The sequence below is a fragment of the Pirellulales bacterium genome, assembly GCA_035546535.1.
Classification (GTDB): domain Bacteria; phylum Planctomycetota; class Planctomycetia; order Pirellulales; family JACPPG01; genus JACPPG01.
Genome location: DASZWQ010000185.1, coordinates 57,672 through 115,342 on the forward strand (window position 1 = coordinate 57,672; position 57,671 = coordinate 115,342).

Consider the following 57,671-nt stretch of genomic DNA (forward strand, 5'->3'; position numbering starts at 1 on the left):
ACTCGCCCCAGAAGATACGGATCGGCTGCAAACGCTTGCAGACGGGATCACTGCGGGCACCGATATCAACCTCGTCGTGCAGGATGCCGGGGGCAAGGCCATCGTTCAATCGGGGCGGCATGCCACCGATCTCCCTACCGGAACGCGCCGCGGAGAAAACGACGTCGTCTTGCGCGCAAAGATTCTTCGCGCTGAAGAAGAACTGGGGACGATGATCGGTTGGGTGCCCGCCGTGGCGGTTCAAACGGCCACCCGGCGCCTGCAATTCACGCTGCTTGGCGCGGGCATTGTTCTGGCTTCATTGGCGGCCTTGTTCTGCCTGTTGGTCGCCCGGCAAGTAAGCCGCCCGTTCGAGGAAATCCGGGACGTCGCCGCGCGATTCGCCCGTGGCGATCTGGCGTATAAGCTTTCCGCCAGTGGATCGGAAGAGATGACCGGGCTGGCCGGCGCCCTGAACCAGATGGCCTCGCAGTTGCAGGAACGATTGCAAACCATCGTTCGCCAGACCACCGAGCAGCAAGTCGTGCTCTCGAGCATGGTCGAAGGGGTGCTGGCCATCGATGCCGGGCAACGCGTGATCACGATCAACCAGGCCGCGGCCGAGCTGGTCGGCAATACGCTGACCCACCCGCTGGGTCGAAACCTGCACGAAGTGGTGCGCAATCCCGACCTGCGTCGTTTTGCCGACCGGGTGCTGGCCAGCAATCAGTCGATCGAGGACGACGTCGTGCTGCACGGCGATCCCGATCGCGTGCTCCAAATCCGCGGCACGGCATTGCGCGATCAACAGAATCGCGACGGTATCGGCGCCGTAATCGTCATGAGCGACGTGACACACTTCCGCCGCCTGGAAACGATCCGCCGCGATTTCGTGGCCAATGTATCCCACGAATTGAAAACGCCCATCACTTCGATCAAGGGCTTTGTCGAGACGTTGCTCGACGGCGCTTTGGCAAACCCCGAAGACGCCGAGCGTTTTTTGCGCATCGTGGCGACGCAGGCCGATCGCTTGAACGCGATCATTGAAGACCTGCTCGCGCTATCCAAGATCGAACAGAGCGAGCGCGCCGTGGACCTGGTCGTCGAAGAGGTCGCGATCCGCGACGTGCTCGAGGCCGTGCTCTACGACTGCCAGACGAAGGCGGCCCAGCGCGAAATTCAAGTTCGCGTCGACTGCGAAGATTCGCTGATGGCACGCATCAATGCCCCGTTGTTGGAACAAGCCGTCACCAACCTGCTGGACAATGCGCTCAAATACAGCGAGCCGGGCTCAGAGGTTCTGATCACCGCCGTTGAGAACGACAGCGAAGTCACGATCGCCGTCAGCGACCACGGTTGTGGCATCGACGACGAGCATCTGCCCCGCCTGTTCGAACGCTTCTACCGCGTCGATAAAGCGCGCAGCCGCAAATTGGGGGGCACGGGGCTGGGGCTGGCCATCGTCAAACACATCGTGCAAGCCCACCAGGGACGCGTCACGGTCGACAGTACTCCGGGGGTGGGGAGTGTCTTCCGCATCCACTTGCCGCTCTCAGCGGCCCCCCGCGAAACAACGGGTGCCATCGCGTGATGCGGCAGCCGCCGGGCCTTCGACGGATACCGCGAACTATGGGGTGATTTGCGTGATTCGCTAACCAAATCCTAACAATCGCCCCCTACAATGCGTCGCGCCCGCCCTGGAACCCTTCGCCGCGCCGGCCCCTTGCGGCCCGAGACCGTTTCTATGTTGCCCAAGTGTCATTCCGCGCTCCTGCTATCGGCGCTAGCCTGCTGGGCTCCCGTCCTTGCGCTGGTCGTGGTCATTCGTCCCGCTGCGGTCCGCGCGGACGACTCGTCCCCGCAGCGTAAGGCGGTGGACCAGGCCGCAACGAAAGCGCCGTCGGCCGCGGCCGAGCCCGCGCTTGCCGACTACAAAGTGACGTCAGGCGTTTCGGGATCGATCAAGAGCGTCGGCTCCGACACGATGAACAACCTCATGACGCTGTGGACCGAAGGGTTCAAGCGCCATTATCCCGACGTGCGGGCCGAGGTCGAAGGCAAAGGATCGTCGACCGCGCCCCCAGCACTGATCGCGGGTACGGCGACGTTCGGGCCCATGAGCCGTGACATGAAGGCCAGCGAGATTGACGCCTTCGACGCCAAGTACGGTTACAAACCGGTGCTGCTGCCGGCCGCCATCGACATGCTGGCCGTATATGTCCATCGTGACAACCCGATTCAGCAATTGTCGCTGGGCCAGCTTGATGCGATCTATTCGCAGCACCGCAAGAGCGGCTTTCGACGCAGCGTCCGCACCTGGGGCGATCTGGGCCTGACCGACGCATGGAAGAACCGCACGATCAGCGCCTACGGGCGGAATGCGGCATCGGGCACATACGCCTACTTCAAGGAAAATGCACTCTTCGGCGGCGACTATCGCGAATCGGTCATCGAGCTGCCGGGCAGCTCCTCGGTCGTGCAGTCCGTTGCCGGCGACCTTTACGCGATCGGTTATAGCGGCATTGGCTTTGCAACCGCGGGCGTGCGAGCCGTTCCCTTGGCGATTGACACATCTTCCAAGGCTGTGCCGCCCGAGCCGCAGTTTGCGCTGACAGGCGATTATCCGCTGGCACGATTTCTGTGGATTGCCGTGAATTACAAGCCCGGCTCAACGCTGGATCCCTTGCGAGGAGAGTTCATCAAGTACGTATTCAGCGCCGCGGGGCAAAGCGACGTTGTCAGGGACGGCTATTATCCGGTGAGCGCTTCGGTGGCCGCCAGGGCGCTTGCGAGCGTTGGGATTCGCATGCCCGACAGTGGCGCCGATCGGTGACAACCGTCCATGTGGTAGCGCGATGAGTCATGCCAAAACATTCACCGGTCGGCCGCGGCATCGGCAGACGCGACGTAGCGTGAGGATCGTCGATCGCGTCGCGCGCACGCTGATCGCGCTGGGCGGTATCGGCACGGTGATCGCAGTTTCCACGGTCTGTATCTTCCTGGTATGCGTCGCGGTGCCGCTGTTTCTGCCGGCCAGCTATTCGCCCGTCAAACGGGGGCCGCTGTCGCCTGCCATTGCCGATTGTCTGCATTTCGAAATTGACGAGTACCGGGTCCTCGGCTGGGCAATGTCAGCCGAGGCAACGCTGCGAGCGTTCCGGTTGGACACGGGGGACGTCATCCACGAGCAGGAGTTGTTCCCTGATCAAAAGCCCACCGCCTGGTCGTTCAGCGTCGGCGGTCGCGAGGCGTCGTGCGGCTTCGCGGACGGATCGGTGCGCACCATCCGATTGGGCTTTACCACCACATTTCCCGACGAGAATGAGATACCTGAAGACATCCGGAGCAAGCTCGCCGATGCTTCTTCGGCGGTCTACAAGGAGGGGCTACTCTCGCGCACCCGGCAAGGTGCGTTGCGATTACAAACGGTACGTGCCGTGCCGTCCGAACCGATTGTGCCGGCCGGCTCGGCGGCGGTTGCTTGCGTCGATTCCTCCTCACGCCCCACCGGCCGCGTTTGCTGCGTGCTGGACGATAAGGGAAATCTGATGTTGCACGCCGTGCGCCGGCGACCCGCACTGGCGCGCGAGGCGGTGGAATCTCATGCCGTCGACGTCGCCATGCCATACGCGCCATCGGCCGAACGCGGGCCGCCCCGGTGCTTGCTGGTTTCGGGTCAGGCTGACAACGCGTACTTGATCTGGAACGACGGTCATCTTTTGCGGTACGACATTCGCGATCTCGAGCAACCGCGGCTCGCCGAGCAGGTGGATCTCGTGCCCGAATCGAACCAGTCGGTCACGGCGCTGACCTTTCTGCCCGGCAAGACGACGCTCGTCGCGGGTGATTCCCTGGGGCGCGTTCGCGCCTGGTTTCCTACGAAGCCCACCGAGGCACGCACCGCTGACGGGGCTGTTCTGGCGCTGGCACACGAGTTGTCAGGACCGCAAAGCGCCGTGTCGTCGCTGACCTCGTCGCTACGGGCACGGTTGGTCGCGGCGGCTTATGACGACGGCAGCATGCACGTATTTCAAGTGACCAGCGCTCGCGCGCTTGTCGATATTCCGGCAGCAGGCAATGCGGCCGGCGATGAGGCCGCGGCCCGGCTGGCGGCGTTCACGCCCAAGGGGGATGCCTTGGTCGCGATTGCTGGCAGCATGGCGCAGCAATGGACGCTCGCGACAGGCTATCCCGAAGTTTCGCCAGCGACCCTCTTTCGTGCCGTGTGGTACGAAGGTTACGAAGGCCCACAACACGTCTGGCAATCTTCAGGCGGGGGCGACGATTTCGAACCGAAGCTGGGCATGATTCCGTTGGTGTTCGGCACGTTGAAAGCCACGATCTATTCGCTGTTGTTCGCCGTGCCTCTGGCCTTGCTTTCTGCGGTGTACAGCAGCGAGTTTCTGCAGCCGCGCATCAAGGCTCGCATCAAGCCGGCGATCGAAATGATGGCCAGCCTGCCGAGCGTCGTGCTGGGATTCGTGGCGGCGCTGGTGGTCGCGCCGTACGTCGAAAAAATGATTCCCGCCGTGCTGGCCAGCGTGGCTGTCGTGCCGCTGACGTACCTGGTGGCCGCGTACTTGTGGCAGATGCTGCCGGCGCGCGCCGGTTTGTTGTTGGCTCGATGGCGTTTCGCCTTCATTTGCGCAACTCTGCCGGTGGGGATACTCGCCTCGGCGCTCGTGGGGCCGCTTATCGAGCGCACCCTGTTTGCCGGTGACCTGCGCTCGTGGGTCGACGGCCAGATCGGCAGCGGGCTGGGGGGCTGGATCGTTTTGTTCCTGCCCTTGTCGGCACTCGCGACCGCCCTCTTCATCGGCCGCCAGGTGAATCCCTGGCTGCGCAGCACGCTCCGCGGAATGGGGCGCGAACGACGGGCCTGGCTCGAACTCGTCAAGTTTCTGATCGCGGTCGTGGTCACCGTGGCCGGCGCCGCGACCGTGGGGTTACTGCTCGATTCACTGCATCTCGATCCGCGCGGATTAGTCCTCGACACGTACGTACAGCGCAACGCCCTGGTCGTCGGCTTCGTGATGGGCTTCGCCATCATCCCGCTGATCTATACGATTGCCGACGACGCGTTGTCGACCGTGCCGGCCCATCTGCGATCGGCCTCGCTGGGCGCCGGCGCCACTCCCTGGCAAACCGCCATTCGCGTCATTATTCCCACCGCCATGAGCGGACTGTTTTCCGCCGTCATGATCGGGCTGGGGCGCGCCGTCGGCGAAACGATGATCGTGCTCATGGCCGCCGGCAACACGCCGATCATGGACTGGAACATCTTCAACGGATTTCAAACCTTGTCGGCCAGCATCGCCACCGAGTTGCCCGAGGCCGTGCAGGGAAGCGCCCACTACCGCACGTTGTTCGTGGCGGCACTCGCGCTGTTCGTGATTACCTTCATCGTGAACACGCTGGCCGAAGCCGTGCGGCTCCGTTTCCGACGGAGGGCATATGAGCTCTAGCCTGGCCCCGCCGTCCCCCGCGCGCCCCGAGGCGCCGTTCACTTCGTCCGCGCGGCGCGGGCGATCGGGCAGCACCGTCCTTGCCAATGGCGAGCCGATGATCTGGCTCACCGGCGGCGCCCTGGCCGTGGCGCTGGCCATGATCGTCGGCCTGTTGGCACTGGTCCTGTGTCGCGGGTTGGCAACCTTCTGGCCGCAGCCGCTCGTCGAGCTGCGCACTTTCGATGGCGAGACGATCCTGGGCGAACTTTCGCAGCGCGAAACGTATCGCCCCAGCGAACAGCGGCTCGCCGAACTGCCTGCCGAACACGCCACCAGGATCCGCGCCGCCTGTAGCGAGTCCGATGGCCTGGTATCGCGATCGCTCGTGCGCACCGGCAACTATGACCTGACCGGCAAGCATTATCGCTGGATCGACGATCCGCTCGTTGCCGAAGAGACTTCGCCCGAATGGGCCGTCGTCCTGGAGCGGTTCGCCTGGGGCCGATTCTACGGCACGCCGCAAGCGCTACTGATCGATGGCAAGGAAATCGCGACGTCGCCGCAGGAGGTATGGGACCGGATGGCCGAGTTTCATCCGGCGGTGCGCGAGCGGCTGCATGCCCGAGCTCGGCTGGCCAAGCACGAACTGGGCGCGCTGAATCGCCGCAAGAACTCGGCGCGTCTCAAAGTTCTCGCCGCGAGCCTGACACACGGCAAGGATTCGCCCGAGTATCACGCCGCGCGGGAAGCGCAGTCCGAGCTGGCCGAGTGGGAAGCGGCCGAAAACGCGCGCCTCACGCAGGAAATCGCGGCGCTGGATGAGGAAAACGCCCGCTACGCAATGCGCCTCACGACGGCCAATGGCCAGGACAAAGTGGTGCCCCTGGATCAGATTGTGCGGGCGTATGCGCCGAACCGTTTGAGCTGGACCGGCAAGTTGGGAGTCTACGTTTCGCGCTGGTGGGAATTCTTGAGCGACGACCCGCGCGAAGCCAATAGCGAAGGGGGTGTATTCCCAGCGATCTGGGGGACCGTGGCGATGACGTTGATCATGTCGATCGCGGTCGTCCCGTTCGGCGTCCTAGCCGCGCTGTACTTGCGTGAATACGCGCGTAGCGGCGTGCTGGTCAGCGTATTGCGCATTGCGATCAATAATCTGGCGGGCGTGCCCAGCATCGTCTTTGGCGTGTTCGGACTGGGATTCTTTTGCTACCTGTTGGGGGGGCAGATCGATCAGCTCTTCTTTTCCACATCTCTGGCCGAGAATACCCCCACGTTCGGCACCGGCGGATTGATGTGGGCCTCGTTGACGTTGGCGCTATTGACGCTGCCGGTCGTGATCGTGACGACCGAAGAGGCGCTGGCTGCCGTGCCCGGCTCGATGCGCGAAGGCTCCTACGCGTGCGGGGCCAGCAAGTGGCAAACGATCTGGCGGATCGTCTTGCCGCGCGCCTTGCCCGGCGTGATGACCGGCATGATACTGGCGATTGCTCGCGGCGCCGGCGAAGTAGCTCCCTTGATGCTCGTGGGAGCGATGAAGTCGGCCCCCGAGCTGCCGATCGACGGCGTTTTTCCCTTCGTTCATCCGCAGCGCAGTTTCATGCACCTCGGTTTTCACCTGTACGATCTAGGCTTTCACAGTCAGAACAGCGAGGCCGCTCGGCCGATGGTCTTTACCACGGCCTTGCTCTTGATTGCCATTATCGCCGCCCTGAACATTACCGCCGTTCGCCTGCGGAATCGCTTGCGGCGGCGGTTCGGAGAGAGTCAGGCCTAGCGAGAGACTATGAACGTGACGGAGTCTTTTACGTGACACTGTCTGAATCGATTGATCCTTCGCGCGTCGCGACGCCTGCCGTACCCTCGGACCGGCCTGCGACGTCGGTCGCAACTGCCAGCGAACGCACGTCGTTCGAGACGGGGCGCCTGGCCGCGATCGCCCGCGGCGAACGGGTCGCCTCGGCCATCCATCCCTCCGTGGCCGCGCAGGATCCCGTCCTGCAGATCGATGACTTCTGCCTGTGGTACGGCGCGAAGCAGGCGCTGTTCAACATCTCGCTCCCCATCCCGCGCGGTAAAGTCACGGCCCTGATCGGCCCCTCGGGCTGCGGTAAGTCGACGCTCCTGCGCAGCGTGAACCGGCTGAACGACCTGATCGAGACCGTGCGTATCCAAGGCCAGATGCGCTTGAACGGCGACTCGACCTACGGTCCCGGCGTCGATGTGATCGAGCTGCGTAAGCGCATGGGCATGGTGTTCCAGAAATCGAACCCCTTCCCCATGAGCATCTACGAAAACGTGGTTTACTCGTTGCGGATCGACGGCGAGCGCGATCGCCGCGTGCTCGACGAAGTTTGCGAGCGCAGCCTGCAAGGGGCCGCCCTGTGGGACGAGGTCAAGGACCGGCTGCACGAAAGCGGCCTGAGCCTGTCGGGCGGCCAGCAGCAGCGTCTGTGCATCGCCCGGGCCATCGCCGCCGAGCCCGAAGTGCTGCTGATGGACGAACCCTGTTCGGCCTTGGACCCGATCGCCACGGGCAAGATCGAAGACTTGATTCAGGAGCTGCGCGGCACGTACTCGGTGCTGATCGTCACGCACAACATGCAGCAGGCGTCGCGCAGCAGTGATTACACCGCCTTCATGTACATGGGCCGAGTGCTGGAGTACGGGTTGACGAGCGACCTTTACACCAAGCCGCAATTAAAAGAGACTGAGGACTATATTACCGGCCGCTTCGGATAGTCCCTTTTTGTCTCGCAATGTCCAAGCACCTGCAGCATCAGATCGAGGCCCTCAAGCAGAAGATTTTGCTCGTGGGAACGCTGGTCGAAGACGCGATCGCCAAGGCGATTTCCGCCCTGGTGAATCGCAATGGGGACCTGGCCCGCGCCATCATCGAACGCGACGACGAGATCGACCGCATGGAGGTCGACGTCGAAGAAGAGTGCTTGAAGGTGCTGGCCCTCTACCAGCCCGTTGCGGCCGACCTGCGGTTCGTCGTGGCGGTGTTGAAGATCAACAATGATCTGGAGCGGATGGGGGACCTGGCGCGCAACATCGCCAAGCGGGTTGCCTACCTGGCCGCGCACGAGCGGGTGGAATTACCGGCCGAGTTCCGCGGCATGGCCGCCCAGGCCCAATCGATGGTTCGCCGCAGCCTGGACGCGCTGGTGAATCGCGACACGTTGATCGCGCGGCAAATCCGCGACGACGACGACGAAGTCGATGCCGTACAGCGAATCATTCGCGATCGCATTCAGAGTCAGATGCGGCAATCGCCCGACAAGCTCGACCTGTATATGCGGCTGTTGTCGGTGTCGCGCCATTTGGAGCGCTTGGCGGACATGGCCACCAACGTCGCCGAAGACGTGATCTACATGGTCGAAGGAGACATCGTTCGCCATCGCAACGGCGAATAGCCGCATCGTCTACGGTGCCCCGCGCTCGTCCCCTCTCCCTCCGGGAGAGGGTTAGGGTGAGGGGCGATTCAAAGTCGTAGCCGAATCGCCGATCCCCTCACTCCGGCCCTCTCCCAAAGGGAGAGGGAGTTCATCGCCTACGCCCGTCGCGATTTGTCCGCCACCTGGCCGCGGCGTAGACTACCTGCAAGCCGGCTGTGGGCAGGCGGTTCGCTGCGGCGTTCCTTCGTAACAGGTCGATTCCTTTCTCCTGGCCGCGCGAAATTGTCCGACGCGTGGGTGGTCTGGCTCATTTCCACCAAACGTCATTTGCTTCAAGCGAGGAGCATTTCCATGAATCGCACGATATTCCTCTTTCTGCTTTGCTTGAGCGTGGCCACGATCGGCCGGGCGGCCGAGGGGAATAACTGGCCGCAGCTGCGCGGCGCCAAATCGCTCGGCTTACCGGAGAGCGAGTCGGCGAACCTGCCCGACACCTGGAGCACGACCGAGAGCGTGTTGTGGAAGACCGATCTCGCCGGCCGCGGCTGGTCGTCGCCCGTGGTGTGGGGCGACAAGGTGTTTCTCAGCACCGTGGTGAACCTGGGCGAATCCGAAGCTCCGAAAAAAGGACTTTATTTCGGCGGCGATCGACCGAAGCCGTCCGAGGCCGTGCATCAGTGGAAGGTTTATTGCCTCGACCTGAAGTCGGGCACGGTTCTGTGGGATCGCACGGTACACGAAGGGCCGCCGCAAAGCTCGATCCATTTGAAAAACAGCTACGCCTCGGAGACGCCCGTCACCGACGGCCGCCACGTCTACGTCTACTTTGGCAACGTCGGGCTGTATTGCCTCGATCTGGAGGGCAAAGAAGTCTGGAGCCAGAAGTGGGCGCCGCACAAGACGCGCTTGGGTTGGGGCACCGCCGCGTCGCCGGTGCTGTACAAAGACCGCTTATACGTCGTCAACGACAACGAAGAGGAGTCGTATCTGGTATGCCTCGACGCGGCGACGGGCGAACAGATCTGGCGCGTCGAGCGCGATGAAAAGAGTAACTGGGCCACGCCCTTTATCTGGGAAAACGAACTGCGCACCGAAATCATTACGCCGGGCACCGGCAAGGTCCGCTCCTACGATCTCGACGGCAATCTGCTTTACGAATTTGGTGGTATGTCCAGCATCACGATCGCCGTCCCCTACGCCAAAGACGGTCTGCTGTACGTCAGCTCGGGCTACGTGATGGACAAGAAAAAGCCCCTCATGGCGCTCAAGCCGGGCGCGGTCGGCGATATCAGCCTGGCCGACGATCAAACGAGCAACGAGTACATCGTCTGGTGCCAGAAGGACGGCGCGCCCTACAATCCTACGTCGATCATCTACAAAGGGCTGCTCTACGTCCTCTACGATCGCGGGTTCTTGTCGTGCTACGACGCGCGCACCGGAGAGATGGTCTACGACAAACAGCGCCTGCCCGAGGGCAAGGCTTTCACGTCGTCCCCCTGGGCATATAACGACGAAATCTTCTGCTTGAACGAAGACGGCAAGACCTTCGTCATCAAGGCCGGCCGTGAATTCGAAATCGTCCGCACCAACGACCTGGCCGAAGACGATATGAGCATGGCCACGCCGGCCATCGTCGGCGACAAAGTCTTGTTGCGAACCGCAGCGCGGCTGTATTGCCTGCAAAAGGGAGCGAAGCCCGCCGCACGGGCAAGCGAGAAATAGCGCGTGGTAGGGTGCCCTGCGGGCACCAAAGCCGTGACTTTTTCGGCAATTAACTTTTTCGGTGCCACGGTTGGCTCGCCCGCCAGCGCCGCGTTGCCACGCCGCGGTCCGTGGTGCCCACAGGGCATTCTACGGCTAAGCACGCCAACCGCGGCACACCTTACGGCTGGGTCGGCAGCGCCAACAATCGCTTCGCCTCTTCCAGCAGGAACTTCAAGTCCATAAAGGGCTCGGGCCCCACGTCCTGCCAGCGCGTCAGGCCGGCGCCGTCGACGAAGAACGTGCCGTGCAGTGGTGTTTTTTCGAAATCATCGAACGCCCGGTACTGGCGAAACGTGGCAAGCGCCGGATCGACGACGATCGGGAATTTCGGTGCTCCTTCGGTGGCCGCGCGCTTGGTAAGCGCCGCGTTCAATTGCTCGGACGTCTCGCTGCTGATCGCCACCAGCGAAATGCCGGCGGCCGCGAACTCGTCGACCATCGGCTCAAGCGCCTTCAGCTGTTCGACGCAATGCAGGCAGCCGAAGCCCAGGTAGAACACCACCACCACGGGCTTGCCCGCATAATCGCGCAGCGAAACGGTCTTGCCCTCGGCATTGGGAAGCGACCAGCTCTCGGCAGCGGCCGGGTGCCAGTGCAGCGGACCCAGCGAATCGAGCGGCGGACGCGTACCAAAATCGGCCGCCGTCGTGACCGGCACGCGCCAATCGGCCGCGAGCCCCAGCTCCTGCGCAACCGGCGCCAGCCGCTGAAACGGCGGCACGTCAAGATCGAACCGGGCGCTCAGGGCGCGCAGCTTCTCGAACTCTGCTTTAGCTTCGGTCGTCTTGCCGGCGCGCCACAGGATATCGACGTAGTGGGCCAGCGGCAGCGCTTCGCCGGGCCCTTTCTCCGCGGCTTCCTTGGCCAATTGCTCGGCCTTGGCACAATCGCCCGTCGCCAATGCGAGCTGGGCCTCGAACGCCTTGTCGAGGTCGTCGGCCTTAGCCAACTGGGCTTTGGCTTCGTCGAACTTTCCTGCCGCGAGCGCCACGCGCCCTTGCAGCTCGGCGATCGCTTTCTCGATCGGCTTGGCGTCGCCCGCCTTGCCCTTGATCGCTTCTTCCTTGGCCTTGGCGATTTCAGCGTCGCTCTTCTTCTCGTCGCGCGCTTTCTTTTCGGCTTCCTCGCCCGCCGTTTGCTGCGCGGCTTTCGCCTTGGCGAGCATTTCCTCGAGCGCGGATAGCTGCGCCGCGGCCGTATCCCCCTTGGCCAGGTGCGCGACGCCCAGAGCGCGCAGCCGTTTGACTTGTTCGGCCGGAATGTCGGTCGGTTCGAGATACGGCGAATCGGCCAAACCCAGCATCTCGTCCCACAATTCGTAACGCGACAGCACGTCGAACAGACGGGCCCGTCCGAATTGCGAGCTGCTGCTCTTTGTCAACACGTTATAGGTCGGATGGCGCGGCAGCTCGATCATGTTTTTCGCGAGCGCCAGCGCCTCGTGCACGCGGCCGACGTGCAACATGTCGCGGATCAGCCATTCGTTGTTGTGGGCATAGTTGTGAATCTGGTCAGGCAGGATGCGATCGCGAATCATGTGGGCATGATCCGCGCGGGCCGAGGCCTCTTGCTGCCAGGCGGCGTCGCCGTAGCGGTGCAAACCCGAATAAATGTGCCCGGGCATGTGCCACATGTGCGCGATCGTTGGCGCCGCGGTGCCGCAGCGCGCCGCGGATTCAATCGCGCGGGACGGCTTCTCCTTGTCCCACAGGTGAATGCGGTAATGGTGTGCCGGATGGTACGGCTCGGCGGCGAAGACTTCGGACAAAAGCGAGTCGACGGCCTGATGGCTGTTGATCGGCAGCCCCTTGCTGCTGTTGAGCCAGATCTGCAGCGCCAGAAATGCCTTCGCCTCGAGCTCGTCGGGGTAATCCTGCACGATCTGCTCGAGCGCCCGTACTAGTTCGCGGTGACGAGCCTTTTCGTCTTTATCTCCGCCCTTATTCTCCTTGCCGGAATCTTTGCCGTCCTTGTCGCTCGCCTTGTAGAACGCGGCCAGGCTGTCGATCCACAGCGCCTCGCGAGGGCTGGCTTGCGTCTTGCGCTGGACGGCCTTTGCGATGAACTGCCTGGCCCGCTTTTCGTTGTTAATGTTCGCCATTGCCATGCCCCAATAGGCCATGGCGCACTGCGGATCGAGGGCCGCCACCTGGCGGAAGGTCCGCTCGGCTTCGAAGTACCAGAAGCCGTGCAATTGGCCGACGCCCTGGTCGAACAGCTCCTGCGCGCCTGACACCGTCGTGGTAATCGGCAGATGTACTTTGCCGGTTCCCGTCATCAAGTACGCCGCCTGTCGCGGCCCTTCGTCAAAAACTTCACCATGGCTGGAGTGGCCGGGCAGTGGCTCTTTCGGATCGGTGTCCTTCTTTGTTTTCGCAGCGGCGCCGAAAAAAGCCCCAACTGATTTGGTCGACTCGGCGGTGCCCGCGTTATCCGGCGAGCGCTCCGCCTTGCTCTGGTCTGTCGCGGGTGTAGCCGCAGCGTTGGCGGCCGGCGTGGCAGCGTCCTCGGCGCGGGCCAAAAACACTGCGGACGTCGTCGATAGCGCCACGGCAGCTGCAACGAAGATTCTCTTCGCGCTCGCGCGACTGGCGTCACAAATGTCTACGAACACGTCCGTACAGAGATGGCACCAGAATCGCACGGGAACACCCTCCACGAGGCAGGCAAAATGGCGTGAAACTGCATGATCCCCCCGCGCGCAGCGACGGTCAAGCAAATGCGGTTTCCGACCTTGGCCGAAGTGTCCCCTCTCCCTTCGGGAGAGGGTTAGGGTGAGGGCTGCAAGGTCGTAGCCGGTCGCCGATCCCCCTCACCCCGGCCCTTTCCCGAAGGGAGAGGGCGTTCGCGGCGCGCGGGTGAAAGCCCGCACACACTACTGACCCACCTGCCCTGAGCCGCTATCGCTTTGAGATTCACCCATCCTCCGGCTAAACTGCTGGGTATTCCGTCCCGCCTGATTCCTCGCCAGCGAACGCCACGATGCCCGCCACCTCTCTTCCTGCCGCCTGGACCCGCCGCGAGATTCTTCGTGCCGGCGGTCTGTCGATCATGGCCGGCATGGGAATCAAGGGTGCTCGGGCGGCCACGTCGGCGCAGACAAGCTCGGGTGATCCAGAACGACATTGCATCTTCTTGCTTTTGCAAGGTGGCCTGAGCCATATCGATCTATTCGATCCTAAGCCACAAGCCAGCGAACAAATTCGCGGCCCTTTCGGCGCGATCGAAACCAGCGTGCCGGGCGTGCGGCTGGGCGAAATGCTACCGCAAACCTCCAAACTCATGCAGCACGTGGCGCTCATCCGCTCGATGGAGCATGAGTTCAACAACCACATCGCCGGCACGTACGTCACGCTCACCGGATCGAACGATCAGCGCAACGAAGATCGCGAAGCCCGCGGCGAAGATTTTCCCGGTCCCGGCGCCGTGCTGAACTGGTTGCAGCACTCGCCCGCCGCGGTGCCGGTGAGCGTCTCGCTACCGAACTGGCTGAGCATACCGGGCCCGTCGAACCGCATGCCCGGTCAGTACGGCGGATTCCTCGGCAACCTGACCGATCCGTTCTTGATCTCGGGCGACCCGAGCAAGCCGGATTTCAAGCCGCTCAACTTGGCGCTGCCTGAGTTTGTGCCGCTCGATCGCATGCAGTCGCGCTGGCAACTGCGGCAACAGATCGACACGGCGACGCGCCACCTGGAAAATCAACTGACGCAGTCGCACGACCGGTTGCGGCAAAGCGCCTATGACCTGTTGATCGATCCGGGCTTTCGTGATGCACTGGACCTCTCGCGCGAGCCGGACGCCGTGCGCGATCGCTACGGTCGGACGTCGCTGGGGCAGTCGCTGTTGCTCGCCCGGCGGCTGATCGAGTCGGGCGTGCGGCTCGTGTCGTACAACGCCTTCAACCAGGCGTGGGATACGCACGGTCATATTCAAAACACCTACAAGCATCGCGTCCCGCCCCTCGATCAGGCCTATTCGGCCTTGATCGAGGACCTGCTGGCCCGCGGCATGCTCGACCGCACGATGGTCATTCAAACCGGCGAATTCGGCCGCACGCCCGTGATCAACAAGGAGGCCGGTCGCGATCACTGGCCGAGCGCCTATTCGTGCCTCGTGGCCGGCGGCGGCATCCGTGGCGGCATCGTGCATGGGGCGAGCGACGCCAAGGGGGCCTACGTCGCCAGTCAGCCGGTCGCGCCGGCTGATCTACTGGCCACGATGTGGACGCACCTGGGCATCGCCCCTGCCACTGAATTGCGCGATCGATTCGATCGGCCGATCGTGCTGAGCAAAGGCCGCGTGCTCCGCGAGCTGCTGTAGGCCACGCGATGCTTTTCGCATCGAGTGCGTCTCACCGGCGCATTCACGCGTCAATAAAGCTCGCGTTCGCCGCCACGGGATCCCGCGTTTGCCGCGTTCGATTGGCCGGCACACTCTCATCCTCGTAGCCGAACGAGATGCCGCACAAGATCCGCAGATCGTCGGGGATCGACAATTCGCGGCGGATCAGCGTTGGATAGGTGCTCAGGCTGGCTTGCGCGCAACTGGCCACGCCGCGAGACCAGAGCGCCAAGAGGAGTGTTTGCACGTACGCTCCCACGTCGAGCGCTACGCGCACGCCGAACTTCTTCTGCATGCAGATGATGGCCACGTGCGGAGCGTCGAAGAGTTCGAAGTTGCGCAGCGCGGCCCGCATGCGCCCTTCGAAGTCGTCGCGGGCGACCCCCATCTCGCGATACATCGTCACGGCGCAATCGACTTGCAGGCGCCGATACGAGCCCTCGAACACGTCCAGCGCGTCCTCGGCATCAGGCAGCTGGCCGGACATAGCGGCTTCGCACAGGGCGGTCCGCAGCCGATCGCGCGCCGGCCCGCTGGCGATAAATACGCGCCACGGCTGCACATTGCAATTCGACGGGGCGCGCTGCGCTAACTCAAGCGCTTCGTTGATGATCTCGCGCGGTATCGGTCGATCAGCAAAGAAGCCCCGCACGCTCCGCCGCTCGCGAATGATCTGATCGAGATTGGGCATGGAAGAGTAAGTGCTGAGCGAGGAGTGATAAGTGCTGAACGATGGACCCCTAGCTCATCACTCAGCACTTCGCGATCATCGTTTATAGTTTGTACCTTTCCTGCAGCACGCAAGCGCTCAAAACGTGCGTCAGCAAGTAACTCGCGCCGCTACGTTTCTGGTCGTCCAGGGTCGGCATCCGGTCGAGCACGCCCAGCACGGCCGCCGGTTCGTAAAACGGCTGCGACTGTAGCGCCGGGCCACGCAGCGTGTCTTGCATCAATTGGCTCAAGCGGCCGGTCTGTTCCAGGCCGGAGGGCGGGGCGAGGAACGGATGCTTCTGACGCTGGTAGACCGTGCTGGTGATGTACGGCTTGGCCGCCTCGCGAAGCACGTACTTTTCGGTCATGCCGCGGATCTTCATCGAGACGGGCAGGTCACGCACCAGTTCGACCACTTTGTGATCGAGAAAGGGCACGCGTCCTTCGATCGAATGGGCCATCTCCATGCGGTCGCCCAGCATGTTCAAAAGATAATTGGCCAGCATCGTCTTGGTCCACAGATACAGCGACTGATTGACCGGCTCGCGGCCGCTGAGCTGCCCTTCGACATCAAAGCGATTCAAAAAGACGCGGAACGGGTCGCGCTCGGCGAACTCGGCCAGGAACTCGGGGCGCAGCAGGCGCCGGTACCGCACGGCGTTCGATGATCGGACTTCCAGCCACGACGGCACGAAGCCCAGCGTGCGGCGCACGCTGTCCATCGGCAGCGGTTCGCCGCTGGGCAGGAGCACGCCGCGCGAGACTTCGTTGTTTTCGGCCAGCTCGGCCAGCAGCCGCTGGACCTCGCCCGGATCCTGGCCGGCCGAATTGTAAAGGAGCATGTCGCGGCGGAAGTGGGCATAGCCGCCGAGGATCTCGTCCGAGCCCTCGCCGGTGAGCACGACCTTGAAGCCATGATCGCGCACCATCTGGCTGAGCAAGAACTTAGCCACGCCGTGCGGATTGGCGGTCAAGGTCTCGCTGTGCCAGATCGCGTCCGAGAAGTTGTCCGCCAATTGGGTTTGCTTGATCGGCAGCGGATGGAAATTGGCGTGCGCGTGCTCGGCCATTTCCTTGGCAACGAATTCCTCGTTGTACGAATCGACGTCGAAGCACAGCGTAAAGGCCTCGATCGGGTCCGTGCGGTGCGCGGCGGCGATGCCCAGAAGCGAGCAGCTATCGAGCCCGCCGCTGAGGTAGCAACCCACCGGCACGTCGGCCCGCAGGCGGATGCGCACCGCTTCGTTGAGCACGCTGCGCATCTCTTCGACGTACTCGGCGTCGCTGCGCGCCGGGCGGGACTCGTCCGCGCGCGGGTAGTCGAAGTCCCAATAGCGCACGATCTGCGTGTGCTGCTGCGTGGCCAACAGGTAACAGCCGGGCGGCACCTGCCGGACGCCATCGAACAACGACCGGTCCTGGTCGAAATAAACGTGCGAGATCTGGAAGAACGACTCATGATCCCAGCGGGCTGGCACGCCGGCGGCAAACAGCGCCTTGGCTTCCGAGGCGAAGTACAGCGTGTCGCCGACCTGTGCGTAGTAGAGTGGCTTGACGCCAAATCGATCGCGCACGGCCATCAAGGTGCCGTTGGCCTCGTCCCACAGGACGATCGCGAATTCCCCACGCAGCTCCTGCAAGGCCTTGGTGCCGTAATCCTCGTAGAGGTGCAGCGCGATCTCGCTGTCGGAATGCGTGCGCAGCTTGTGACCGCGGCCGACCAGTTCGCGCTGGATGCGCTCGTAGTCGTAAAACTCGCCGTTGACGACGATGTGCAGCCGCTCGTCTTCATTGGCGATCGGCTGATCGCCGCCGGCCAGGTCGATAATGCTCAAGCGCGCGTGCCCCAGCGCGACCCGGCCATGCGGGGCGACCCAGTGCCGCTGGCCGTCGGGCCCGCGATGGTGCAGGGTCTGGACGCCGCGTTTGAGAGCGTCGACCGAGACAGGGCCGCTGCGCGAGAACATGGCCACGATACCACACATTATCCGCCTGACCTTTCCAGAAGTCCTCGAATTATTCCGCTTCGCGCCTCGTTACGAAAGCCTGTCCGCGCGTCGCCGGCTTATTCTATACGGGCCGCCCGCCGGACGTCGCGAGGCGTCAGGAACAACGCGCATAAGAGCGTGGCTCCGCCGGTCACGACGTAGACCGTCCCCATCATGGCAATCGCGGCGCCGAGCGTCATCCATTCCTTGTCGACCGCGAGACCAACGAGCACCGGGCCGCCGGCCCCGGCCATCCAGCCGACGAAATTCGCCACGCCCACGATCGTTCCACGTCGAGCCGGAGGGATTACGTCGTAAATCGCGGCCCAGATGTTCGAATCGTATACTCCCTTGCAGAACCCGAAGATGATCATCGCCCAGTTCAAGGCGTCGGCGTTATTTGTGACGCCGCAGTAATAAACGGCCGGGGCGCCGATGAGCAAGCCAGCGGCCTGCGTCGCCACACGCCCTCCGACGGCGAACCGCCGCCAGAAGTCGGCCAGAAATCCTCCGGAGACTGCCCCGCACATGCTGGCAACCTGTATATAAATCGTGCCGGTGATCCCGGCGCGGGTAACGGACATTCCGAATTCTTCGTGCAAATACGTAGGCATCCAGGTAAGCACGCCCCAGGCCACGAAGTTCGCGCTCGGGAAAACGATCAACAGCACGATCGCCGTGGGGGTCGTCAGCAAGTAACGGAGAAAGTCGCCAATCGGCACGGGCCGTGGTTGGACCTTCGGCAGATCCGTCTCTTCCTCGGCGAGTTCCGCCGCGTGACGCACGGGCTCGCGAATAAAAGCCGTGAGGACAAAGCCCAACAGCACGCCGGCGACACCAAGGAATATGAAGGGCGTCTGCCAGCCGTAACTCTCACCCATCCAGGCGCCGATCGCGCCACCGCCAATAATGCCGGCGTAAACGCCGGTCTGGTGAAAGGCCATGGCGCGCGAGCGCGTCTTCTTGCCGTGGTAGTCGCTGACCAGCGACATCGTGGCGGGAAAGTAAAACGTTTCGCCCAGCCCTTCCGACGCGCGTACAAAGAGGAACTGCCAGTACCGGCTGCACAGAGCTGTGAAGCCGGTGATGGCGCTCCACACATACAGGCCCGAGAGGATGACGAGTTTGCGGCTGACGCGGTCGCCGACCTGGCCGGCGAAGGGGGCCGAGACGGCGTACACGATCATGAACGACGACTTGATCCAGCCCAACTCGGTCTTCGAGAAGTTGAACTGTTCCTTCAACAGCGGGAACGTGACCGAAATAACTTCGCGATCGGCGTAGTTGAAGAAGCAGATGAACCACAGCATGCCCACGACCCACCACTTGTACGAGCCGCCGCCGGTGGCCGCTTTGGCCGGCGTTTTTTCAGTCGTGGGTTGCTGCACGGAGGGGGTGCCTTTCCTGGCATTCGGGGAGGGAAAAACGAGCCCCAATGGTAAGGTACGGTTGCGCCGAAATCCAATGGACGCGTCCTCAGGGCGCGTCGCCCCGTCCTTTTTCGGTAGCCGGCCTCTGCGAGGCCGGTGCGTAAACCGCAGGGTGCGCTGTGCGCACCACGAAGCGGTTTTCGGATCATGGTGCCCACTGGGCACCCACCCCCATGCCGACGATCACGAACGTCGCCGGATGCGGCACGAACGCGGGCGCCACGTGATGCAATGCCATGCCGAGCGAGCCTCCTGCGCAACCGCCGATGACCATCGACGAATTTCCTTTTTGTAGACCAATCGGTCGGTGGCGTCGAGTGTAGTTGGCGATGGCGCGCGTGCCGCGCAGCGTGACTCGGGCCGTGTGAACTTCGCGCCGCCAATCTTGCAGGCTTTAATGAGCTATGGTTTCTCGGCCAGCTTACGAGTGCGCCGCGCGCCGGCGATTTGCTCAACAAATGATGTGACGTGTGAATTCAACCACCCAGCAAACGGCCGCGCCGCACCGTCACTCGCACGCGGGGCACGCGCATGATCATCGTGACGCGGGCACGCGGCGCTTGGCCGCCACGCTGGCTCTGGTGCTCGTGTATATGGTGGCCGAAATCGTCGGCGGCTGGCTGAGTAACTCGCTGGCGCTCTTGGCCGACGCGGGGCATATGTTTTCCGATGCCGCCGCGCTCGCCTTGAGCCTGTTTGCGGCGTGGATTGCCCGGCGGCCTCCCACGGCGCAGCATTCCTATGGTTATTATCGCGCCGAGATTCTGGCGGCGCTCGCCAACGGGGCGCTGTTGGGCGCGATTTCGCTGGTGGTCATTTTCGAAGCCTGGCACCGTTTGTGGCAGCCGGCCGAGGTGCGCGGACCGCTGATGATGGCCGTGGCCTTCGGCGGGTTGGTGGTGAACTTGATCGGCCTAGGATTACTGAATGCCCACCGCGATTCCAACATCAACGTGCGCGGCGCTTGGCTGCACGTCTTGGCCGATCTGCTGGGAAGTGTGGCTGCGCTTGGCGGTGGTTTGCTGATCTGGCTGCGCGGCTGGTCCTGGGCCGACCCTGTGGCGTCGGTCGTGATCTCGCTGTTGATCATCTACTCGTCGTGGGGCCTCTTGAAAGAAGCTATCGCCATTCTCATGGAAGGGACGCCCGGCCACGTCGATCTGGACGAAGTCCGCACTTGCATCGCCGGCATTACGGGCATTCAGGACGTACACGATCTGCACGTGTGGACCATTACCAGCGGCATGGAAGCGCTGTCGGGGCACGTCGTGGTGGCCGATTGCGGCGCTGCACCCCGACTGCTGGCCGAATTGCGCAAGTGCCTGCACGACCGCTTCGGCATCGATCACATGACGATCCAGGTCGAGCCGCCCGACTTCGACGAGTGCCGCACGCGCTGCTAAAGTGTGGCGATCTGTAGCCGCGGATTGCGACCCCGGAAGGAGTCACCGATCGCGGTGATTTTGAACTGGCACGTCTTCCTTCTCCGAAATCGGAAGCTCACGCATGAAATTGTTCGATCTGAGCGGGCGCGTCGCATTGGTCACGGGGGGCAACGGCGGTATTGGGCTGGGCATGGCCAAGGGCCTGGCCGCGGCGGGGGCGAAAATCGTTATTGCCGCACGCGACGCTTCCAAAAGTGAAACGGCCGTCGCCGAACTCATCGCGTCTGGGGCTCAGGCAGCGGCCGTCGCAGTCGACGTGGCGGACGAAGCGTCGTGTCACGCCATGGTGCGCGCCGCGGTCGAGCATTTCGGACGGCTCGATATCCTGGTAAACAACGCCGGCATCAATATTCGCAAGCTGCCCGAGGACTATACGCTCGCCGAATGGAACCAGGTGATGACGATCAACCTCACCGGCGCGTTCACTTGCTCGCAGGCGGCCTATCCCGAGATGTGCCGCGCCGGCGGCGGCAAGATCATCAACATCGGCTCGATGACGTCGATCTTCGGCATCCCCTTCGCGCCGGCCTACACGGCCAGCAAAGGGGCCATCGTGCAGTTGAGCAAGTCGCTCGGTATCGCTTGGGCCAAGGACAACATTCAGGTCAATGCGGTGCTGCCCGGCTGGATCGATACCGATCTCACGCGGCGCGGCCGGCAGCAGATCACGGGCTTGCACGAGCGGGTGCTGGCGCGAACGCCCGCCGGACGGTGGGGCGATCCGGCCGATTTCGCCGGCATCGCAGTGTTTCTCGGCGGGCCGGCGTCGGATTTCATCACCGGCGCCGCCATCACGGTCGACGGCGGCTACTCCGTCAATGGTTAAGCGGCGGGCCGTCATTGTTTGCATTGCGTTTCGCGCTCATCTTCGCCGTAGCGAATAGCACGCGCCCATCAAGGCGCACAAACCAGCCAAGACGAACGTCGACGGCTCGGGCAGCGTGATGTTATCGCTGACCGCGAAGCCCCAATGATTGTCCTCGCGCGAGACGACGGTCATTTTGCCATCGGTGATGTGTACGACCAGGAAATTTCCATCCTTGGCGGCGCTGCCGTCAAACACGTTGTAGCCGTCCCACTGGTAGGCGAGCGTGGTGTGCAGGTGACCGTGGAAGATGCCCAGGATGTTGTGTCCGGCAATCGTATCGGCGAAAGCCTGCCGCTCGGCGTCGGTCCACCAGCCGAGCGAGAACGAATCGAAGCCAAAGTGCTGCATGATGATGATCGGCGTGTTGGACGTGGTGTAGTGCGCCAGATCGTCCTGCAAGAATTGCAGACTATAGCCCGACCGATCGTTCATGCCGGGATAGATGTTCAGATTGATGAAGTGGATTCCCTGCCAGTCCCAGGAATAATTGAGCCCATTGGCTGACAGATCCGTGATGCCCGGCCGCACCAGGTTGCGCTCGCGGATCATGTCGAGCGTGTAGCTGTGGGTGGTATTGTCGACGTCGTGATTCCCGTAACCTTCGTAGACGGGGTACTTGATGCGCCCGCTGCCGTCGACGGCGTAATCCTCGTTGAAGCCGTCGGCGTCGATGCCGGGAACATGAAAGCCGTACGCGTTGGGCCGTTCCGGCGTATCGGTCAGATCGCCGGCCACAAGTACCCCGGAAGGGGTCGCAACCGTGCCGCCGATCGAGGCGGGATAGGCCGTGCCCGGCAGGTTGTTCATGGCATCGATCGTGGCCTTGTTCCCCTGCTCGTTGTTGACCCACAGATCGAGCCCGTAGTGCGTGTCCGCCGTGAAGAAGAACGTCAGGTCCGTGGCCTGCGCCACTTGGGAAGGGACGACGATCACAAGAGAAAAGAGCAGGCCGAGGACCACGGCCGGAAAAGTGCGATGTGAGGCTGCACGAATCAAGCGGCAGGAGAGCCCGCCTTCGAGGAGCGGGGCGGGCGTACGGTTTATCGTCATTAGGCAGTTTCCGGCTTTGGGTGATCAGCGATACAAAGGAGCGACCAAACATCGAGGCGAAACCAGCGGTCGCCCGTCCAGGCGAATCCGGCTAAGGCCAGCGCACCGTGGATGCAAAAACGTGCGCCGGCAAAGCGCCAGACTCTCGGCGGGCGAGGGTCATGGGAACGACGCTAGCGCGCTTGTCTGGAGAACAAGCGCAGGTCGTCGAGAGAGATTCAGAGAATCGCGATCACTAGCGGGCCCCAGGCTGTGATGAGGAGCCGATTATGTAATCGGGCCAAGGGCGTGTCAACGATTGCGGCGTCTGTTATGCCAGGCGTCCGCGAAGCAAATTCCTGGCTGCCCTACTGCCTTCTGCCTGCCGCCCTCTACTCTTCACCGCCGGCGTTGGCCACGGCGGCCGGGCGGCGGACGGAGAGCGTGATCGGGCGCGAGGCTTGAATGCCAGCGGCGTTGGCCACCGCGTGAATGCGACGGCTGGTGTCGGGCACCCACTTGGCCGCGGTCAGAAAGATCTGTCGCTCGGTCTCGCCGGCGCGAATCAAAACGCCGTTGAGCCCGATGTTGTCGACGATCACGCCGTGCGGCAAATTGTCGACGTCGAAGGTGGCCAACTCGTCGAAACCGTTGCGTTCGACTTTCAGAAGCGCCGTGATTGTCGTGCCCGGCGCGATCGTCAGTTCGGCCGGCTCCAGATGCACGATCAGCTTGGGCTTTGCGGCCGGGGCGAGCTTGGGCGCGGCGAGGGACTTTTCGACCCAGGCCCCATCGATCTTGGCCTTGGCCGTGATCTTGACGCCGGCCAGGGCTTCGTCCGTCGGCTTGGCGGCGTCGGGTGTGGCGTTGACCACGGCGCGTGCCTCGTTGTGGCCGGCTTGAATCACGGTCGGCGTCGACAGGCTGAAGCCGGCCGGCAGCCCCGTGGCCTCGATCAGAATCTCGCCGTCGAACCCATCGCTGCGGTCGGCCACGAACGTCAGTCGCTGTCCACTTCCTGCCGGGACGGTGATATCGCGCTCGTTCGTGCGGACGGCGAAATCGGGACGCGGCTGTCGCACGACCAGGCGGTAGGCGAACATCTCGTCCCCCAGTCCGCGCACGTCGCTGACACGCGCCAGGTATGTGCCGTCGGCCGGTGCAGTGAACGCCAGGCGCGAATCGCGCCCCAGCTTGCGATCGCCGTCGTCGTCGTTCTCGTAGTTGATCTGAAACACCGGCAAGCCGGTCGACACCAACTTCGCGCCGATCGGATGCGGCACGACCGTGTAAATGCTCTCGTCGAGCGGGTGCGCGCGGGCGCTAGTGTCGAAATAACCGCGCCGCTTGCCAGCCGAGGTATACATCTGAATTTCGGAATCGGGTCCCTGCGGCATGCGGAAGACCTTGCAGACTTCGCCTTGCAGGTAGATGTACTCGTTGAGCTCCATCTCCTCCCAGCTCTTAACGCGCATGCCGGGGGCAATGGAATCGATCGGGCGAAATTCCAGGTACGAATCGCGCACCGCCTGCAACAGCAAGCGCGGCACCGGTTGACCCTGCACGTCGAGCACTTCCAGCTTTGCGTCGAGCGGACTTTTGCGGCGGGCGGCTTCGACCTCGACGAGCCACGTCTGACCTTTGCGCGCTTCGAAGCGATACAGATCGACGTCGGCCGCGCCTGTGTCGCTCGCAACTCCGATGCGCCCACCTGCCGCGCCCGGTACCGCCAGCGACGTGGCCTGCTCGGGCCGGTCGTTGGGTTCGTTCTCGACCGTCTCGGCCAGGTCGGAGACCAAGACCTTCAGCCCGCCGCGGCTGCGGAACTGATTCGCGTCGAGCATCACCTCCTGTTCACCGGGCTTCTCGGCCGCGATCTTCACGCTTGCGTTGGCCGGCAAGTTGTAGCCGACCAGGTGTACGTCGCGCTCAGCTCCGGTGGCTACGCTCAACGGGAAGGCAGCCGTGACGTACGGAATCTCGCCGAGCGCCACCCGATAAAAGTGTTTGTCCGAGCCGGCCAGCGCCAGATCGCGCACGCGCACTGCGTAGCGCCCGTCGGCCGGAATCCTGTAGGCCAGGAACGGGTCGGCATCGTCGTTGAAATCATTGCTCGAGGCCACCACGCGTCCGGCCGGATCGACGATCGACAACAGGCCATTAAGTTTCGAACCCAGGCGTTTGGCTTCGAGGTCGACGACAATCGTCTGCCCGGCCCGAGCGTCGAAGGTCACGTGATCGACGTCTCCCATCGCGGCGAGATTTCCCCAGACACAGGTGGGGAGCGAGACAGGCGCGATCGTGGCCACCGCCGCATTCGGCTCGACTTCAACACGCTGCGGCAGGTTATCGACCTCGATCGGCAATTGTCCGCTGTCGCCGCCGCTGGTCGTGACGGACAGTTGATATTTGCCGCGCGGCGTGTCGGCGGCCGGCACGATGTCGACCAACAATTCGTCACTGCGCGACAGCTCGGCATCGGTTGGAACGATCGTGGCCGTGAACTGGCCGCGATCGAGCTTCACCGCACGCGCTTCCAACAGATTTTTGCCGACGATCTTAACGCGGGTTGCAGTGCCACGCTCGACCCCGCGCGGCTCGAGCGTGGTAATCTCGGGTTTCGGCAGCGGCACGCGCTCGCCCGTGGTCACGTCGTAGTAGGCTACGCTGCCATCCAAACGGCCGGCCAAGAGTGTCTTGTTGTCGGCCGCGATGGCCAGGGCGCCAGCCCAGTCGGGCTGCGCCTCGAACTCTCGTTTCTCCAGGTATTGCGTGGCATCCCACAATTTCAGCGTGCGATCTTCGGCAGCGCTCGCGAGCCACCGGCCGTCGGGCGAAAACGCCAGCTTGACGATCGCACCCTCGTGAGCGAAACGGGTATGAACGAGCGGGTTCGTACCCTCTTTCGCCGAATCGCTGATCTGCCACACGCGAATGCGGTTGTCGACTCCGCCGGCCACGACATACTTGCCATCCGGCGAAAACGCCACGGTGTACAGTTCTTTGAGCGGCTGCCCGAACGTGTCGAGCCGCTCGCCGGTCGATACTTCCCATAGTTTCACCGACCGATCGGCGCTGGCACTGGCGAGCAAGCGGCCATTGGGACTGAAGGCAAGATCGAAAACGGCGCCGTTGTGCCCGACGATCGTGCGCACCAGCTCGCCACTGGCGGCGTCCCAAAGTTTGATCTGCTGGTCGTAGCTGCCGGTGGCGATCACCTTGCCATCAGGGCTGAGCGTGGCGGCGTAAAGGCTGTCGCGATGGCCGACGATCTTCAGCAACACAGCGCCATCGGCGACATTCCAAATGATGGCCTCGCCGAAGACTCCGGCCTCGCCGGCGGCGGTGAGCAGGCGGGCGCCGTCCTTGGAGAACTCGACGTCGGTCACGTTGCCGCGGTGGCCGGTCAGCTTGCGAACGCCGGCGCGGCTTTCGACCCCGATCAAGCGAACGTCCGCGTAGCCGGCCAAGGCCGCCAGCTTGCCGTCGGGCGAGATCGCCACGGCATTGATCTGTTGGCGCGGTGTGCCGTGTACCTTGACCTTGGGGGTTACCAGTAGCGTCGGGTCCGGCGCGGCGCCGCTGGGCCCCTTGGCCCCGGCGTCGATCCACGCCTTCACGAGTGCGATCTCATCCTTCGTCGGCCCTTCGTTTCCTTCCGGAGGCATGACCGGCTTCGCGCGTCCGTCGAGCATCAAGAGCAGCCGGCTGGAATCACTCTTGCCGGGCACGATGGCCGCGCCCCCTTGGCCGCCCTTTAGAAGGCTCTCGTGCGTTTCCAGCACCAGGCCGTGTTCGGCGTCGTCACCGTTGTGGCAACCGAGACAGTACTTCTTGAACAGCGGCGCGATGTGGGCATGGAAGTCCGGCTCGCCTGCCTGTTGTGGCTGACCGTTTTGAGCCGCGGCGGGCTGAGCGGCCGGCGCGTCGTCCGCGCGCGAAGCACGGGCCGCGGCGAACACCGCGAGCGCGACGATCAGTCCGCGAACGAGTTTTCCAGTATTCGAGTGCATGCGTCGGTGATCGGTGTGATTGCCAATCACGCTAGTGATTGAACAGAAACTCGGTGCTGCTCAGCACGCTCCAGTACATGTCCTCGACCGCTTGCCGCTTATCGGCGGCGCTAGTCGCGGCTAGCTCGGGCAGGATCTTCGCCTTTTCGGCCTCGGTGGGATAGCGCGACAGGGCCGCCAGGTACAAACCTTCGAGCAGCTTGTCATCCGAGGTATTCTCGGCCAGCAAGCGCGACATCGCATTCGCCGGCGATTGCAACTTGTCGTTCAGTGAATTGCCATTGGCGATGTGCAGCACCTGCACCACGCTCGGCTCCGCCGTCCGCTCACACTCACAGGTAACGGCTCGCTCCGGGCGGCCAAAAGCCTTGAGAAAGTACGACGCCACGTTCGAATCCGGTAGCTGCATGGCCCGCCAACCGGCCGGATAGCCGGCGAACTCCGTGGCCGCGCCCGTGACCTGCGACATCGCGTCCAGCAGCACTTCGGCCATCAAGCGCCGCGGGTAGTAGTGAGAGTAGAAACGATCGTCGCCGGCGTTCTCGGCCGAGGGGCGACTGGCGCGCTGGTACGTGTTCGATTGCAAAATCGTTCGCATGAGCGCTTTCAGGTCATAGCGGTTGTCGACGAGATACTTGGCCGTTGCGGCGAGCAGTTGCTCGTTGCTCGCCGGATTCGTCAGCCGCATGTCATCGACTTTCTCCACCAGGCCGACGCCGAAGAAGTTGGCCCACACCCGATTGGTGATCGACCGGCTGAAATACGGGTTCTCGGGCGCGACGAGCCAATCGGCCAGGGCCAGGCGGCGATCTTCCGTCGAGGCGTTCTCGAGCGATTGCCCGTCCAACGGAGCGGGCCGCTGCGGCTTGCCCGTCAGCGGTTGAATCAACTCGCCTGACGCGTCGGGATAGACGATCAGGTTCCCCTCGCCGGGCATGGTCTTGGTACGTACCCGGGCGAACAAATTGGCAAAGGCGAAATACTGGCTATTGGTCCACTTCTCAAGCGGGTGATTGTGGCAGCGGGCACAGTTGATCGACATGCCCAGGAAGGTGACGGTTGTTGTTTCGGCCAGGTCCAACGGATCGCCGTGCAGGACGTAGTAGTTCGTGGCTCCGTTTTCCAGCGTGCCGCCCTTGGCTGTCACGATCTGCCGCGCGAACTCGTCCCACGGCGTGTTGGCTTCGACCTGGTTGCGAATCCAGGTGTAGTAAGACCACAAAGCGGGAGTTCGCAGCTTCTCGCTGTTGACCAATAGCAGGTCCGACCACTTATAGGCCCAGTAGTCGACAAACTCGGGCCGCGCGAGCAACGATTCGATCAGCTTGTCACGCTTGTCGGCCGACGTGTCGGCCAAGAAGGCGCGCGCTTCCTCGATCGTGGGGAGCACGCCAATCGTGTCGAGAAACGCGCGGCGCAAGAACTCGGCGTCCGCCGCTGGCGGTGAGGGAGGAATATTCAGGCTGGCCAGCTTGGCGAGTGCCAGCTCGTCGATGAAGTTCCGCCGTGGCGCCGACGCAAATACGTCGGCCGCGACCGGCTTTTCGTAAGGCGCGCTGACCGCGGCCACGGCCACGCGGCTGGCGTACCAGGCGGTGAGCACGCCTTCGCCGTGTCCCATCACGGTCACCAGACCCGCATCGTCGATCTGCACCACCGATTCGTTGGCCGACGAGAATTTCACCCATCGCGTGACATCCTCTTGATGCCCGTCGGTGAAATAGGCGCGGACGAGAAACTGTTGCTTGTCGGCGGGCTTGAGCACGACGCCGCGCGGGAGAATCTCCAGCCGGTCGACGCGCGCGTCGGAAGGCTGCGGCGGCGCCGCGCCCGAGGCGATCCACTCGGCAATGACGCGATACTCGAGCGAGTCGGGCGAGAAGCGCAAGCCCCCTTTATGCGGCACCGCGCCCGACGGCTTGGTCAGCAGCAGGCTGCGTCCCGGATCCGTGGGAACCATCCGCCGGCCGCGCGCCTGGCGCGTGAGCGTGCTGAAATCTCCCTCGGGGTCGTAGCCGCGCAGCGACAGCTTGAAGCCGTTCTTGCCGGCCAGGGCGCCGTGACAGGCGCCCGAGTTACAACCGGTCTTGGAGAAGACCGATTCGACGTGATTGCGAAAGCTCCATGCAAAGGGTTTGTCCATGTCGGCGACCACGACGTGCGCCGCCGCGGTCGCGCCACCGACCGTGGCCGTGATCGTGGCTTCGCCATTGGCCACGGGACGCAACAGGCCATCCTCGATCGAGACGACCTTTGGGTTGCTCGATGTCAGTTGCGCGCCTGCGGCAACCTGGCCGAAGAATTGTCCGTTGTCGGTCCGCTCGACGACGATTTGCTGACGCGCTTCCGGTCCACCAAGCGCAATCTCGGCGGGCAAAATGGCGATCGCGTCGGCCGCGCGAACGACTTGTGTGCCGGCGAGCAGAGACGCCAGCCCCACAGCCAGCAGCACTAACCTCGCGCGGATGCGCGGCCATAGAGTTTTCTTCACCGTTGCCGCCATTTAGAAGAGCTCTTTGATCTCGTGCTTGCCAAAGTCAACCAGCGGGAACGGTCGCCCCTGCGGACCGGGTAGTTTGGTTTCCAGGTCGAGCCCGAGGCTGCGATAGATCGTCGCCACGACCTCGGCCGGCTCGACGGGGCGTTCGGCCGGCACGCCGCCGATCGCGTCGCTGCGTCCGACGACGCGCCCTCCTTGGACTCCGCCGCCGGCAAAGTGGCTGGTCCAGCATTGCGGCCAGTGATCGCGTCCGCCGGCGGGATTCACGCGCGGCGTGCGGCCGAATTCCTGCAGATTGCACACCATCGTGTTCCCGAGCAGCCCACGCTCTGAGAGATCCTCGAGCAGCGTGCTGTACGCCTGATCGTACATCGGGCAGACGATGTCGCGCATGCCCTCGATCGACGTGAACGGTTTCGAGCCGTGAATGTCCCACGTGATCTCGTCGAACACGGTGAGAAACGTGTTCACCGTGACGAAGCGGACGCCGGCCTCGATCAGGCGGCGCGCGAGCAAGCAGCATTGCCCGAAACGCGTCATGCCGTAACGCTCGCGCATCGCTTGCGGTTCTTTCGATAGATCGAACGCATCGCGGGCCTGGGCGCTCGTCATCAGGCGGAAGGCCGCTTCGAAGTTACTGTCGAGCAACTGTTCGCTGCCCGAGGCCTCGAACTTGCTCACCGTCTCGTCGACGGCCTCGCGCATACGGCGGCGACGGTCGAGCCGCGCCTGGCCGATCGCGGCCGGCGGTAGCAGGTCGGGAACCTGAAAGTTCGGCTTCGACGGATCGGCCATCAGCGCGAACGGGTCGTGCGCTTTACCCAGGAACCCGGCGTCCTGGCCGTGCGGCAGGTTCCCGCCGGTGCGCCCCATCGGCTCGGGCAGGATGACGTGGGCGGGCAAATCCGACTTGCGGCCGCGCAGGTAGGCCAAGGCGCAACCGGCGTGCGGCGTGTTGATGCCGCCGGTAAACAGCCGGCCCGTTTGCAGCATCTGATGCCCGGTGTCGTGTACCGCGGCGGCCGTGTGAAAGCAACTTCGCACGAGCGAGTACTTGTCGGCGTGCTTCGCCATGCGCGGGAAGATTTCCGAGATTTCGATCCCGTCGGCGTTCGTCTTGATCGGCTTAAAGGGGCCGCGGATTTCGGCCGGAGCCTCGGGCTTCATGTCCCAGCAGTCGATCTGGCTGGGCGCGCCGAGGTTGAAGATCATGATCACCGACCGCTCGTCGTGCCCGTCGGCGACCCGACCTTGAGCCTTAGCGGCCATGAGTTCCGGGAGGGCCAGGCCGACGGCCGAGAGCGTTCCGGCCTGCAAGAATTCGCGGCGCGAGACTCCGTCGCAGGTGTGTGCCACTGCTTTACCGACGAGGTCGAGCATTGCAGTTTTCCCTCGGGATTGGTGGGGCGGCGGCGACAAAAAGAACCGGCCAAGGGCCGCGCTAGGCGAGACTTGGATCGTAGCATGCGCGCAATCGGCCGGCAACCATTTCGATATCGCCGCAAGTGCCGCCGCCATAAGCGGATCGCAGGCGCAAGGCCCGTCGAAACCAGGGTTCCCAGCGGCCGCGTGATTTGTCCGGACGGCCGGTTTGAAGGCCGACCCGAGGCTTAGGATCTGCCTCGTGCGCTTCGAATCGCCGGCAGTACCGCTAAACCACCGAGAAGGGCCAACGCCATCGTGCCGGGCTCGGGAACTCTCGTCGTCGCCACGATCTGCCCCGAGAATACCGCGTTCACCGTTTGGATACCCATATCCAGCGGCACGGTCACCTGGATGGGGATCGTGATCGTATTGCCCGCGATGGTGCCAAGACCGGCCGAGGCGAGTTGTCCGTCGCTGCCAGCGATCGAGGTCGAGCCCAGGGCAAATGGCAAGCCGGTCTGGAAGTTCTGCGTTGGCGGGTTGTAGTCGCCGACGCCGGTATTCAGGTTGAAATCGAGATTCCCTGCGGTGTTCGTGTAAGTCAACCCTGTCGTGTCGAAGGAGCCGGCCGAGATCGTGGCCGAGCCGGTCAGGCTTGCCAGGGCCGAGTCGATGGCCGCGTATCCGGCCAGCGCCGCCGTATTCAGATCGAGCGGGTCGCCGGGATTGGTGGGAAAAATGACCGTCAGCCCGTAGTTGGCTGTTTGCGTACTGCCGATGTTGGGACTCGCGGGAGGAAGATCAGGGAGTGGGCTGGTCGTGCCGGCGACCGCGTTGCCGCCGGTCGCGTTCGGGTAAATGCCCGCCTGCGAACCGAAACCAATCGAGCTGGAATTGAAGGTGACACTACCGCCCCCCGTGGTCGCATCCAGCGTCCCACTCAACGGCTCTGTGTCACTGCCGGCAAACTGCGCAAGCGACGCCGGCATTCCACTGGTTGGGTCAACGAAGGACAAGCTCAGATGGCTCTGAGAAGAATCGATGGTGTACGTCGCTCCGTGGGCCATTTGACTTGCGAGTGCAACCGCCAAGACGCCGCCAATAGCTCGAATCATGATGCTTCTCTGCTTGCTCATGTGTTCAGGAGAATTTCGACCGCAGGTACGCCGAAGCCAAATACCGATCAGTCACTTTCGATCGGGTAGCGCCAACCGCGAGGGAAAATCACGGCCGGAGTCTGCTCGAATGGTGCTAATAAGAACCCAAAACAAAAGCCGGACAGGCTCAGCTTTTGAATAGGCTCTTTGTCGTGCTCACTAGCACCGCGGACTCGGAAAAGATGGCCGGGCAAATGCCCGAGGCCCTCCACATGTTGCAAAACGATTACAGTTAACGCAATAGTTTTGCCAGAATTCAAGGGCCTCTCGGCCCAGTGCGAAGCGCGTGCCAGAGCGGCGAGGTTAACCCGTCCTGCGCAACCACCGGCTGATTTCCGCGCCCACTTCGGCCGGCAGGGCCTCGCGAAATTGCACGTGGCCCGACTCGAAGGAGGCCACCACATGGCCGTCGCGAAGGGCCAAGGCGTTCGTGGCCTTGGCTCCGATCCGATCCGCCGATGTCACCACGCCTTCCAGATTGAGCGGATCCGAGCCAGCAACGACGAGGTAATCCGTGGCCGGCTCGCTATCGCGGGCGCTGCGCAGCCGCTGGACGGAATTCTCGGCGGCGTATTGCTCACCACCGACCCCGGAGACGAACCGGCCGCCGCGAATCTCGCCGCGCGCTTCCAGGCGCCGCAGGACCGGCACCAACTGTCCCCATGTGGGGGCCGCGGCCTCGCGGGTGAGCAGGTCACGGAACAACACGCCCCACCGCCGCAGGAGTTGCGTCACCCACTGCTTGAGCCACTCGTCTCCGTCGATCGCCGGCATAGTCCCCGGAAACAGCGACCAGCGCCCCGCGCTCGCCAGGCGGCTTGCACCGGCGGAATGCTGAGCCTGCCGCTCGCGGCGACGACGCCGCGTGCCGCGCGATTGTGTCGCCAAGACACGCAGCGGCGCGAATCCGTCGGCCGTGAGCATTCCAAGTTGCGCCAGTTCCAATAAGGCTTCGTCCAAGTGCGTCGGCAACAAGTCGGCGACAGCCAGCAAGTCGTGATAGAAAAGAGCGCCGCGCGTTTGCAAAGCTTCGAGCACCGCGCGGGCGTTGCTGCTGACCGGCGCGGTCGCTGCTTCGCGATCGGGGGGCAATAGCCAAGGCAAATCATTGCGCAACACGAGCGACAGCGGTACCGCACGCGTCAAACGGCTGCGGCTGGCACGGCCGTTTTCCTCGGGCCGGAAGGGGCGCAAACGACCCCAGGTCAGTTCCCCCGAGAAGGCGAGCTGATCGAGCCAGGCCGGATCGTAATCCTTGATGCGCAACGGCAGGATGCGTCGTTCCCAGACGCCCGCCGCCATTTCGAAACCTTGCAACTGGCGAATCACCTCGCGCACGCCCGCCGGGCCAGTCAGGCGATGGTCGGGCGTCAGGTGTTGATGCTCGGCCAGAAATCGCAGAAATACTGGCGGCTCGACCGGTTCGATTTGCCGGCGCAGCCGATCGAGCGTCAGGCGATGAATCCGCGCGAGCAGCCGGCGATCGCACCATTCGATGGGCGGCGTCGCCTGCGAATCCTGCGGTGTGAACAAGTCGTCCCCCTGACGCGCTCTCGCGCCGGGCGGCGTGTAGCGGCCGCGCATCGCCATTCCCTCGGCCTCGAGCGCCATCAGGGCCGCCTCGACGCGACCGACATCCAAACCCAACTCGTGCGCCATGCGCACGGCCGTCACCGGTCCCGCGATCTGCAGCCGTCCGCGCAGGAGGTTCACTAGCGCTTCGGACGATTCCCACTGCTGGCGTACTGACGAAGGTAGCCCCGGCTTGCGCTCGATTTCGGCCGCGGGGAGCGCCGCGGCAACCAGCGGCCAATTCTCCGTCGCCAGCCACAGGGGAGGCCGATCGGGTATTCGAGCGCGCGTCGCCCGGCCCGCGGTTTGGAGCTCTGCGAACAGGCCGGTCCAGGCCAAGCCTTCCTGCTCGAGCAGGACGCCTTGGGCGATGAGCGCGTCGTGCAATTCATCGGCATCGCGCACCAGGGGTCGGGCCTCTTCGCGCACTTGCGCAATGGCGTCGGGATCGAGCCAGCCCAGGTCGCGCACGGCGGCGATGTCGAGTGTGCGCCGCACCGAGACGGCGCGTGTGCGCCGTTCTTCCAAGGGCGCGCCGTCGAGGAACGCATAGGGATTAGCGTTGATGATCTGGTGCGAAAACGGCGATGGCTCGCGCGTGTCGGCCGGCACCAGCTCGACGTCGCCGCCGGCGATGCCGCGCAGCACGTCCAGCCAGCCGTCGATGTCCATCGCTTCGTGCAGGCAGTCGTGAACGGTCTGGTTCACAAGCGGATGGTCGGGAATTTCCACGTCGCCCGAATGATTTTCCAGGCAGCCGACCGTTTGCGGAAAGACCGACGCCAGCAGATCGTCGGAGCGATGGCGCTGCAGGTAGGGGGGCACCTTCTTGCCGCCGCGATAGCGGAGGATGGCGAGTGCCCGCGTGGCGTTCCAGCGCCAGCGCGTCTGGAACAAGGGCGCCGCCAAGAGAGCCTGTTCCAACAGCGGCTGGCCATTCTGCGGATTCAGCATCTTAAAGAGCGCATCGACGGGGAAGCTGTGCTGCGGTCCCATCGACAACAGCACGCCGTCGTCGGTGGCGCTGGCTTGCAGCTCGAAATCGAAGCTGCGGCAAAAACGCTTCCGCATCGCCAGGCCCCAGGCGCGATTGATCCGCGCGCCCAAAGGGGCATGAATCACGAGTTGGCTGCCCCCCGATTCGTCGAAGAACCGCTCGAAGACGATCTGCCGCTGCGTGGGAATGGCGGGAATGGCGGCTTTTTGCGCTGCGACATAGCGGGCAGCTTGCGCGGCCGCCCAATCGTCGGCGCCACACTCGGCCACCAGCCAGGCGGCCGCTTGCGAGAGATCGACGTCGTCGCGGGGCGGGCCCCCTTCGACCGATGACTCGTGGGGCCGGCCCGGTGGAATCTCGATGCGCGAGGCGATTTCGCTGCGCAGTGCCGCGACTTCGGCAGACAACTCGCGCGTGCGGCCAGGCGCTTCGCCCAGCCAGAAAGGGACCGTGGCCGGCGCGCCTTGCGCGTCTTGCACCACGACTTCACCGCCGCGCACATAACGAATGCGCCACGACATGTTGCCGAGCTGGAAAACGTCGCCGGCCTGACTTTCGATTGCGAAGTCTTCGTTCAGCGTGCCGACGAAAGTGCCGTCCTCCTCGGTGACAACGCGATAGTCGGCCACCTCGGGAATGGCGCCGCCGGAAGTGATCGCGGCGATGCGCGCCCCGCGCCGCGCCCGCAGCCGGCCGTTGATCCGATCGCGGTGCAAGTGAGCGCCGCGGCCCGTTTTGGGATCGGCCCCCTGCGCGACCAGTTCCACGGCCGCTTCGAAATTCTCGCGGCTCAATTCGCGGAATGGCCAAGCCCGGCGGCACAGCGCATACAGCTCGCTTTCATCCCATTCATCGGCGGCCACGGCGGCCACGATTTGCTGGGCCAAGATATCGAGCGGCGCGGCGGGAATTTCGATCGCATCCAGACGCCCACGCCGCACCGAGCGAATAACCGCCAGGCATTCGAGCAACTCATCGCGCGAGAGCGGAAACAGCCGTCCCTTGGGCACCAGGCCCAGCGAATGCCCCGACCGACCCACGCGCTGCAAAAACGTGGCAATCGAGCGCGGCGAGCCGAGCTGGCACACCAGGTCGAGGTAACCGACGTCGATCCCCATTTCGAGCGAGGCCGTGGCGACGATGGCTTTCAATTGGCCCGTCTTCAAACGCTCTTCGGCCGAGAAACGCATCGCGCGCGACATGCTGCCGTGATGCCCGGCCACGGCGTCTTCGCCCAACAGTTCGATCAAATGATGCGACACGCGTTCGGCCAGCCGGCGCGTGTTGACGAAGATCAGCGTGCTGCGATGCGTGGTGATGAGCTGCGTCAGGCGCTCATACACCTCGCCCCAGCATTCGTGCGAGCAGACGGCGGCCAGCTCGCTGGGCGGAACTTCGATCGCCAGGTCCAGCTCGCGCTGGTGACCGACGTCGACGATCGTGCAGGCGGGCGGGTTTTCTGGATCCGGCCCGGCGCCGACGAGAAATCGGGCCACGTCTTCGATCGGCCGCTGGGTCGCCGACAGGCCGATCCTGGTCGGCCGCACGCCGGTCAGGTCGACCAGACGCTCGAGCGACAACGCCAGATGGCTGCCCCGCTTGTCGCGCGCCAGGGCATGAATTTCGTCGACAATCACGGTCCGCACGCCGCGCAGCATCTCGCGGCCGCGGACGCTGGTGAGCAGTAGGTACAGCGACTCGGGCGTGGTCACCAGGATATGTGGCGGGTGGCGCAACATGGCCTGACGCTCGGTGGCCGGCGTATCGCCGGTGCGCACCGCAGCACGAATCGGCGGCGCGCGGTGGCCGGCCTCAATCGCGGCGGCCCGGATCTCGGCCAGCGGCACTTCCAGGTTGCGATGAATGTCGTTCGACAGGGCCTTCAGCGGCGAGACGTACACGACCTGGGTTTCATTGGCCAGTTCGCCGGCCATCCCCTGCCGGAACAGGCGGTCCAGGCACCACAGAAACGCGGCGAGCGTCTTGCCCGAGCCGGTTGGTGCCGCGATCAGCGTGTGGTGCCCGCTAGCGATGCTGCGCCAGCCGCGTCGCTGTGGCTCGGTGGGGGTGCCGATGCGGTCGCGGAACCAGCGTTCGATGATCGGATGGAATAGCGCCGTGGCGTCGTCAGCCGCCGCGGCGAAAAGTTCGGTCGTGGCCACGAGAGCCAGCCTCCCGGGTAATCAGAGCGGTCGAGCGCATCGAATGACGCGACAACTCATCTTACCGGGAATGGAGTGCGGCACGAAGCACGGGCGCCGGGATGCACGCCGGGGCCGACTCTGATGGACGGTCGGCCGATCTTGCGTCGCTGGACACAGCCGCCAGCGGGGCGGAACGAGGCACGAAGGGCACACGCCGGACCGGAGCCGCTCAGAAACCGCGTCGTCCAGGGCCACCGCCACCGCCGGTCATGGGAATGCCACGCTGCACCATGCGGTTGGCCATCATCCGGCCGTATTCGGCACGCTGCGTCTGTCGTGCCGCGGATGAATTATCGAGAGCCGAGCGGCGCTGTTGACCGCGGTCTCCACCGCCGCCGTTTCCGCCGCGACCACCACCTTGGCCGCCGTTGTTTCCGTTGTTGTTGCCCGCTGTGCCACTGGCCTGCTGCTTAGCTCGTTCGGCGTCGCGTTCCTTCCGTTTCTTTTCCCATTCCTTGCGCCGTTTGAGCATCTCGTCGATGTCCTTGTCGAGCGCCTTCGTCTGGTCCTTCTTCGACATGGCGAAGAACTCGTTCATCTTCTCCTGCTCGCGTTTTCGCCATCCGTCATTGCCACGATCGAATTGTTGCCGGACCTGCCGCCGCTGTTCGTCGGAAAGCTGGTCCATGGCCTCGCGCATCTGTCCGAAGAGTTTCCCACGATCTTCGCGCGAGAGATCCTCGTTGCGCAACTGCTGTCCCAGGTCCATGACCAGGGCTACCTTCGGATCGGTGCGAAAGGCGTAGTAGGCTCCCGCTCCCCCGGCCAGAAGCAGCGTAAGCGCCGCGGCGAGGATCCATTTCTTGCCGTTCATATTCGTTCCCCTGTCGAGCAGGCAAAAGTGTCAATTTGCCACGTGGCCGTCGATGTAGAGAAAGTTTCGCGAGCCGACCGTACCAGGCGCCGCGTGGAACGGCGCGAAGTCGAAAACGATCCAGATGGTGCTCGAGTCGCGATTCTTGACGATTTCCTCGCGCCGCTTCGGAAGTTGCTGCTTCGGATCCCAGACGATTGGCGAATTGTACTCATAGCTCATCGTCTCCAGCTCGAAGAACGTCAAACCATCTCCGAGATTTGGACTGAAGCGGTCTTTGGTGGGATCGAAGCTCTGCGTGTCCTCGCCGTCGGTCGAGGTCTGCAGCGCCGTCCCCTCATCGACATAAGCGGTTTCGGCCTGCACGTCGTCAGGACACTGGAACGAGTTGGCCTGGTTTTCGATGTATTGCCCGAGCGTCACACGCAGTGTGGGACGACGCACCAGTTTCGGTTGTGGCGCCGGCGGGTCAGGCGGCACGCTCAGCATCTGGCAGCAATCCGGATACCGGCCGAATGCGCCTTGCGCGTCGACGTACATCTGCAACGCCAGACCGATCTGGTGCAGATTATTCTTGCACTGGGTCTTGCGGGCTGTCGCGCGCACGTATTGCACGGCCGGCAACAGCATGCCGACCAGGATGCCGATGATGGCGATCACGACCAGCAACTCGACGAGAGTAAACGCTCGGTGCTGCCGCGGCGCACCGGCGGTCCGTTGATTCTGAATTCGGAGGTCCATACTTGCCCTTCCGCGAATCGAGTCGATTGGGACCCGAGGAGGTTCTCCTTAAGCTTTATTAACCCCGGCCCGCCCGGCAGGTGTCGGGCATTCCGTCGTACCCGGGGAAACGTGCCAATGCCAGCGATGCCTTGGTCGAACGACGTTCTACCCGCCGAATCGCAACCATCGCGAATGTGCCTGGCCTCATGCCGCAAGTCTTCCCCGGGCAAGGGTTTGCTTGCCGATGGTCTACATACTAAACTGCCCGGCGCCCGCGTGTCATCCTCAGTATCTCGGGCTCAGGATTTCTGGCTTCTCGGGAAAGGCAAACGACCTATGAAGGCTATCCGTTGCAAGGCCTGGTGTCAGCCGGCCGACCTGGCGCTCGAAGACGTCCCCCGCCCGGAGCCCCGCCAGGGTGAAGTGCTGATCAAAGTACACACGGCGGCTCTGAATTTCCCCGACGTGCTGATGATCCAGGGGCTGTACCAGGTAAAGCCTCCGTTGCCGTTCACGCCCGGTTTTGAATTGGCCGGCACGGTCGAGGCCGTGGGCCCAGCAGTCACCGATTTCGCGCCTGGTACGCGGGTGCTGGCACAGTGCGACCTTGGCGCGTTCGCCGAATTTGCCCTGGCGCCAGCGCACTCGGTACGGCCGGTGCCAGCGGGGTTGAATGACGACGAGGCGGCCGCGTTTCCGCTGGTTTATCAAACGTCGTATTTTGGTCTGATTTATCGGGGCCAGTTGGCGCCCGGCGAATCGGTTCTTGTCCATTCGGCCGCCGGCGGCGTGGGGCTAGCTGCGGTGCAGATCGCCCGCGCTTTCGGCGCCGGCAAGATCATCGGCACCGTGGGATCGGACGATAAGCGCGACGCCGTGCTGGCAGCCGGCGCCGACGTGGCGCTCAACTACCAGGCCGAAAACTTCGTCGACGCGGTGAAGGAGGCCACCGGCGGCCGCGGCGCCGACGTCATTTATGATCCGGTCGGCGGTGACGTCTCGGAGCAGAGCACACGGTGCATCGCCTTCGAAGGGCGGCTGGTGATCATCGGCTTTACCAGCGGCAAGTTTCCCACGTTCAAGGGAAATCACATCCTGGTGAAGAACTACAGCGTGGTCGGACTCCACTGGGGCTTCTACCGGCAGATGAATCCGGCAAAGATCGAGCAGGGCTGGCGTGACCTGATGAACCTTTTCGAGACGGGCAAGCTCAAGCCCGTTATCGCGGCGCGCTATCCCGTGGCGCAAGTGGCCCAGGCGATGAACCATCTGACGTCGCGCCGCGCGATCGGCAAGATCGTTTTGCACTGGTGAGCATCCAAGTAAGGGGGGAGCCTATGCCCAAGCACATCGAGAAGCCCACGATCATCAAGGCGGCCGGCAATAAGCCGAAGGTGATCGAAGAGTTCATCGGGCGCGTGAATTCGCAAACGGCCGAGGTGAGCATCGCGCGGATGAACAGCCCCGGCGGCTGGCTCGAACCGGGGCAGACGCCCGAGTTCGACGAATACAGCATCGTGCTGCGCGGCATGCTACGTGCCCAAACCAAAACCGGCACGATCGACGCTCGCGCCGGCCAGGCCATCGGCATTCCACGGGGCCAGTGGGTGCAGTACAGCACGCCCGAGGCCGAAGGAGCCGAATACATCGCCGTGTGCGCGCCGGCCTTCTCGCCTGCGACCGTGCATCGCGATGAGGAACGTCGATGACCGGCTCGCGGCCGACGGACGGTATGGAGGAATTCAACCGCCGCGTCGACTTTGGACGCACCTCGGCTGATTACGCGCGGTACCGCGCCGGCTTTCCACAGGAATTCTTCGACCGGCTGCGCCGCTTCGACATCGGTTTGCCGGGGCAGCGGCTGCTCGACCTGGGTGCGGGCACCGGCGCGATCGCCCGCGCCATGGCTGCCGCCGGGTGCCACGCGACGGCGCTCGATCCCGCGCGGCCTCAATTGCAAGAAGCGCGGCGTCTGGCCGAAGATGCCGGGCTCGCGCTTGAGACAATCGTCGCCAAGGCCGAGGGAGTGCCGCTAGTGGACGCGACATTCGACGTCGTCACGGCCGGGCAGTGCTGGCACTGGTTTGATCGAGCTAGGGTGGCCGCCGAGGTGCGTCGCCTGCTGGTGGACGGCGGCGCACTGGTGATTGCTCACTTCGACTGGCTGCCGTTGCCGGGCAATGTGGTCGAGGCCACCGAGCGGCTGATCGAGCGCTACAACCCGGCTTGGCATTTCGGCGGCGCCACCGGCTTTTACCCACAGTGGGTGCCGGGGCTGACGGCGGCGGGCTTTACCGACTTGGAAACGTTTTCCTTCGACCAGGAAGTGCCCTATAGTCACGAGGCGTGGCGCGGCCGCACGCGCGCGAACGCTGGCGTGGCGGCATCGCTGTCGGCCGCGGATGTGTCGCGCTTCGACCAGGATTTGGCGCAGTTGCTGGCCGAGCGTTTTCCGACCGACCCGATGGCCGTACCGCATCGCGTGTTTGCCATTATCGCTCGCTCGCGCGCCGTCGACCGGCGCGTTTAGTTGCACGAACCATTCGTCGTTGCGAGGTACTTAACATGTCCGATGCATCGACCGCACCGACAACGAATGTACCGCCACCCGCGAAAAAGCCGGGCACCGTTCGCCTTCTTGGCCGGGGCCTGTTAGCGGCGATTTTGCTGATCGCGGCGTACTTGCTTTTCTGGCCGTCGCCGATCGATCCTGTTCCGTACGAGCCGCCGCCGATTCCGCCCTTGGTGGGCGCACTGGCGCCGAATGAAGAGCTCGCTTCGGCAGAATTGATCGCCGTCGGCAAAGTGGACGGGCCTGAGGATGTCGAAGTAGACGCCCAGGGGCGCATCGTCACTGGCCTGGCTGATGGACGCATCGTGCGTGTCGATCCTGACGGCACGGTAAACACGCTCGTCAACACCGACGGGCGCCCGGTCGGTATTGCTACCGCGCCGGACGGCAATCTGATCGTGGCCGACGCCGTGAAGGGGCTATTGTCGATCACTCCCGAGGGCGAAGTGACGCTACTCGCGAATGGGGCGGGCAACGAACCCTTGGGCTTTGCCGACGATGTGACCGTGGCTCGCGACGGCACGATTTACTTTTCCGATGCGAGCACGAAGTTCGGTCCCAACGAGTATCTGTACGACATGCTCGAAGGCCGGCCGCATGGCCGGCTGGTGCGCTACGACCCCTCGACGAAAACTACCACGGTGCTCTTGCCGGATATGTGCTTTGCCAACGGCGTGGCGCTGTCGCAAAACGAAGATTTTCTGGTCGTCAACGAAACGTATCGATTTCGCATTCTGCGTTATTGGTTGAAAGGGGAGCGCGCCGGCGAGTGGGATGTGTTCGCCGACAATCTGCCTGGTTACCCGGACAACATCACGCAGAGCGGTCACGGCACGTTCTGGCTGGCACTTTTCACTGTGCGCAATGAGCAGGCCGATTGGCTGTCGCCGCGCCCGTTCGTCAAGAGCGTGATGGCGAAGTTGCCGGCGCTGCTGTGGCCAAAACCGCAGCCGTACGCCTTCGTCGTCCAACTCGACGAGGGTGGAAAGTTCATCAATAGCCTGCAAGACCCCACGGGTCAGCACTTGCGCGAGGTGACGAGTGCCTTCGAACGCGACGGATATCTTTACCTAGGCAGCCTGCACAACGACCGCATCGGCAGGTACAAACTGCCCGGAGAAGCTGCGACAACGCCATGAGCCGCACCGAATCGCAATTCGAGCTTGCGCGTAATTATCTGGCCGGTGGCGTCTCGGCGTCGACACGCGTCAATCGCGCCCTGGGCCGGCCGATGTATTTCGACCGCGCCGCCGGCTGCCGCCTGTGGGATCTCGACGGCCGCGAGTATATCGACCTGTGTACCAGCCACGGCGCCGCGCTCTTGGGCCATGCTCATCCCGAAGTGCTCGAAGCCGTGCAAGGCGCGATCGCTCGCGGCGCGCCGTGCTCGTACGAAAATGAAACGCATGCACTGCTGGCGCGCGAGCTGTGCGAAGCGATTTCGTGTTGCGACCGGGTGCGCTTTACCGGCTCGGGCAGCGAAGCCACGATGCACTGCCTGCGGCTGGCCCGCGCGTTTACGGGGCGCACGAAGCTTTTGAAGTTCGAGGGAAATTTTCACGGCTATCACGATCAGGTGATGTTTGCCCTGTCGGCCCCGCCCGATGGTCCCGGCCCCGTGACGCATCCCACGGTCGCTCCGGCTTCGACCGGCATGGTGCCGGCGCTTGCCGAGCAACTGGTCGTCGTGCCGTTCAATCGGCCCGACCTGCTGGAACAGGCTTTTGCGCTGCACGGCCACGAATTGGCCGCGGCGATCTGTGAACCAATCTACTACAACGCTGGCTGTATTCTGCCGGCGCCCGAGTTCATGACGGCGCTGCGACGCCTGACGCAAAAGCACGGCGCACTTTTGGTTTTCGACGAAGTCTTGTGCGCGTTCCGCATGGGCCCGGGCGGCGCCCAAGAATACTTGGGCGTGACGCCTGACTTATGCACGTTGGGCAAGGCCATCGGCGGCGGCTTTCCCTTGAGCGCGTTTGGCGGGCGGCACGACATCATGCGCCGCCTGATGCCCGAGGGGGATTGCCAGCACAGCGGCACGTACAACGGCCACGTGGTGCCGGTCGCGGCTGGCCTGGCGGCGGTGCGTGCTTATCGCCGGCCGGGCTTTTACGACCATATCAATGCCGTGGCCGGGAAGTTGTACGCCGGACTCGCAGGCCTGTTCCAGCGGCACAAGATTGCGGCGCGCGTGCAAGGATTGGGCGCGCGGTTCGGCATCTATTTCGGCATCACGCACGAAGTGCGCGATTGGCGCGACACGCTGGCCCACGATCGCGCGAAAATGTTGCGCTTCATCGCGGCCTCGATCGGCGAAGGCGTCTACTTCCACGACTACGGCGGCGCCGCGTGCCATCACGGCTTCTGCTCGGCCATGACCGTGGCCGACGTCGACGAGGCGCTCGCCCGGCTCGATCGGGCGCTTGCGCGCGTGGCGCACGAAGCTTGAGAAAGGGCGTCCCAGCATGCGCGTCGCCATCGGCCAACTCTGGCAAGAGACGAACACGTTCAATCCGCTGCCCACGACGCGGCAGGATTTCGAAGATTTTGGCGTGGTTCGCGGCTCGCAGATCATCGAACGGTTTCACGACACGAACGAGCTGGGCGGGTTCATCCAATCGCTGCGCGCGTGGCCCGAGCGGCCGGAAATCGTCGGCCTCGTTCGCTTGCCGGCCTGGCCCAGCGGCCGGGCTACGGCGGAAACGTTCCGCTGGCTGCGTGATGAGATTGTGTCGTCGCTGCGCGCGGCACTGCCCGTCGATGCCGTTTTGCTTGCGCTGCACGGCGCCATGGTTGCCGACGAGCATCCCGACGTCGAAGGTGAAGTGCTGGCGGCCTTGCGCGAAGTGTTGGGGCCGACGGTGCCGCTCGTGGCGACGCTCGATCTGCACACGAACATCACCGAGCGGATGGTCGCTTCGGCCGATGCGCTGGTGCTGTATCACACGGCGCCGCATATCGATGTCTTCGAAACCGGTCAGCGCGCGGCACGGTTACTGCGCCGCATGCTTGTTGATCGCGCGCGGCCGGTGACCGCGTGGCAAAAAATTCCCGCCGTGGTACCGGCCGAGCGGGCAAACACCGAAGACCCATCCAGCGTCAGCTACGGGCTGAAGGCGCGGCTCGTCGAGCTGGAGAATCGACCGGGAATTCTTGCCGCCGGCCTGGCCACGGTGCAGCCATGGCTCGGTATTCCGGAGCTGGGCACGGCCGTGATCGTCGTTGCCGACGGCGATGCGCCTCTCGCCGTCGAGGCGTGCCGCGAGATCAGCGACCAGTTCTGGCGGCAGCGCAGAGAATACTTGCCGACGCTTGTGCCGGTGGCCGCGGCGGTACGCCGCGCGCACGAGAACGATATTGGCTTGACTGTGATCTCCGATGCGGCCGACGCCACCACCAGCGGCGCCACGGGAGACAGCACGTGGCTTCTGGACGAGTTCTTGAAATTCGACTGGCAGCGGCCGGCGCTTGTGACACTCGTCGCACCCGACGTTGTCGCCGAGGCTGAGCAATTGGGCATCGGCGCCGAGTTTCATGGCGAGGTCGGCGGTAGACGTGACCATCGGTTCTCGAAGCCTATCACGCTCACAGCGCGCGTCGAGCGCCTGTTCGATGCCCGGTTTATTCTCTCGGGGCATCTGGCGCGCAACCTGCCGATCGATATGGGGCGGTCGGCGGTGCTGCGCTGTGGCAACGTGTTCGTGGTGGTCACGAGCCGCAGCGGGCCGCATTTCGCGCCGCAATTGTTCGAAGCGGCTGGGCTCGATCCCTTTGCGGCGCAGGTGCTGGTCGCGAAAAGCCCTTGCGGCTTTCGGGCTGCGTATGCGTCGGTGGCGTGCGAGATCATGGTCGTTGCCGCCCCGGGTTGCGCGCCGCCAGATTTCTGGAATTACGACTATGCGCAAATCCCGCGGCCGCTATGGCCCTGGGACAAGATCGACGACTGGCGCTGCTCGCCGCAGGTTTTTGGCCCGAGGCTTCCGGCGCCCAAAGGCCCCTAGGCTCGTATCGCGGACGACGTTATCTTGACGGCGGGTTGGTTTCCGTGGGTTCGTCATCTCACTTGCAGTTTTAGGAGGCTCTTATGGCCCGCCTTTACTACGGAATCGTTCTGTCGCTGGGCGTGATCGCCGCAACAACCATCGGCTGCTCGAAGCCTGCCGCGCCGGCCAAGCCGACGAGCGAGGCGCAAACGATGGCCCCGGCCGAGGACAATGAAGAGGCCGCGATCACGAAGGCGATGGCCGAACTGCCCGAGGCCGAACGCGCGGTCGCCATGGCGCAAAAGACTTGCCCCGTGGGTGACTCACCGCTCGGTTCGATGGGCATGCCGTACAAGGTGACCGTCAAAGGCCGCGACGTGTACCTGTGCTGCGAGGGATGCAAGGAATCGATCGAGAAGGATCCCGATAAGTACCTGGCCAAGATCGATCAGCAAGCTGAGGCGCGCGCGGACAAGTAACGAAGCCTCGGGCCTGCCGCCATTTGCGGCTGATGGTCTAATTCGTCTCGGCCAGCAGCTCCTCGATGGCGCTGTCGAGCTTGGCGTCGCGCACGTCGAAGTAGCGGATCGTGCCCTCGCGGTCGATGACCCACACCGTGGGCCAGTGCTGCACGTCGTAGGCGATCTGGACCGGTCCGCGGCGCGTCTGTGACCGGTCCCGCCAGTGACGCCACGACATCTCCTTCGCGGCCACGGTCTCGCGCGCTGTTTCCAGCTCGTCGCCGCAGTTCACGCCGACGATCGCGAACGGCTTGTCGTGGTACCGCTCGAAGAGCTCCTTTTCGTGCGGGACCATCCTCATGCACGGTCCGCACCACGAGCCCCAAAAGACGACCACCGTCACCTTGCCGCGATAATCCGAGAGCTTCATCGGCACGCCGTTCATGTCTTCGCCCGATATCTCGGGGGCGGGCATGCCGGGCTTCAGGTTCGGCACATTCGCCAGGCGAATCAATTCCCAATCGGCGCGGGTGCCAAGCGTAATGTCGTCGTCGACGCACGACGTATCGCGATAGTCGTTCGCGACCGTTTCGTAATATTCGCGTGCCTGGGCGATCAATGGGGCGCGCTGTTCATCGGTTAAGGTCTCGCCATAGGGAAAGGCCTTGTGGCGGTAATATTCGCCTAGGGCCAGTTTCGCCCGGCCACTTGCCAGTGGATCGGGATTACCATCCGCAACCGCCAGCAGAATCTTTTCGGCCCACGGCTCGCGGGTACGATATTCCAGGTGTGGGCAGAGCTTGGCCATCCGCGGATCTTGCAAGTGCTTTTCCATCACCGTCGGCAGCAACTTCTGATGGATCGGGTAACGCAGCTCGCCCACCATCACCAGGATTCCGTCGAGGAATTCCGGCGCGTCTTGATTGGCCGCGAGCAAGACAACCAACCGGTCATCGAGTGCCTTCACGTCCGCTCGGAAGGTTTCGTTCGATTTCGTGACTTTCTCCCGGTCTTGCTTGGCCTCGTGCAACTCGTCCATGAATCGCGTATGACGGTCGGCGTGGGCCTGGGAAATGGCCTTGATCTCCTCGGCCAGCGGCAGGGCAGCGCCAAGCTCGACGCCCCCGTCCTTCGCTGGTTCATCGGCGAACGAAAGCCCTGGCCCGAGAAAGACCAGCGGGACCAGCGCAACGAAGGCGCTTAAGAGACGACGCGATGCCATGACGCTCTCCTTCGATGAGGACACGCGCAGGATTGGTCGTAAACGTGACGCTTTGCCGAACTGATCATCGGCCGGTAGCGAATGCTCAGCCCAAGACCGAAAGGCTCGGCAGTGGCGGCTGCTCGCGGCGCGCTGCCACCAGGTTCTTGGTCAGGTTGTAATAGAGGGCCTGCAGAAAAGGCGCACAAGTCTCGTCGCTGAAATTGCCGGCGATGCGTCCCTCGTCGCCGCGGACGCGGATTTGGATATTGATCGGTACTTCGCCCAGGAACGGAATATCGAGCTCGACGGCTTTCTTCTTCGCTCCACCCGAGCCAAAGATGTCGTAACGCTTGCCATTATCGGGGCAGATGAAGTAGCTCATATTCTCGACCATGCCCAGGATCGGGATGTTCACCTTACGAAACATGGCGATCGCTTTCACGGCGTCCAGGAGCGCCACGTCCTGGGGCGTGCAAACCACGACCGCGCCGGAAAGCGGCAGCAGTTGCGACAAGGTCAGTGCGATATCACCGGTGCCCGGCGGCATGTCGATGATCAGGTAATCGAGATCGCCCCAAGCCGTATCGCGCAAGAATTGCGTGATGGCGCCGTGCAGCATCGGTCCGCGCCATACCACGGCCTCGCCCGGCGGCACGACAAAGCCCATCGAGATCACCTTCAATCCGTCGGCCTCGATCGGCTGGATCTTCTGGTCGATAATTTCGGGCCGGCGGTTGACGCCGATCAGGTGCGGGATGCTGGGGCCATAGACATCGGCGTCCATCAGTCCGACTTTCGCGCCGGCCTTGCTCAATCCATAGGCCAGCGAGGCAGCGATGGTGCTTTTGCCGACGCCTCCTTTGCCCGAGCCGACAGCGATCACGGCCTTGGCCGCGAGACCAATTTCGCCGAGCTTTTCCGCCGGCCGATTGTGTTCGACGATCTTTATTGTCACATCGGTTAGCTCGGGCAGCCGTCGCCGCAGCAGTTCAGCGCAGTCGGTCCGGCACGCTTCCCACAAAGGGGCCGCGAAGGTCGTCAGCCCCAGCGTCAGCGATGCGGTGCTGCCATCGACACGCACGTCGTGTACCTGGTCCATCTCGGTGACGGGCCGGCCGGTCTCCGGATCTTGGAATTCGGCCAGGATGCGAAGAACGTCAGCGGCAGAAGGCAAAGCGGCAGGCATGGCTGCTCCAGGCAGGGAACGGGCAGGACAACGGTCCGAACGACGCGGCGAGTCGGCAACCTGGACAAGGGTTCGATCCCGTCGCCGCCGTGCCTCACTTCCAAGGTAGCGTAGCCCAGGCACTTTCGGCAGCCCCTAGGTCGGGCTGCGGCAAACTGCCCCAATGCCGCCGGGCGATCAAGAGGAACTCATCCAGGTGCCGCGGCGACGTGACGAACCCGGCCGCTCCCAATTCGCGAGCCAGCCCTTCGTGGTCCGCCATCTCGCGCGCCGCCAAGACGACGATTCGTGCCCCGGAAAACTGCTCGGCCACGGTGCGAATCAGGGCCAACGCCCGATCGGCATTTGCTGCAGTGAGCTCGATACCGACGAGCGCCCGGGACTCCCGAGCCAGGGCCGCCAGGCAATCGTCGGGGGTGCGCGTTTCGATCAACCGGTAGTCCAGGCCCGCCACCAGCGGCCGCGCGAAGTCGCTCTCTTGTCGTTCGGCCGGATCCGACCGACCCCGTCCCAAGGCCAGACGCAGGGGTACAACCCAGTCCGTGCTTCGCCCGAAAATGATGAAACTGCTGCGCGCCGGCATCGAATGTGTCCTCGGTGCCATGATAGTCCGGCGCCGTTTGCCGCCAACCGAACGCGGTGAAAATCGACGCCGGGACCAGCGACTCGCTATCCGCGCTCGCGATCGTCGGGCACCCCCCCCCGAACCGCAACCTGGGGGCTTTGCCTGTTTTCGTCGAGCCGGCAAACATTCGCTGGCAAACCAGTTCAGCTAGCGAGTTTGCGAAATCTACAGCTAAAGACTGCCAACGTTTATGAACAAACCTTATACTAATGAACGTAGACTTTACGGAACCGTGGCGTCTACTCACTTCTGCGGAACGCGGGCAAAAAGGGTCGCTCGCAGATCAATCGTTCTGAGCGACGGGACTCGTGACCAGCGACACCAAGAGCGTCTTCCAGCAAGCGGCCCTGGCCAGCGGCCTGCTTACGCAGGACGAGCTGCGTGAGGCGCTCGATCTCTTGTCGTGCGCCATGCCCGGCGAACCGTCCGACGAGCAGCTCGCCAACAAGCTCGTCGAGTTGAATCGACTGAATCGCTGGCAAGCCGAACAGCTTCGCCTGGGCCAGAAGAAATTCAATCTCGGCGACTATCACATCATCGACTCGATCGGCCAAGGCGGTATGGGCCAGGTCTTCAAGGCCGAGCATGCGATGATGGGACGCATCGTCGCCGTGAAGGTTCTGCCCCGCGCCAAAAGCACGCCCGAGGCCGTCGCCAGTTTCTTTCGCGAAATGCGCGCTCAAGCGCAGCTCGACCATCAGAACCTGGTCCGCGCCTACCACGCCGGACACGACGGTAACGTCTACTTCCTGGTGACCGAATACGTACCGGGCACCGACCTGCGCCGCTTGATCCGCCGCCGCAGCAAACTCAGCATGTGTACCGCCGCCGTGATCGTGACGCAGGGCGCGCGCGGCCTGGCGCACGCGCACAGCCGCGGGCTGATTCATCGCGACGTGAAGCCGGGCAACTTGCTGGTTACGCCCGACGCGGTCACGAAAGTATCGGACCTGGGGCTGGCCGATTACTTCAGCGATGAAGTGCCGGCCGACGCCAAGGGGGGCAAGATCGTCGGCACGGCCGATTACCTGTCCCCTGAACAGATCACGATGCCCGACCGCCTCACGGCCGCTAGCGACGTCTATTCGCTCGGTTGCACGTTGTACTACGCGGTCACGGGCAAGGTGCCTTTCCCGGGCGGCACCACGCGCGACAAGGCGCGGGCCCACTGCCAGTTGCCGCCGATCGACCCGCGCCGCTTCAATCCCGAATTGGCAGACGACTTCGTGGAAGTTATCGCCGACATGATGGCCAAGCGCGTGGAAGAACGCATTCAAACGGCCGACGAGGTTGCCGAGCGGCTACAGCCCTGGGCGGGCGATATCGATGCCGCGGCGATCGAGATTCGTTCCTCGGAACCGCTCCCTCCGCCCGTGGCGCCGCCACCACGCGCGCGGCCGATCCCGATTCAAATGCGCGACACCGAGACGAATTTTCTGATGCAGCCGATCTCGGAATCGGGACCGGTGGAGAGTCCCAGCCAGACCTCGGTGGGCACAACACCGGCCGTGGCGCTGGACCAGGACACGATCCGCATGCTGCGCCCCGACCCGCTTCGACCGCGCAGCGATCTGAGCACGCTTCCTCCCTGGCTGCGTTGGTTGATGATCGTGGCCGTCGTCGGCGCCGTGGCGGCGATCGCCGCCGTGGTCATCAGCAACATGCTCGCGCAGTAGCCGGCGTGCTAGGTACCATCCTGCGCGGGAGCCGCCGCTTGAGCCGTGGTATCCTCGCCCACCTCGCGTTCCAGACGTTCGACTTGCCGCGCGTCGAGGTAGCGGTTGATGACTGTTTGCGTGTCGTCGAACAGCTTGTCGATCTGCCGCTGGGTGCGTGGGTCGTTCGACGTGCGCCGCTGGCGCTCGACCAGGAGCTCGCGGGTGAAATCTTGCTGCGAGCGCAGTCGGCGCAGCTCGTTCAACAGCTCGCGCGCCTGATCCGTCTTGCCCGCCTTCAATCGCGAGCGAATGCGCGAGATCAGCGCTTGCCGGCGAGCGATCTGATCGACGAGCTCTTCTTGAAAACCGTTGATTACGCCCTCGACCTGCAAGCGCAAGTGATCGTCGGGCACTTGCGCCAGCGCCACCGGCTGCAGGCCGGGCAGTACTGGCAGCCGTGCCATGATCACCCCGCCGCTCTTGACCAACAGCACGCGTACACCGCCGTCGCCGGGCTCGATCACCAGGTCGCCACGCACGTCGGTCGAGCCGAGAAGCAGCGTCTCCTTCGAATCGACCGGGTGCGAGTAGACCTGGTAGCCTGACAATGGGCGTTCCTGCTTGTCGGCCGTGCGCAGCTGCAACGTCGTCGTGCCGTGGGGAGGATGAACGTACAGGGCCAATTGTTCGGCCCGTCCGCGCCGCTTGTTCACGAGCGGTGTTCGCAGCCCGGTGACCAGCCGCGTCGCCAGCCGCGAACCCTCGACCGATTCGGTGACCAGGTAGGTCCAGTCGATCGGCTGGACGCGCGTCGAGCGCGTGGACCGCACGCGCACGACCGGGCGAAAGATACTCTTGTCGAACGAGGGATCCACGGCCGGATCGCGCGTCGGCACCGCGGCCGCGCGCAGTCGGAGCGTCACTTTGTCGCCCGATACTTCCTCGACGCGGGCCAGCGGCGTGAACGCTGCCAGGAGCGCTTGGAGAATCGCGTCCGGCAGCCGCGACGCGTGAAAGACGCGACTTTCGACTGCGGGGCCGAGAAGCTGTGTGCGCACGTCAAAATCGCGGGCCGCGATGCCGTAAACGCCGTCGTCGAACGACAGACGCACGAGCATGATCTTGTCGCAATCGCCGTCGGCGGCAGGCAAGATCTTTTCGGCTGTGAGGTCATCGAATTGATAGTTGAGGGCTTCGCGCAAAGCGCCATCAGCCATCTCGGCCTTACACGCCCAACGCCCGCCGACGATCGCCCAAGCCCGTTCGGCGACCGCCGGCGCCAGGTCCGAGACGACATGCCCCGTGGCAAAAGCTCGCGGTGTCGGCCCGATGACGACGCGCACCTGGTAGGGAAGCAGTTCCCAGATCGCGTCGTCGTTGTCGGTGCCCTTGGTGTCTGCGCCCGTGGCGGAAGCAGTTATGCCGGTCAGCAGTACCGCCAGTATCACGCCGGTCCATTGGCAGGCTGTGAGCGAATCCTTGCGGCGCTTCATGGTTCCTCCGCAGGCAAAGGAACCGAGGGCTGCCACTTTTCGACGCCTTGGTACAAGCTGGCCGGTCGCGGCGTGATGCCGGCGAGCGATTTCTGGTAGGCAAAGTGCTCCGTGATTTGCCAGAGCGGCACGACCGACACTTCGTCATACGTCAGGCGATGCAAATCGTGCAGCGCCTGGCGGGCTTCGTTCCAACCCGTCGCCGTTTCCACCTGCCGCAGGACAAGGCTCATGTAAGTGCTGGCGCTACCGAGCAGCCCGGGCTGACCAAACAACCGGCGGGCTTCGACCAGCGGTTCCTGCACGGCCAGCTCGACGTACAACAGGTCGTCGGTCGGGGCCAATTCGTTCGGCTGGCCGAGGGGAATCTCGCGCAGCTCGACCTTGAAATTGAGAATCTCCAGATCTTGCTGAATGGCCTTGCAGGCGAGTCGCGCGACATCGTCGGCGGGATGAGCCAACACGAGCTTGGGCAACTCCTTGACGTGTTCGCTGCCGGGTTCGGCATTCATCGAGACATCGCGCAGCGCTACCGCTGACAAAGTCAAGGCGAGGCGTGGCTCGTACGGGCGTGGCGGAATGTCGTCGTCGTAGGCATAGCCCGCCGGGTCGCTGAGCCCGGTTCCCTTTGAGAATGGGGCACTTATGACTTCACACCCGGCCAGCGTCTGCCGCTTGAGAATTTGCTCGGACAGAATCTTCGGCCGGTTGATGCCGTATACCAGCGCGCGGCGGAACCCGCGATTCCGCATGAAAGGCCGCGCCAGGTTGGGCACCAGGCAGTGAACCGTGGGCACGCTATAGGGCTCGACCGCGATACCGACGGCCGACTTGAGCGCGCCCACTTGCCAGGGAGGCAGCCGATCGACGATCGTGACTTCGCCCACGCGCAAGGCCTCGACGGCCTCGAGCCGCGTCGCGAAGCGCTGTTCGATGATGCCTTGCGGTTGCGCGGGACCGCGGGCGAAGTAATCCTTGTCGAGTCGAAACATCAAACGGTCCCCGGAAACCTCTGGGCGCGTGTAGGGGACGATCGACGGAGGAATTCCGCTTTCGGCATTCGTGGGTGCGACCGTTAACAGGGCGGCGGGAACCAGGTGCGGCTCGCGAAAATGGACCGTGACCCGATCCACGCCCGACACTTCCACGCTACGACAGGCTTCGGCCCAGGCGGGCAAGAAGTCGCTGCGGCCCGGTTGCGCCAGTTCGAGCAGCCGCCGCGCCAGGTCGTAGCCTGACAATTTGCCGTCGCGCAGCCAGGCGATGCCCGGCGTCACGTTGATGGCCATGCCGCGGCCCAGGTCCGTGATCTCCCAACTTCCCAGCGGGCAAACGTACTCGCCGCCGTCGGCTCCGTAACCGGTGAACTCGAACAAGTCGCGCTGCAGAATGCGTTGCGTACGGCGGACCGACCAATCGGTGATGGGCTCGGTAAGTTGTTGCGAATAAGGGGTGGTGACGGCCACGACGACGTGTGGGAATGCGGCAAACGCCTCTTCGGCCAATTGCTTCGCGCCGTCGGCCTTGGGCCAGATGGCCATCGCATGCCGCGCAAGCGCCAGTCCCTGTTGGGCATCGCCGGCGTCGAGCGCCACGCGCCCTTCGTTGACGACTTTGACGGCGCGCTCGTTCATCTGCGCCTCGAAACCGGCGGCGGCCGTGCCCGAGGGAAACTGTTTGCGCAGTGCGCGCACCAGTTTGCGTACCGACGAGTAGTCCTCTTCGGCAAAATACTTTTCCAGCAGCTTGCCAGTGGCACTTGCCATCGCTTTTTCGAGGCCTGGCCGTTGAGGCTGACGCTCGTACAGCGAGTGCAACAGGACGAGCGCGTTTTCGTACTTGCGTTTGCGCTGCCAATCGCCGGCTTCCGCGTACAGAAAGTCGGCGACCGCGTCGTCCAAGCCAACGCACTTCGGATATTCGTGCCGCAGGAAGCCGAAGTAATCGAAGGCTTCGTTGAACTTCCCAGCCGCGACAAGCTTCTTGGCCTCGTCCAATACGGCCTGGTCGAACAGCTTCACCTCGACGATGTCCTGCCACTGGATGTCGTATTCCTCGTCCGGATCGTCGAAGCGGCGGATTCGCAGCTTGTCAGTCGGCTTGGGCGCGGCAGGGACCTTTCCGCCCGGCAGTTCCAGCGGCAGCACTTTCAGTCGCGTTCTCGTCGAATCGTCGAGAACGATGACATCGTACGGTTCTTGCTCGTAAAACCGGGCGGGCGGGGCGGTTGGTTTTTCTTCTTCATCCTTGGCGAGTGCGCCGGTCGCAGGCGCGCACCACGCCGTGACAAGCGCGCACAACAGCACGAGCCACGTGCGGATCGTGACGTGCGACTTCCCATCGGCTTGTCGTGCGCAGCGCTTCAAGCCAAACCTTTCCCAGCGATGCATCGGCTACTTGGGCTCGGCCACGACGTGCAACGTGCCGTCGCTACCGGCGCACAACAGCCGCTCATGCCACAAGACCGGACCCAGCGCCAGCGGCTGTCCGAGCGCCGTCTGCGAAAGCACATTGCCGCTGTCTGGCGCCAAACGATAGATCGTGCCCGAACTCGCGCAGGCCACGATGGCGCCGCGCGAAACAAGTGGGCTGCCAACGATGATGTTTTCCGGACCGAGCGCGGCCTGCCACAACAGCTTGCCCGTGGCATCGGCACAGGCGAGCTGCCCCGACATCGAGGCGACGAGCACCTGGTCCCCCACGCGCTGCGGTCCCCACACGGCGCGCGCATCGAGCGGCCAGTCATCGCCCGGTTTCAGATCGGGCAAGCGAAACGACAGCAAGCGATTGCCGGCATCGACCGCATATGCGAAATCTCCGGCCACGGCGGCCGCGGTCACGAGCGGCGTCGCCAGGTCGAGCGTCGCGGCGGCTTCCAAGTGCGCGCGCGGCGCGTCGGCCGTCGCCAACCGGTAAAGCTTCGTTTGTCCATCGGAGATCAACACTTGTTTGTCGCCGTAGACCGTCGGATCGGTCCAGGCGATGTCGCGTCCGACCTCGACCACGGGTTGAAAGGGCTCGATCAACTGCCGTCCCGTGTCGGGATCGATCAGCGCAACCTGGCCGATCTTGGTGGGCACGAGCAATCCGCCGGCGTAGCTGACAGGTCTGGCGGCGGCCGGCTGGGGCAATTTCGCGCGGCGCAGCTTGTTGTCGGCGGACTTTGGATCGTAGATCAGGAGCTCCGCGATTCCCGCCGTGGCATTTGCCCGTCGCGGCGAGAATACACAGCGGCCGTCGTCGAGCTCGACAAGCTGTTGATCCGTCGCGAGCGAGATCTTCTCGCCACTACCGGCCACGGGCGCATCCATCAGCTTGCGGCTGGCCATGCCGGCGGCAGGCACTTCGAACAAAGCGCCCGCCGAGGTCATGGCAATGGCCTTGCTGGCTTCCGCCGCCACGATCGGCGGCCCGGCGAGCGGTACGCCCAGGCGCGTCTCCCAGAAACGACTCCCGTCGGTGCCGTTGATGGCGTTGGCCACCGCGCCGGGAGAGCTCGATCCGCGCGTTGCATAGACCAAGGCCGCTCCCATCACCAAAGGTGCGTGCAGGACGACGGACTGGTCATCGTTGATCCATTTCGGTGCCAGCGCCCCGCGCGAGGCCTGGACGTCGTAGCGCGTGACACCATAGCCACCCAGCCATAGCTCGGCGCCGCGCGCCGCCAGAAACGGCACAATCGGTTCCTTATCGTCGGCCGGCTTCTCGGCCAGCTTGGTGAGGATGCGACCGCTGTCGGGCGGACCCAGCTCGAAGGAATACAGCGCGCCACGATCCGTGCCCACCAAGAGCGCCCGACCGCTGACGACGGGGGGCGAAAACACGTGGCCTCGTAGCGGCGCTTGTTCGACAGCTTTGATGTGCAGGCCGTCTTCGTCGGCCAACAAGATGCGCAGCGCCGAATCCTCGGCGCCGCGGTTTACGACCAGGATCAGGTAACGTTCCACGAGCACAGGGGGCGCGGCGATGCTTTCCGGCTCATGCCCAAGATAGAAGACCTCACGGCATTCGCCCCCGTCGGCGCCCAACACGTAGAGGTTCGCTTGCTCGGCCACCTGGTAGTACAGGCGTTCGCGCAAATCCACGACGGGTGGCACGCGCAGCGGCTGCGGTATCTGCACAAAGCCGCTCAGTTGACCGGTTTCCAGATTGATGAACCGCAGCTTGCCCGAATGCGAGCCGATGAGCACGCGGTCTCGGACGACTTTGGGAGACGCGGCAGGCGCGTCGTCGATCGGCTGCCGCCAGCGAAGCTTACCGGTCGTTGCATCGATGAGCACGACCGATTGCTGCACGGCATCGAATAATAGCGCCGCGCGGCCGGCAGACGTTTTGACGACTTGCGGAACGAAGTCGGTGTCGTAACCGACAAAGCGGCGCCAGCGCGGCCGTCCGGTACGTGCGTCGAGCCCGTAGGCCGAGCCCGAGTCGAGGACCGGCGCCAGGTCGCCGTCTTCGAGCGGCGCGGGCTTGCCCGTCGTCGCCGTCAGCGCGACCGAGGCGAGCGTCGCTGGGGTGGCATCGGTAGTTTCGGCGGCGCGATCTTCGGCGACGAATTTCACGGCCGCGCGTTCGTTCTCGGCGGCCGCGACCATCTCTTCCATCAACTTCGGCGTATCAGCCAGCTCGGGATATGTTTGCAGCAGTTTGTGGCGAATGGCGTAGACGTCGAGCAGCTTTCCGGACTGTGCGGCGGCACGCATTTCGGACACGGCGGCGTCGAGCGATTTGTCGCGCTCGAGGTTGCGGGTCGTTAGCGCCAGCGACGCCGAAATCTCGCGCAATTGTTCCGTCGGCTGCAGCGTTACGGGCACGAACTTGTCGACCAGCGCGACCGCCTCCTTGGCTTGCGCGACGAGCTCGGCCGAAGGCTTTTCGCGCGCTTGCGCCGCCAGCCCCGCGGCGATCGCGGGCAGGATCGACGCCAGGTCGGCCTGGGCCGTGGGAAATTCGAGTTCGGGCGAAATCTGATTCAGCGTCGTTTTGGCCGTATCCAGCACTTTCGTCCAGTCGCGGGTGCTTTCCGATGCAGCGCGCATTTCGCACAGACCGCGATGCACTCGCGCGGTGCTCGCCGAGCCGTGCTTGGGATACTTCAGCAGGTACTGGTCGAAAGCGCCGATGGCCGTGGAATAGGAGCCTGACTTATAGGCTTCTTCGGCCACGTCGAAGGCCTGGTCGCCCGTCTGCCGGCGCGTGACGAAGAGCAATACGGCGCCCAGGATCAGTAACCCGATCAACGAGCCTCCGCCGATCAACAGCAGCGGCGAATCCCAAACATTCCGCGGGCCGCGCGGGACCGGTGCCCGGTTGCGGCGCCCTTCGGCGGCCGCGACCAGCGACTCGCTCCCCTTGCCGCCGCCCAACAAATCATCGACCTGGTTGGCCAATTCAGGGGCGGCGGGCGCCACTTCGTTGCGCCACATGCGGCGCTTGCGCTTGGCCGGTTTGCCGGGGGCCAACGGATCGGGCGACTTGCCCGAAGCCGGCGATCCCTGCTTCCCGGGTTTCCGCAGCGGGGACGACAAGAGCGGATCGTCGTCCAGCGGCGCCAATCCCAGGTCGTCGTTGTCCGCGGCACGCGTCTCCTTCTGACTGATGCTCGGCGGCGGGGCAGGCTTTGCCGGGGCTGGAGCGGGCGACTTGCGCGCGGGTGGAGGAGGTGGTGGTAGCAGGTCGTCGTCGTCGGGAAGCACCTCGAGGTCGTCGGGCACCCGCTTCTCGACCGTCAGGTTGCCACGAGTTACCTGATCGTCGTCATCGAGAACTTCCAACTCGTCGTCCGGTTCGACCTCGATCGTGGCGTGATGTGGCCGCGCCGCAGGCGCGCCCAATAACCGCTCGCCCTGGGCCTTGGTGAGGTGCCCAGCTTCGATAAGCTGTCGCACGATCGACGGTGCGTCGAGCCTTGCGCCCGCAGCGGCTACCTGGCGCCGCAGGGCTGTTAGCACGTCGTCGGCGATCAGGCCGCTGCGTCCCAGGGTTTCGAGCAACGATTCGCTGGTCATTATTCAGATCGATGATCGGATCGACGGCGCCGTCGCGCGGGCGATTACTGCTACGCGATGGCTCTGTGGAAATGCCGGGAACTGTTCCGAAAGCCCAGCAGGTCTGGCAGGCGGGTCACGCTGAAACGAGCCGAAAACACGCCTGGTTCCAGCCTACCAACTGACCCCCCATCAAACAAACAAAGGAAGGTGGGGTTTGGCGGGAAAGAACGACTTCGCCAGGCTCGTAAATCCAGCTGCGGCAAAGGGTCGCCTGCCCGACCCCGTTCACGCAAGGCCCGCGATTCAATAATACGTCTGATCCATGACGTAGAAGGCAAACCCGTTTCCCTCGGGCTTCACGCCGAACCGAGTGCGGCGGATATCCTTGGCCGGGCGATTCTTGAATTGCCGTTCCAGAGTGGTCAGTTGCGTCTCGATGGCTGGTGGCAGGAACTTGAAGATCATGCGTCCCGTCGGATTGGGGATGCCCGCGGCCCGCAACAGCTCCTGGTCGGCCTGGTCCAAATCGCCGCGGCTCCAGGTCATGTATTTGCGGCTCTCGGCGGAACGGGGGCCGGTGCGCGTCGCCGGCTTGGGTTGCGTGAGCTTGTAGATGTACGTGATGTCGTTGGCCGAGCCAAAGACGCCCAGCTCGATACCGAAAAAGTCGAGTTGCTTCGCATAAGTTTCCACCGTATTGCCCGGCGGGAAGCGGACCTCCCAGTCGGTACGTCGGGCGACGCCA

37 protein-coding genes (2 of these 37 cut by a window edge) are annotated in these 57,671 nt (G+C 63.9%); 18 read left to right on the forward strand and 19 right to left on the reverse strand.

The window, feature by feature from the left end; translation table 11 throughout:
• The 7 genes from VHD36_21680 to VHD36_21710 all read left to right on the forward strand — a co-directional run.
• Positions 1–1,570, forward strand: partial view of an ATP-binding protein gene (locus VHD36_21680; GenBank protein ID HVU89957.1) — the 3' portion only. Its footprint begins 176 nt before the window's first position; only the last 1,570 of its 1,746 coding nucleotides appear in the window; its start codon lies off the left edge, out of view; it ends in the stop codon at positions 1,568–1,570.
• 153 nt (positions 1,571–1,723) lie between these two features.
• Positions 1,724–2,812, forward strand: a complete 1,089-nt coding sequence (locus VHD36_21685) for a PstS family phosphate ABC transporter substrate-binding protein (GenBank protein ID HVU89958.1) — start codon at positions 1,724–1,726, stop codon at positions 2,810–2,812.
• Between the two features lie 22 nt (positions 2,813–2,834).
• Entirely contained in the window at positions 2,835–5,444 is a 2,610-nt protein-coding gene (locus VHD36_21690) for an ABC transporter permease subunit (protein ID HVU89959.1), read from the forward strand.
• Positions 5,434–7,203, forward strand: coding sequence for a phosphate ABC transporter permease PstA (gene pstA, locus VHD36_21695; GenBank protein ID HVU89960.1), 1,770 nt, complete (start codon positions 5,434–5,436; stop codon positions 7,201–7,203). Before VHD36_21690 ends, pstA begins: the two co-directional genes overlap by 11 nt.
• Positions 7,204–7,235: 32 nt before the next feature.
• Complete coding sequence (gene pstB, locus VHD36_21700; GenBank protein ID HVU89961.1) at positions 7,236–8,168, forward strand: phosphate ABC transporter ATP-binding protein PstB; 933 nt, start codon at positions 7,236–7,238, stop codon at positions 8,166–8,168.
• A gap of 17 nt (positions 8,169–8,185) precedes the next feature.
• Positions 8,186–8,845: a phosphate signaling complex protein PhoU gene (phoU, locus tag VHD36_21705; GenBank protein ID HVU89962.1), complete on the forward strand. Its 660-nt coding sequence runs from the start codon at positions 8,186–8,188 to the stop codon at positions 8,843–8,845.
• 333 nt (positions 8,846–9,178) lie between these two features.
• Positions 9,179–10,549: a PQQ-binding-like beta-propeller repeat protein gene (locus VHD36_21710; protein ID HVU89963.1), complete on the forward strand. Its 1,371-nt coding sequence runs from the start codon at positions 9,179–9,181 to the stop codon at positions 10,547–10,549.
• A 160-nt stretch (positions 10,550–10,709) separates the two neighbouring features.
• On the opposite strand, the gene VHD36_21715 is transcribed toward VHD36_21710, so the two are convergent.
• A complete protein-coding gene (locus VHD36_21715) occupies positions 10,710–13,235 on the reverse strand; it encodes a redoxin domain-containing protein (protein HVU89964.1) in 2,526 nt (841 codons plus the stop codon).
• A gap of 338 nt (positions 13,236–13,573) precedes the next feature.
• Between VHD36_21715 and VHD36_21720 the strand changes: the two genes are divergently transcribed.
• Positions 13,574–14,914: a DUF1501 domain-containing protein gene (locus tag VHD36_21720; GenBank protein HVU89965.1), complete on the forward strand. Its 1,341-nt coding sequence runs from the start codon at positions 13,574–13,576 to the stop codon at positions 14,912–14,914.
• 43 nt (positions 14,915–14,957) lie between these two features.
• On the opposite strand, the gene VHD36_21725 is transcribed toward VHD36_21720, so the two are convergent.
• The 3 genes from VHD36_21725 to VHD36_21735 form a co-directional block, all read right to left on the reverse strand.
• Positions 14,958–15,626, reverse strand: a complete 669-nt coding sequence (locus tag VHD36_21725; GenBank protein HVU89966.1) for a nitroreductase — start codon at positions 15,624–15,626, stop codon at positions 14,958–14,960.
• 82 nt (positions 15,627–15,708) lie between these two features.
• Complete coding sequence (asnB, locus tag VHD36_21730) at positions 15,709–17,631, reverse strand: asparagine synthase (glutamine-hydrolyzing) (protein HVU89967.1); 1,923 nt, start codon at positions 17,629–17,631, stop codon at positions 15,709–15,711.
• An 80-nt stretch (positions 17,632–17,711) separates the two neighbouring features.
• Positions 17,712–19,022, reverse strand: a complete 1,311-nt coding sequence (locus VHD36_21735; GenBank protein HVU89968.1) for an MFS transporter — start codon at positions 19,020–19,022, stop codon at positions 17,712–17,714.
• A gap of 512 nt (positions 19,023–19,534) precedes the next feature.
• Between VHD36_21735 and VHD36_21740 the strand changes: the two genes are divergently transcribed.
• Both VHD36_21740 and VHD36_21745 read left to right on the forward strand, forming a co-directional pair.
• Positions 19,535–20,467 carry a cation diffusion facilitator family transporter gene (locus VHD36_21740; GenBank protein ID HVU89969.1) on the forward strand — a complete coding sequence of 311 codons (933 nt, stop codon included), beginning with the start codon at positions 19,535–19,537 and terminating at the stop codon, positions 20,465–20,467.
• Between the two features lie 103 nt (positions 20,468–20,570).
• Positions 20,571–21,335 carry a glucose 1-dehydrogenase gene (locus tag VHD36_21745; GenBank protein ID HVU89970.1) on the forward strand — a complete coding sequence of 255 codons (765 nt, stop codon included), beginning with the start codon at positions 20,571–20,573 and terminating at the stop codon, positions 21,333–21,335.
• A 36-nt stretch (positions 21,336–21,371) separates the two neighbouring features.
• Here VHD36_21745 and VHD36_21750 read toward each other — a convergent pair whose 3' ends face one another.
• The 8 genes from VHD36_21750 to VHD36_21785 all read right to left on the reverse strand — a co-directional run bounded on the left by VHD36_21750 (position 21,372) and on the right by VHD36_21785 (position 37,769).
• Positions 21,372–22,427: a hypothetical protein gene (locus VHD36_21750; protein HVU89971.1), complete on the reverse strand. Its 1,056-nt coding sequence runs from the start codon at positions 22,425–22,427 to the stop codon at positions 21,372–21,374.
• Positions 22,428–22,798: 371 nt separating this feature from the next.
• Positions 22,799–26,419 carry a c-type cytochrome domain-containing protein gene (locus tag VHD36_21755; protein HVU89972.1) on the reverse strand — a complete coding sequence of 1,207 codons (3,621 nt, stop codon included), beginning with the start codon at positions 26,417–26,419 and terminating at the stop codon, positions 22,799–22,801.
• A 31-nt stretch (positions 26,420–26,450) separates the two neighbouring features.
• Positions 26,451–28,922 carry a DUF1549 and DUF1553 domain-containing protein gene (locus VHD36_21760; GenBank protein HVU89973.1) on the reverse strand — a complete coding sequence of 824 codons (2,472 nt, stop codon included), beginning with the start codon at positions 28,920–28,922 and terminating at the stop codon, positions 26,451–26,453.
• On the reverse strand, positions 28,923–30,299 hold the full coding sequence (locus VHD36_21765) for a DUF1501 domain-containing protein (protein HVU89974.1): 1,377 nt from the start codon (positions 30,297–30,299) through the stop codon (positions 28,923–28,925).
• Between the two features lie 230 nt (positions 30,300–30,529).
• Positions 30,530–31,399: a hypothetical protein gene (locus VHD36_21770; protein ID HVU89975.1), complete on the reverse strand. Its 870-nt coding sequence runs from the start codon at positions 31,397–31,399 to the stop codon at positions 30,530–30,532.
• Between the two features lie 345 nt (positions 31,400–31,744).
• Positions 31,745–36,172 (reverse strand): DEAD/DEAH box helicase, encoded by a 4,428-nt coding sequence (locus VHD36_21775; protein ID HVU89976.1) that lies wholly within the window; start codon positions 36,170–36,172, stop codon positions 31,745–31,747.
• Between the two features lie 211 nt (positions 36,173–36,383).
• Positions 36,384–37,028 (reverse strand): hypothetical protein, encoded by a 645-nt coding sequence (locus VHD36_21780; GenBank protein ID HVU89977.1) that lies wholly within the window; start codon positions 37,026–37,028, stop codon positions 36,384–36,386.
• 30 nt (positions 37,029–37,058) lie between these two features.
• Positions 37,059–37,769 (reverse strand): type II secretion system protein, encoded by a 711-nt coding sequence (locus VHD36_21785; protein ID HVU89978.1) that lies wholly within the window; start codon positions 37,767–37,769, stop codon positions 37,059–37,061.
• A 318-nt stretch (positions 37,770–38,087) separates the two neighbouring features.
• Between VHD36_21785 and VHD36_21790 the strand changes: the two genes are divergently transcribed.
• From VHD36_21790 to VHD36_21820, 7 genes are all read left to right on the forward strand, one after another.
• Positions 38,088–39,065 (forward strand): NADPH:quinone oxidoreductase family protein, encoded by a 978-nt coding sequence (locus VHD36_21790; protein HVU89979.1) that lies wholly within the window; start codon positions 38,088–38,090, stop codon positions 39,063–39,065.
• Between the two features lie 23 nt (positions 39,066–39,088).
• Entirely contained in the window at positions 39,089–39,460 is a 372-nt protein-coding gene (locus VHD36_21795; protein HVU89980.1) for a hypothetical protein, read from the forward strand.
• The gene (locus VHD36_21800) at positions 39,457–40,281 is read left to right on the forward strand and encodes a methyltransferase domain-containing protein (GenBank protein HVU89981.1); all 825 of its coding nucleotides are present in this window, start codon (positions 39,457–39,459) and stop codon (positions 40,279–40,281) included. The genes VHD36_21795 and VHD36_21800 overlap by 4 nt, the downstream gene beginning before the upstream one ends.
• 35 nt (positions 40,282–40,316) lie before the next feature.
• Complete coding sequence (locus VHD36_21805; GenBank protein HVU89982.1) at positions 40,317–41,462, forward strand: SMP-30/gluconolactonase/LRE family protein; 1,146 nt, start codon at positions 40,317–40,319, stop codon at positions 41,460–41,462.
• The gene (locus VHD36_21810; protein HVU89983.1) at positions 41,459–42,775 is read left to right on the forward strand and encodes an aminotransferase class III-fold pyridoxal phosphate-dependent enzyme; all 1,317 of its coding nucleotides are present in this window, start codon (positions 41,459–41,461) and stop codon (positions 42,773–42,775) included. The genes VHD36_21805 and VHD36_21810 overlap by 4 nt, the downstream gene beginning before the upstream one ends.
• A gap of 16 nt (positions 42,776–42,791) precedes the next feature.
• On the forward strand, positions 42,792–44,327 hold the full coding sequence (locus VHD36_21815) for a M81 family metallopeptidase (protein HVU89984.1): 1,536 nt from the start codon (positions 42,792–42,794) through the stop codon (positions 44,325–44,327).
• A gap of 83 nt (positions 44,328–44,410) precedes the next feature.
• Positions 44,411–44,788 carry a hypothetical protein gene (locus VHD36_21820; protein HVU89985.1) on the forward strand — a complete coding sequence of 126 codons (378 nt, stop codon included), beginning with the start codon at positions 44,411–44,413 and terminating at the stop codon, positions 44,786–44,788.
• A gap of 37 nt (positions 44,789–44,825) precedes the next feature.
• On the opposite strand, the gene VHD36_21825 is transcribed toward VHD36_21820, so the two are convergent.
• From VHD36_21825 to VHD36_21835, 3 genes are all read right to left on the reverse strand, one after another.
• Positions 44,826–45,992, reverse strand: a complete 1,167-nt coding sequence (locus VHD36_21825; protein HVU89986.1) for a TlpA disulfide reductase family protein — start codon at positions 45,990–45,992, stop codon at positions 44,826–44,828.
• A gap of 85 nt (positions 45,993–46,077) precedes the next feature.
• Positions 46,078–47,160 (reverse strand): Mrp/NBP35 family ATP-binding protein, encoded by a 1,083-nt coding sequence (locus VHD36_21830; GenBank protein HVU89987.1) that lies wholly within the window; start codon positions 47,158–47,160, stop codon positions 46,078–46,080.
• 94 nt (positions 47,161–47,254) lie between these two features.
• Entirely contained in the window at positions 47,255–47,764 is a 510-nt protein-coding gene (locus VHD36_21835; protein HVU89988.1) for a hypothetical protein, read from the reverse strand.
• A gap of 329 nt (positions 47,765–48,093) precedes the next feature.
• Between VHD36_21835 and VHD36_21840 the strand changes: the two genes are divergently transcribed.
• On the forward strand, positions 48,094–49,461 hold the full coding sequence (locus VHD36_21840; protein ID HVU89989.1) for a serine/threonine-protein kinase: 1,368 nt from the start codon (positions 48,094–48,096) through the stop codon (positions 49,459–49,461).
• Positions 49,462–49,469: 8 nt separating this feature from the next.
• Here the strand turns inward: VHD36_21840 and VHD36_21845 are convergent, their stop codons facing one another.
• The 4 genes from VHD36_21845 to VHD36_21860 form a co-directional block, all read right to left on the reverse strand.
• Entirely contained in the window at positions 49,470–50,936 is a 1,467-nt protein-coding gene (locus VHD36_21845; protein HVU89990.1) for a hypothetical protein, read from the reverse strand.
• Positions 50,933–53,302, reverse strand: a complete 2,370-nt coding sequence (locus VHD36_21850) for an ABC transporter substrate-binding protein (protein HVU89991.1) — start codon at positions 53,300–53,302, stop codon at positions 50,933–50,935. Before VHD36_21850 ends, VHD36_21845 begins: the two co-directional genes overlap by 4 nt.
• 27 nt (positions 53,303–53,329) lie before the next feature.
• Entirely contained in the window at positions 53,330–56,944 is a 3,615-nt protein-coding gene (locus VHD36_21855) for a PQQ-binding-like beta-propeller repeat protein (GenBank protein ID HVU89992.1), read from the reverse strand.
• Positions 56,945–57,229: 285 nt separating this feature from the next.
• Positions 57,230–57,671, reverse strand: the final stretch of a protein-coding gene (locus tag VHD36_21860; GenBank protein HVU89993.1) for a hypothetical protein. Its footprint extends 485 nt past the window's final position; the window shows 442 of its 927 coding nt (coding positions 486–927); its start codon lies beyond the right edge, outside the window; its stop codon occupies positions 57,230–57,232.

Excerpts from the sequence above, each read along its gene's own strand:
- VHD36_21685 (HVU89958.1), top strand. The coding sequence starts at position 1,724 with ATGTTGCCCAAGTGTCATTCCGCGCTCCTGCTATCGGCGCTAGCCTGC.
- VHD36_21690 (HVU89959.1), top strand. The coding sequence starts at position 2,835 with ATGAGTCATGCCAAAACATTCACCGGTCGGCCGCGGCATCGGCAGACG.
- pstA (HVU89960.1), top strand. The coding sequence starts at position 5,434 with ATGAGCTCTAGCCTGGCCCCGCCGTCCCCCGCGCGCCCCGAGGCGCCG.
- phoU (HVU89962.1), top strand. The coding sequence starts at position 8,186 with ATGTCCAAGCACCTGCAGCATCAGATCGAGGCCCTCAAGCAGAAGATT.
- VHD36_21710 (HVU89963.1), top strand. The coding sequence starts at position 9,179 with ATGAATCGCACGATATTCCTCTTTCTGCTTTGCTTGAGCGTGGCCACG.
- VHD36_21720 (HVU89965.1), top strand. The coding sequence starts at position 13,574 with ATGCCCGCCACCTCTCTTCCTGCCGCCTGGACCCGCCGCGAGATTCTT.
- VHD36_21725 (HVU89966.1), bottom strand. The coding sequence starts at position 15,626 with ATGCCCAATCTCGATCAGATCATTCGCGAGCGGCGGAGCGTGCGGGGC.
- asnB (HVU89967.1), bottom strand. The coding sequence starts at position 17,631 with ATGTGTGGTATCGTGGCCATGTTCTCGCGCAGCGGCCCTGTCTCGGTC.
- VHD36_21745 (HVU89970.1), top strand. The coding sequence starts at position 20,571 with ATGAAATTGTTCGATCTGAGCGGGCGCGTCGCATTGGTCACGGGGGGC.
- VHD36_21750 (HVU89971.1), bottom strand. The coding sequence starts at position 22,427 with ATGACGATAAACCGTACGCCCGCCCCGCTCCTCGAAGGCGGGCTCTCC.
- VHD36_21755 (HVU89972.1), bottom strand. The coding sequence starts at position 26,419 with ATGCACTCGAATACTGGAAAACTCGTTCGCGGACTGATCGTCGCGCTC.
- VHD36_21760 (HVU89973.1), bottom strand. The coding sequence starts at position 28,922 with ATGGCGGCAACGGTGAAGAAAACTCTATGGCCGCGCATCCGCGCGAGG.
- VHD36_21765 (HVU89974.1), bottom strand. The coding sequence starts at position 30,299 with ATGCTCGACCTCGTCGGTAAAGCAGTGGCACACACCTGCGACGGAGTC.
- VHD36_21770 (HVU89975.1), bottom strand. The coding sequence starts at position 31,399 with ATGATTCGAGCTATTGGCGGCGTCTTGGCGGTTGCACTCGCAAGTCAA.
- VHD36_21780 (HVU89977.1), bottom strand. The coding sequence starts at position 37,028 with ATGAACGGCAAGAAATGGATCCTCGCCGCGGCGCTTACGCTGCTTCTG.
- VHD36_21785 (HVU89978.1), bottom strand. The coding sequence starts at position 37,769 with ATGGACCTCCGAATTCAGAATCAACGGACCGCCGGTGCGCCGCGGCAG.
- VHD36_21790 (HVU89979.1), top strand. The coding sequence starts at position 38,088 with ATGAAGGCTATCCGTTGCAAGGCCTGGTGTCAGCCGGCCGACCTGGCG.
- VHD36_21795 (HVU89980.1), top strand. The coding sequence starts at position 39,089 with ATGCCCAAGCACATCGAGAAGCCCACGATCATCAAGGCGGCCGGCAAT.
- VHD36_21800 (HVU89981.1), top strand. The coding sequence starts at position 39,457 with ATGACCGGCTCGCGGCCGACGGACGGTATGGAGGAATTCAACCGCCGC.
- VHD36_21805 (HVU89982.1), top strand. The coding sequence starts at position 40,317 with ATGTCCGATGCATCGACCGCACCGACAACGAATGTACCGCCACCCGCG.
- VHD36_21810 (HVU89983.1), top strand. The coding sequence starts at position 41,459 with ATGAGCCGCACCGAATCGCAATTCGAGCTTGCGCGTAATTATCTGGCC.
- VHD36_21815 (HVU89984.1), top strand. The coding sequence starts at position 42,792 with ATGCGCGTCGCCATCGGCCAACTCTGGCAAGAGACGAACACGTTCAAT.
- VHD36_21820 (HVU89985.1), top strand. The coding sequence starts at position 44,411 with ATGGCCCGCCTTTACTACGGAATCGTTCTGTCGCTGGGCGTGATCGCC.
- VHD36_21825 (HVU89986.1), bottom strand. The coding sequence starts at position 45,992 with ATGGCATCGCGTCGTCTCTTAAGCGCCTTCGTTGCGCTGGTCCCGCTG.
- VHD36_21830 (HVU89987.1), bottom strand. The coding sequence starts at position 47,160 with ATGCCTGCCGCTTTGCCTTCTGCCGCTGACGTTCTTCGCATCCTGGCC.
- VHD36_21835 (HVU89988.1), bottom strand. The coding sequence starts at position 47,764 with ATGGCACCGAGGACACATTCGATGCCGGCGCGCAGCAGTTTCATCATT.
- VHD36_21845 (HVU89990.1), bottom strand. The coding sequence starts at position 50,936 with ATGAAGCGCCGCAAGGATTCGCTCACAGCCTGCCAATGGACCGGCGTG.
- VHD36_21855 (HVU89992.1), bottom strand. The coding sequence starts at position 56,944 with ATGACCAGCGAATCGTTGCTCGAAACCCTGGGACGCAGCGGCCTGATC.